The 52,543-nt window shown below is 70.3% G+C and carries 39 protein-coding genes, 1 tRNA gene and 5 pseudogenes (1 of these 45 running past the window's edge); 14 read left to right on the forward strand and 31 right to left on the reverse strand.

Going from position 1 to position 52,543, the window contains the following annotated elements; genetic code table 11:
- Together ACFVYR_RS25355 and ACFVYR_RS25360 are read left to right on the forward strand one after the other, a co-directional pair.
- Positions 1-1,032, forward strand: partial view of a histidine kinase gene (locus ACFVYR_RS25355; protein WP_384258331.1) — the 3' portion only. It extends 441 nt beyond the left edge of the window; the window shows 1,032 of its 1,473 coding nt (coding positions 442-1,473); its start codon lies beyond the left edge, outside the window; the stop codon is at positions 1,030-1,032.
- Positions 996-1,640, forward strand: a complete 645-nt coding sequence (locus ACFVYR_RS25360) for a LuxR C-terminal-related transcriptional regulator (RefSeq protein WP_384258333.1) — start codon at positions 996-998, stop codon at positions 1,638-1,640. Before ACFVYR_RS25355 ends, ACFVYR_RS25360 begins: the two co-directional genes overlap by 37 nt.
- Before the next feature lie 20 nt (positions 1,641-1,660).
- Here ACFVYR_RS25360 and ACFVYR_RS25365 read toward each other — a convergent pair whose 3' ends face one another.
- Positions 1,661-2,422, reverse strand: a complete 762-nt coding sequence (locus ACFVYR_RS25365) for an SDR family NAD(P)-dependent oxidoreductase (RefSeq protein WP_384258411.1) — start codon at positions 2,420-2,422, stop codon at positions 1,661-1,663.
- Between the two features lie 93 nt (positions 2,423-2,515).
- Positions 2,516-2,992: pseudogene (locus tag ACFVYR_RS25370) on the reverse strand (cupin domain-containing protein); the annotation flags it as partial.
- Between the two features lie 416 nt (positions 2,993-3,408).
- Between ACFVYR_RS25370 and ACFVYR_RS25375 the strand changes: the two are divergent.
- A pseudogene (locus ACFVYR_RS25375) lies at positions 3,409-3,756 on the forward strand (hypothetical protein); the annotation flags it as partial.
- Between the two features lie 148 nt (positions 3,757-3,904).
- Here ACFVYR_RS25375 and ACFVYR_RS25380 read toward each other — a convergent pair.
- From ACFVYR_RS25380 to ACFVYR_RS25405, 6 genes are all read right to left on the reverse strand, one after another.
- Positions 3,905-4,546 carry a hypothetical protein gene (locus ACFVYR_RS25380; protein WP_384258335.1) on the reverse strand — a complete coding sequence of 214 codons (642 nt, stop codon included), beginning with the start codon at positions 4,544-4,546 and terminating at the stop codon, positions 3,905-3,907.
- Positions 4,543-5,169: a hypothetical protein gene (locus tag ACFVYR_RS25385; RefSeq protein WP_384258337.1), complete on the reverse strand. Its 627-nt coding sequence runs from the start codon at positions 5,167-5,169 to the stop codon at positions 4,543-4,545. Before ACFVYR_RS25385 ends, ACFVYR_RS25380 begins: the two co-directional genes overlap by 4 nt.
- A gap of 8 nt (positions 5,170-5,177) precedes the next feature.
- Positions 5,178-6,452: a putative T7SS-secreted protein gene (locus ACFVYR_RS25390; protein WP_384258339.1), complete on the reverse strand. Its 1,275-nt coding sequence runs from the start codon at positions 6,450-6,452 to the stop codon at positions 5,178-5,180.
- Positions 6,449-6,754: a hypothetical protein gene (locus ACFVYR_RS25395; RefSeq protein ID WP_384258342.1), complete on the reverse strand. Its 306-nt coding sequence runs from the start codon at positions 6,752-6,754 to the stop codon at positions 6,449-6,451. Before ACFVYR_RS25395 ends, ACFVYR_RS25390 begins: the two co-directional genes overlap by 4 nt.
- A 40-nt stretch (positions 6,755-6,794) precedes the next feature.
- Positions 6,795-7,601: a hypothetical protein gene (locus ACFVYR_RS25400; RefSeq protein WP_384258344.1), complete on the reverse strand. Its 807-nt coding sequence runs from the start codon at positions 7,599-7,601 to the stop codon at positions 6,795-6,797.
- Positions 7,602-7,810: 209 nt separating this feature from the next.
- The gene (locus ACFVYR_RS25405; RefSeq protein WP_384258347.1) at positions 7,811-8,464 is read right to left on the reverse strand and encodes a hypothetical protein; all 654 of its coding nucleotides are present in this window, start codon (positions 8,462-8,464) and stop codon (positions 7,811-7,813) included.
- A gap of 289 nt (positions 8,465-8,753) precedes the next feature.
- Here ACFVYR_RS25405 and ACFVYR_RS25410 point away from each other — a divergent pair.
- Positions 8,754-9,362: pseudogene (locus ACFVYR_RS25410) on the forward strand (tyrosine-type recombinase/integrase); the annotation flags it as partial.
- A gap of 128 nt (positions 9,363-9,490) precedes the next feature.
- Here the strand turns inward: ACFVYR_RS25410 and ACFVYR_RS25415 are convergent.
- The 11 genes from ACFVYR_RS25415 to bldG all read right to left on the reverse strand — a co-directional run bounded on the left by ACFVYR_RS25415 (position 9,491) and on the right by bldG (position 26,570).
- Positions 9,491-9,564, reverse strand: a tRNA-Thr gene (locus ACFVYR_RS25415).
- Positions 9,565-9,648: 84 nt separating this feature from the next.
- On the reverse strand, positions 9,649-11,235 hold the full coding sequence (locus tag ACFVYR_RS25420; protein ID WP_384258349.1) for an alpha/beta hydrolase: 1,587 nt from the start codon (positions 11,233-11,235) through the stop codon (positions 9,649-9,651).
- 293 nt (positions 11,236-11,528) lie between these two features.
- Positions 11,529-12,734, reverse strand: coding sequence for a DNA polymerase III subunit delta' (locus tag ACFVYR_RS25425; protein WP_384258351.1), 1,206 nt, complete (start codon positions 12,732-12,734; stop codon positions 11,529-11,531).
- 146 nt (positions 12,735-12,880) lie between these two features.
- Positions 12,881-16,189, reverse strand: coding sequence for a dTMP kinase (tmk, locus tag ACFVYR_RS25430; RefSeq protein ID WP_384258354.1), 3,309 nt, complete (start codon positions 16,187-16,189; stop codon positions 12,881-12,883).
- A 194-nt stretch (positions 16,190-16,383) separates the two neighbouring features.
- The gene (gene topA / locus ACFVYR_RS25435) at positions 16,384-19,227 is read right to left on the reverse strand and encodes a type I DNA topoisomerase (protein ID WP_384258356.1); all 2,844 of its coding nucleotides are present in this window, start codon (positions 19,225-19,227) and stop codon (positions 16,384-16,386) included.
- A 451-nt stretch (positions 19,228-19,678) separates the two neighbouring features.
- Positions 19,679-19,876 (reverse strand): hypothetical protein, encoded by a 198-nt coding sequence (locus ACFVYR_RS25440; protein WP_384258358.1) that lies wholly within the window; start codon positions 19,874-19,876, stop codon positions 19,679-19,681.
- 169 nt (positions 19,877-20,045) lie between these two features.
- Positions 20,046-21,578 (reverse strand): methyltransferase, encoded by a 1,533-nt coding sequence (locus tag ACFVYR_RS25445; protein ID WP_384258361.1) that lies wholly within the window; start codon positions 21,576-21,578, stop codon positions 20,046-20,048.
- A 149-nt stretch (positions 21,579-21,727) separates the two neighbouring features.
- Positions 21,728-22,318, reverse strand: a complete 591-nt coding sequence (locus ACFVYR_RS25450) for a small secreted protein (RefSeq protein ID WP_384258363.1) — start codon at positions 22,316-22,318, stop codon at positions 21,728-21,730.
- A 252-nt stretch (positions 22,319-22,570) separates the two neighbouring features.
- Positions 22,571-24,973 (reverse strand): sodium-translocating pyrophosphatase, encoded by a 2,403-nt coding sequence (locus tag ACFVYR_RS25455; RefSeq protein WP_384258365.1) that lies wholly within the window; start codon positions 24,971-24,973, stop codon positions 22,571-22,573.
- 640 nt (positions 24,974-25,613) lie between these two features.
- Positions 25,614-26,048 (reverse strand): ATP-binding protein, encoded by a 435-nt coding sequence (locus tag ACFVYR_RS25460; RefSeq protein WP_384258368.1) that lies wholly within the window; start codon positions 26,046-26,048, stop codon positions 25,614-25,616.
- 180 nt (positions 26,049-26,228) lie between these two features.
- Positions 26,229-26,570, reverse strand: coding sequence for an anti-sigma factor antagonist BldG (gene bldG, locus ACFVYR_RS25465; protein ID WP_003975386.1), 342 nt, complete (start codon positions 26,568-26,570; stop codon positions 26,229-26,231).
- An 80-nt stretch (positions 26,571-26,650) separates the two neighbouring features.
- Between bldG and ACFVYR_RS25470 the strand changes: the two genes are divergently transcribed.
- Positions 26,651-29,101, forward strand: coding sequence for a DEAD/DEAH box helicase (locus ACFVYR_RS25470; RefSeq protein WP_384258370.1), 2,451 nt, complete (start codon positions 26,651-26,653; stop codon positions 29,099-29,101).
- Positions 29,102-29,272: 171 nt separating this feature from the next.
- On the opposite strand, the pseudogene ACFVYR_RS25475 reads toward ACFVYR_RS25470, so the two are convergent.
- The 7 genes and pseudogenes from ACFVYR_RS25475 to ssd form a co-directional block, all read right to left on the reverse strand.
- Positions 29,273-29,557: pseudogene (locus tag ACFVYR_RS25475) on the reverse strand (Rv3654c family TadE-like protein); the annotation flags it as partial.
- On the reverse strand, positions 29,554-29,961 hold the full coding sequence (locus ACFVYR_RS25480) for a TadE family type IV pilus minor pilin (protein ID WP_384258372.1): 408 nt from the start codon (positions 29,959-29,961) through the stop codon (positions 29,554-29,556). The gene ACFVYR_RS25480 and the pseudogene ACFVYR_RS25475, both read right to left, overlap by 4 nt.
- Positions 29,948-30,085 carry a DUF4244 domain-containing protein gene (locus ACFVYR_RS25485; protein WP_384258375.1) on the reverse strand — a complete coding sequence of 46 codons (138 nt, stop codon included), beginning with the start codon at positions 30,083-30,085 and terminating at the stop codon, positions 29,948-29,950. The genes ACFVYR_RS25480 and ACFVYR_RS25485 overlap by 14 nt, the downstream gene beginning before the upstream one ends.
- 260 nt (positions 30,086-30,345) lie before the next feature.
- Complete coding sequence (locus ACFVYR_RS25490; RefSeq protein WP_389612711.1) at positions 30,346-31,146, reverse strand: type II secretion system F family protein; 801 nt, start codon at positions 31,144-31,146, stop codon at positions 30,346-30,348.
- Positions 31,146-31,976, reverse strand: a complete 831-nt coding sequence (locus tag ACFVYR_RS25495; RefSeq protein ID WP_384258413.1) for a type II secretion system F family protein — start codon at positions 31,974-31,976, stop codon at positions 31,146-31,148. The genes ACFVYR_RS25490 and ACFVYR_RS25495 overlap by 1 nt, the downstream gene beginning before the upstream one ends.
- An 8-nt stretch (positions 31,977-31,984) precedes the next feature.
- Entirely contained in the window at positions 31,985-33,160 is a 1,176-nt protein-coding gene (locus tag ACFVYR_RS25500; protein ID WP_384258379.1) for a TadA family conjugal transfer-associated ATPase, read from the reverse strand.
- On the reverse strand, positions 33,157-34,278 hold the full coding sequence (gene ssd, locus ACFVYR_RS25505) for a septum site-determining protein Ssd (protein ID WP_384258381.1): 1,122 nt from the start codon (positions 34,276-34,278) through the stop codon (positions 33,157-33,159). Before ssd ends, ACFVYR_RS25500 begins: the two co-directional genes overlap by 4 nt.
- Before the next feature lie 533 nt (positions 34,279-34,811).
- Between ssd and ACFVYR_RS25510 the strand changes: the two genes are divergently transcribed.
- Positions 34,812-35,636, forward strand: a complete 825-nt coding sequence (locus ACFVYR_RS25510; protein WP_384258383.1) for an HAD family hydrolase — start codon at positions 34,812-34,814, stop codon at positions 35,634-35,636.
- 412 nt (positions 35,637-36,048) lie between these two features.
- On the opposite strand, the gene ACFVYR_RS25515 is transcribed toward ACFVYR_RS25510, so the two are convergent.
- On the reverse strand, positions 36,049-36,903 hold the full coding sequence (locus ACFVYR_RS25515; RefSeq protein ID WP_384258385.1) for an oxidoreductase: 855 nt from the start codon (positions 36,901-36,903) through the stop codon (positions 36,049-36,051).
- Between the two features lie 101 nt (positions 36,904-37,004).
- Between ACFVYR_RS25515 and ACFVYR_RS25520 the strand changes: the two genes are divergently transcribed.
- Positions 37,005-37,985 (forward strand): ATP-binding protein, encoded by a 981-nt coding sequence (locus ACFVYR_RS25520; RefSeq protein ID WP_384258387.1) that lies wholly within the window; start codon positions 37,005-37,007, stop codon positions 37,983-37,985.
- 18 nt (positions 37,986-38,003) lie between these two features.
- Here ACFVYR_RS25520 and ACFVYR_RS25525 read toward each other — a convergent pair whose 3' ends face one another.
- Complete coding sequence (locus ACFVYR_RS25525; RefSeq protein WP_384258389.1) at positions 38,004-39,281, reverse strand: hypothetical protein; 1,278 nt, start codon at positions 39,279-39,281, stop codon at positions 38,004-38,006.
- A 296-nt stretch (positions 39,282-39,577) separates the two neighbouring features.
- On the opposite strand from ACFVYR_RS25525, the gene ACFVYR_RS25530 reads away from it, so the two are divergent.
- From ACFVYR_RS25530 to ACFVYR_RS25555, 6 genes are all read left to right on the forward strand, one after another.
- Positions 39,578-41,905, forward strand: a complete 2,328-nt coding sequence (locus ACFVYR_RS25530; protein ID WP_384258391.1) for a bifunctional SulP family inorganic anion transporter/carbonic anhydrase — start codon at positions 39,578-39,580, stop codon at positions 41,903-41,905.
- Positions 41,906-42,316: 411 nt separating this feature from the next.
- The gene (gene acs, locus ACFVYR_RS25535; RefSeq protein WP_384258393.1) at positions 42,317-44,278 is read left to right on the forward strand and encodes an acetate--CoA ligase; all 1,962 of its coding nucleotides are present in this window, start codon (positions 42,317-42,319) and stop codon (positions 44,276-44,278) included.
- A gap of 231 nt (positions 44,279-44,509) precedes the next feature.
- Positions 44,510-45,910, forward strand: a complete 1,401-nt coding sequence (nhaA, locus tag ACFVYR_RS25540) for a Na+/H+ antiporter NhaA (protein WP_384258395.1) — start codon at positions 44,510-44,512, stop codon at positions 45,908-45,910.
- A 52-nt stretch (positions 45,911-45,962) separates the two neighbouring features.
- Positions 45,963-46,460, forward strand: coding sequence for a phage holin family protein (locus tag ACFVYR_RS25545; RefSeq protein WP_384258398.1), 498 nt, complete (start codon positions 45,963-45,965; stop codon positions 46,458-46,460).
- The gene (locus tag ACFVYR_RS25550; protein WP_384258400.1) at positions 46,457-47,398 is read left to right on the forward strand and encodes an alpha/beta fold hydrolase; all 942 of its coding nucleotides are present in this window, start codon (positions 46,457-46,459) and stop codon (positions 47,396-47,398) included. The genes ACFVYR_RS25545 and ACFVYR_RS25550 overlap by 4 nt, the downstream gene beginning before the upstream one ends.
- 151 nt (positions 47,399-47,549) lie before the next feature.
- Positions 47,550-47,738, forward strand: a complete 189-nt coding sequence (locus ACFVYR_RS25555; RefSeq protein ID WP_384258402.1) for a hypothetical protein — start codon at positions 47,550-47,552, stop codon at positions 47,736-47,738.
- 93 nt (positions 47,739-47,831) lie between these two features.
- On the opposite strand, the gene ACFVYR_RS25560 is transcribed toward ACFVYR_RS25555, so the two are convergent.
- The 3 genes and pseudogenes from ACFVYR_RS25560 to nth form a co-directional block, all read right to left on the reverse strand.
- Complete coding sequence (locus ACFVYR_RS25560) at positions 47,832-49,037, reverse strand: MarP family serine protease (RefSeq protein WP_384258404.1); 1,206 nt, start codon at positions 49,035-49,037, stop codon at positions 47,832-47,834.
- 48 nt (positions 49,038-49,085) lie between these two features.
- A pseudogene (locus ACFVYR_RS25565) lies at positions 49,086-49,742 on the reverse strand (NUDIX hydrolase); the annotation flags it as partial.
- Between the two features lie 560 nt (positions 49,743-50,302).
- A complete protein-coding gene (nth, locus tag ACFVYR_RS25570; protein WP_389612721.1) occupies positions 50,303-51,379 on the reverse strand; it encodes an endonuclease III in 1,077 nt (358 codons plus the stop codon).
- A gap of 359 nt (positions 51,380-51,738) precedes the next feature.
- Here nth and ACFVYR_RS25575 point away from each other — a divergent pair, with 359 nt between their 5' ends.
- On the forward strand, positions 51,739-52,413 hold the full coding sequence (locus tag ACFVYR_RS25575; RefSeq protein ID WP_016642758.1) for a Crp/Fnr family transcriptional regulator: 675 nt from the start codon (positions 51,739-51,741) through the stop codon (positions 52,411-52,413).
- Positions 52,414-52,543: the final 130 nt, after the last annotated feature.

A 52,543-nucleotide genomic window follows, 5' to 3' on the forward strand; every position in this document is an offset into this window, starting at 1 on the left:
CATGGGTGGGACAGCATCTGGTACCTCTTCGTACCGGTCCAGAACTGGCCCACGGCCGCCCTCGCCGGCGTGCTCGGCGCCCTGCAGCTCCCGCTCGCGTTCTACTGGGCAGCGCCCCGCGCCGTCCGGTTGCACGAGTGCTACCTCCGCGCGATGCTCGCCCCCAGCGAAGGTGAACTGCGCGCGGAACTGGCCGAGATGGCGCACCGCATCGACCACCTCACGACCACCCGTACCGCCGCCGTCGACACACAGATGGCCGAGATCCGCCGCATCGAACGCGACCTGCACGACGGCGCGCAGGTCCGCCTGGTGGCGATGGGCATGACACTCGACGCGGCCGAACACCTCCTGGAGTCCAACCCCGACGCGGTACGCGCCCTGCTCGTGGAGGCCCGCGAGAACTCCACCAAGGCGCTGCAGGAGCTGCGCGACCTGGTCCGCGGCATCCACCCGCCGGTACTCGCGGACCGCGGGCTCGCGGACGCCATCCGCTCGTTGGCGCTGATCAGCCCGCTCAGGACCGAGGTGGTGGCCGACCTGCCCGCACGCCCCGAGCCGCCGGTGGAGTCGGCCGTGTACTTCGCGGTCTCGGAGATCATGGCGAACGCCGCCAAGCACGCCGGGGCGGAACGCGTCCGGATCGACATCCGCCACGAAGGCGATTCCCCCACCGACGTCACACGCACGACCACGGACGGATCCGAAGCAGCTACCGGAGCGGCAGCCGCAACCGCCCCCGCCCCCGGACCCGGACCCGGACCCGGGCCCGGGCCCAAATCCGAGTCCGCATCCGAAACCACATCCGAAGCCACATCCACATCCAAGGGCTCCGGCTCCCTCCGCATCACCATCACCGACGACGGCCACGGCGGAGCCGACCCGTCCCGCGGCTCGGGCCTGCGCGGCATCGAACAACGCCTGGCCACCTTCGACGGCGTACTCGCCGTGAGCAGCCCGCCCGGCGGCCCGACCATGGTGACGGTGGAGGTGCCGTGCGCGTTGTCCTCGCCGAAGACCACTTCCTGCTGAGGGACGGTCTCAGCAGACTCCTCACCGCCTTCGGGCACGAAGTGGCCGCGGCCGTCGACAACGGCCCCGAACTCCTTGACGCACTCACGGAACTGCGGCCGGACGTCGCGATCGTCGACGTCCGGCTCCCCCCGGGCTTCAGCGACGAGGGCCTGCGCGCCGCCGTGACGGCGCGCGGCCGCGTGCCCGGGCTGCCGGTCCTGTTGCTCTCCCAGTACGTGGAGCCGCTGTACGCGCACGAGTTGCTGGCGACCGGTTCCGAGGGGGTCGGCTACGTCCTGAAGGACCGGGTATCGAACGGTGCCGCGTTCATCTCGACGATCGAGCGCGTCGCCGCGGGCGGCACCGCCATGGACCCCGAGGTGGTCTCGCAACTGCTGGTCCGCAAGGACCGCGACACCGGCATGGCGACGCTCACCACGCGCGAACGCGAGGTCCTGGGGTGCCTGGCGCAGGGACGCTCCAACGCGGGCATCGCGGAGGCCCTGTTCATCTCGGAGAAGGCCGTCGCCAAGCACATCGGCAACATCTTCCCCAAGCTCGGCCTGCCCCCGTCGGACACCGACAACCGCCGCGTGCTGGCGGTCCTGGCCTACCTGGACCACTGACCGGCCTACGACCCCCGCCACTACCAAGTGGGCCGCGCCCCCACCCCGCCATCCACCACCAGATCCGTACCCGTGATCCAGGAAGCCGCATCCGAAGCGAGGAACACGCACGCGTTGCCGACGTCCTCGGGCCGCCCGAGCCTGCCGAGCGGTGCCGCCCGGCCCCACCGCGCCACCCCGTCGGGCCACTCTTCGGCAAGCCCCGGCCGCTCGATCAGACCCGGCGATACGCTGTTGACGCGGATGCCGCGCGGCCCGTACTCCAGGGCCGCCGAACGGGCGAACATGATCAGGGCGGCCTTGGACGCGCTGTAGTGCGCGTGGCCGGGCGCGGGACTGGACCCTTCGATGGACGCGATATGGGTGACCGTACCGCCGCCGTCCTGTCCGGCCATGAGCTCGGCGGCGGCCTGCGTGCAGCAGAACGCACTCGTCACGTTGGCCTCCGAGACCTGCCGCCAGTCCGCCCCGCTCATACCGGCGAGTTCCTGCACAGGCTGGATCCCGGCGGTGTTGACCAGCGAGTCCAGGCGCCCGCGCCACGCGTACGCCCTCTCGACGAGGCGATGGCACTCGTCCTCGACCGCCAGATCCGCCGGTACGGCGATGGCGTCACCGCCCGCCGCGACGATCTCCCCGACCAGCGCTTCGGCCCGCTGCCCGGCGCGCCGGTAGTGCACCACGACCGCGGCCCCCGCCTGCGCGAACCGCCGGGCGACCCCGGCACCGATGACACCGCTGGCACCGGTGACCAGAGCAACCCGCCCGGAAAGCCCCGACACCACACCATCACGCGCCCCCTCACCACCACTCACCCCCTGCCCCACCCCCACCCCACTCCCCGTCCCACTCCCCATCCGCAACGGCGCCCCGACCCGGCACAGCTCCCGAATGAGCCCCTCCCGCCCCGGATACCGCACGCTCAGCTCCTCGGCGTCCCCACCCTCGTAGTCCTCGTCGAGGAAGCCGGGCGCCATGGTGGTCCCGAAGAGCGCCCACCCGCACCGCCCACCGCCCCGAACCCGCGCCCCCATCCACGTCCCCGCCGGAACCACCAACTGCACCTGCCCCTCGGCACCGCCCAGTACGGCGGTCCGGTCCGTGCCGTCGGGTGCGAGGAGGAGCAGTTCCAGCGGGTCACCCTCGTAGAAGTGCCAGACCTCGTCGATGGGGAGCCGGTGCAGAGCGGAGAAGTCACCGGGTACGTCGGTCAGCAGCGCGACGATCGCCGACCCCGCGGGACGCCCATCGGCACCCGGCGGCCCGGCCCAGGTCCGCCGGAACAGTCCACCCTCGACCGGCAACGGCACCAGCCCGTGCCGCGCGGCCACCTCTTCAGCTGTGTCGACCATGGCCGATTGCTCCCCACCCAGAGCCCACCACAACCGCACCCGCACGGCCCGCTCACGCACGAGGGCGGCGAGGACGATATGGCGGCACACCAGGCGGGTTCTCCCGAGCACATGCCTCTTCCAGCTCAGCACGGGCGAAGACAGTGCCGTTTGGCCAACTTGTCGCAACCAGTTCTTGCAGCCCGCTTGGCGCTCTGCACCAGTCCCAATCCGCGTCGCTCCTGACTTCCATGTCCGACGCCGCGTCCTGCAGCATCCGCTGGATCAGCACCATGAGTCGGCCCGGCCCTCCGCCGCGGTATCCCCATGTGACCACTTGCCCGCCTCCCGGTTGAGGCGCGATGTGGAGAGTCCCGTCATCTGTGCGGACCCACACGGTGCTGTCGAGGATGAGTTCTGCGAGGACTCCGTTCGTAAGCTGGCGCCGAGACGCCACAACCTTGCTCGGCCCACTCCTCGGCCTCCCGCCTCTGCCGTACATCGATCTCCCGCGCCCGCAGATCACCACCAACCACCCCAGTGGCTACCTCTGGAAACGCGACTACGTCGGCATCTGGCTCGGCGACGCACCCGCAATCTGGATCGACGATGATTTCACCAGCCTCGACCACGCCGGGGCCGCGGAGCGCACCGCACGGGGCCTTCCCACACTCCTCGTGCAGCCTGATCCGCACATCGGGGTGCAGCCCGAACACCTGGGCTCTGTACGGGAGTGGGCATCGGGGGCACAGCCGCGGGCACAGCATGCCGCCGATGCGGCGTGACCAGGTCAGCAATCAGTAACAGCGACGGCCGTACAACCCGCCCGTATCAGAGACTGCCCAGCACACAGCCGGACGCGACCAACTCACCGGCGCCCTCGCCGTGTCCGCCTGACGGTGAGCCGGGCGACACCACGCGCAGCCGACGTTGCTACACGCTGGCAGTCTCCGCGGTGCTGGTGAAACGGAGGCTGCGCAGAATCGTGGCCATCATGGGTGCGTAGACGTTCTCCCAGTGGTCCGTGTTCGGGGTGGAGAAAGCGACCATGCACATTCCCTGAGTGCCGTCGCTCAAGTGACGCTGGATCGGGATCATTGCTTGGAACTGGGCCGTGGGAACCTTGATCTCCACGTGATCAGGTGCGAACTCAGCGGGCACGATGTAGCTCTGGCCACCGGTGACGACTGCGGCCATGCCGCAGGGGGCGTCGATGACGGAGCCGGACCAGCCAGATCCGCGGGCGTCGAGGACGCTCCGCAGGGCACCCCGGACCGCGATCGCTGCATCGTCTCCGTACGGAAAGCCCATGACCGCAACCGCCAAGGAGCCGAGTGCTGGCTTCCCATCCACCAGATGAAGGCAGTTGGCCGCGTAGACCACACCTTCTTTCGCCAGGAGCCCAGAGATCTGGTGCAGGGTCTGGGCCATGGCCGGCAACGTTTCTTGATCTGGCACAGCTTCGAGGGACGCGCGTGCGTTGCGCTCGTTGACCTCGGCCCACGCGGTCTCGAAATCGATGCCGATCGGCACTTCCACGAACTCCGTGGGCACGGAGAAGTCGATGCGTATCACTGACCGTTGTCCTTCCACCCGTCGCTACCGGCAGGTCCCGGGGGAGGCGGCGGGGGCGGCGGGACACCGGCATCAGCCGCCCGCTCCTGGTTGAAGCGGTCCACGATCGCCCGGTCGCGCGCATACCTGCGCCTCATCAGCGACGGCGTCGCGACAGCCATCGCGAAGAACAGAACACCCACCACAACTGCCGCAATGGCGTTGGCCGGAGAATCCCGAAGTGCCACGGCGGCGAGGAGAGCGCCGACGCCGACCAGTCCGATGACCACTGCCAGCCCCTTGGCGCTGGAGGATTCGTAGGCGGCCACGCTTCGACGTGCCACAGCGGCTGCGCCCGGAGAGACTCGTCCGGCTGGTGTCGCGGGTAGGTCCGGGAGAACCGGCCCTCCCCCTCGAACCCTGTTGAGAGTCGCTGCGGCCCGCTGCTGTGCATCCGGGGAGTCGTCGCGGGAGAACACCATGCGGTACGTCGTGCGGCTGGCGGCGCCGGCCTGCACCTGTCGGTATCCAAGTTCGTACGCGAACGCGGTGATCCTGTCCCCGTCGCCAACCTCGAATGCTGACAGCAGCATGTCCGCCGTGGGCCTGCCGTCAAAGTAGGTCAGGATGTCAGGATCCTTCACGGAAACATTCACTTCCCTTGTCGGGCGGCGGCTTCGTCCTTCTCGCGGCCAGCTTTCCACGCATTCTCGAACGCCACGAACATGGGTCCACCCGGCAGGTACAGCTCCACCTCCTGCCGAGTGTCCCTCGGGTTGAAATAGCCAAGGGCCGTGGGATCACCCATCAAACCCGCCACTGAGTCGATCAGGCCGAAGTTGGAAGCATGGTCTGCGAGGCGACTGGCCGCGACGGCTTTGGTCACGCCCTTGAAGGCCCCCCCAAAGGGAAGAACTCCGAGGGTGTCCTGAGCGAGAGTCCGATTGGAGACGATCTGATCGTCTCCCGTCGCGGCCCGAACGGCGCCGTGCATAGTCAGTGCTCCCAGAGCTAGCCCGCCCGAGATCACGCCAGCGGCCGCTGCCGGGGCAGCGAGGGGCGGAAAGAACACGCTCAGCCCCAGCATGATCAGGCCCACGCTGCCGACGACTGCACTGAGAACAGAGAGCACATCAGCCAGGGCAGCGATGGTGTAGGCGTTCTCCTTGATCCATTTGACGGCGCCGTCGACGACCGAGCCGATGGCCTCGGCAATGACGTCGTCGAGCTTTCCGAGCGCCTTGCCGATGCCCTTGAGGGCGCTGCCCAACTTGCTCAGCGCGCCGGGCTCGTCGGGGGCGATGTCCATGGCCTTGTCGAGGCGCCGCGCCACGGACTGGCCCTGGAGCCGGTAGTCGTCGGCCAGCTTGCGCGCATCGGCGCGGATCTTCTCCAGTTCGGCCTCGGCGGTGCTGGCTCCGTGTTCAGCGTCGGACCGCTTCTCCTCGGTCTTCTCCCGCTTGCGGGCTTCGGCGTCGTCCTTTGGGCTGTCGAAGATGGAGGGCTTGGGCGGCAGGTCGGCGAGCTTGCCCTTCATCGCCTCATGCTTGTCCCGTGCGACCTGGGCCAGGCTCTCCAGCGCGGTGGCCTTTCGCTGCCACTCCGGCATGGCCTCGGACCAGTCGCGAAGGGCTGTGGCCGCCTTGCGGAACGACTTCTTCGCCGTGTCTATCTTGGGGCGGAAGTCGTCGTCGAACTGCTCGCGGAACGCATCGGCGTGCTTGCCCTTCCAGTCGCCCTCGCCGGTGCCGTGCAGGACGTCGGCGATGTCTTCCAGCGCCTTGGCCGTGCGGCTGACGACAGCGGTGACGTGCTTCGCCTCCGGGGGATCACCGGGGCACGGGACGAAGCCGAGGGCCGGGAACTGGTCCTTGAGCGGGGAGTCATGCGTCGGATCTGAGATCCACGCAGGTATGCCACCGCTCACCGGCTGCCGTCCTTCTTGGCCCTCTCCAGCGCGTGGGCGAGCTTCTCGTCAACGTCCTCGAAGGCTTTCTCCATCTTGGTGAGTGTCTTGACCGCTGCCTCCGAGTACTTGCCGATCTGCTTGATGCCGTACGACCACTCGTCGCCGAAGTCGTTCATGCGGAAGGACAGCTCGGGGACGCCCATGGAAACTCCGTCCACGTCATCCATCTCGCGGCCGGGCCGCTTCATGATGTCGGTAACGTGCCGGAGGTCCTCGCGCACACGGGCGAGGAAGGCGAAGTCAATGCGGATGTCGCTCACGGGCTTCTCCGCTGCCTCCTTACTGAGGTAGTCGAGGGTCTTAGCGGTTGATTGACTGGATCTCCTGGACGTCCATGTCCTGGGTGGTTTCGAAGGTGCCGTTGGGCAGATCACCCCCAGTCCTACCGGCGCCTCGCCAGGAGACCTCCCACGTCACCGACGCCTTCAGCTGGTACGGCGCTCCGGCGGTGGCACGCAGATACCTGATGCCACACGGGGGCGTCTTGTCAGAGTTGCCCTTGGTGTACGGCGTCCCGATGGTGTCGTCGTCGTTGATGGCGCACTCGCCGGAAGCGGGGTACGTCTCCGCGTCGTCTGTGCCGGGATCCAGATGGAGCCCGACGGGCTTGGCGGTGGTCTGCGCCCACAGGCCGGTGCCGGGCAACTCGGCGCGGACCTTGACCTCCTTGAACTTGGCCTTGTCCAGCCACATCCAGGTGGGCAGGTTCACCGTGGACCGGTTCTTGGGCTTCAACTCGACCTCGGTGTTCGGCACTTTGGTCCGCTGGTAGGCGAGGTCAGCAAGTGTCTTTGTGTCGATGGCCTCGGGGACGCCGGGGGCCTTGCCGTTGTCCACCCAGAAGGGCTTGCGGTTGCAGGCGCCCGCGGCCGGGTCCTTTTCCATGTCCTTGTTCTTGACGCCCACCCACCACATGCCCTTGTCGTTCTTGGCGGCGTTGAAGTTCTTGTACGGCTTCCCGCCCTTGTAGCGCGCCTTGTCGCCCGCGATGCCTTTGGGGTCTCCGCCGACCGACGAGTACATGGACCACTTGGCTTCCGTGAAGGTCTTGAAGTCCTTGGCCTTCCAGTACGGCTCGTACCAGCAGGCGGGTGCCTTCCAGTCCATCGATGTCGGCGTGAGAGGTCCGGAGTGTCCGCCCCGGGACGATCCGCCTTCCGACTTGAAGACGACCTTGGAGAAGAGGTCTTGGCCAGAGGACTCACCGGATGTCTCCGGGGCCTGGGATCCGACGGCACCGTGGCCCCCGGCCAGAGCTTCATGCGTCCCCACGACGCACATGATGGCCGCGAGGGCCACTGCCGTCCCCTTGCGCCTCACGGCTGGCACCTCTGCGCCCCCCTGTCTTCACTGAGATCACGCGTCTGCCAGACGCCGTCCTTGTTCTTCGTCATCGCGGTGTTGTAGTAGACGTAGCTGTCCGGCGAGGTCTTGACCTTCGTGACCTTGTTCGTCTTGCGGTCCTTGGGGTTCGACTGGCTTTCGTCCGCGCAGTACGTCACTGCCGCCGAGGTCTTGCTGAAGACCGTCACCTGGCGGTCGAAGTAGCGTGTGGTGCCCGTCCAGCTGATGTTCTTGCCGATGGCACGCTTGGCGTACTCGGAGAGCCCCATGAGCGCGCGGTCCGTCGTGTAGAAGGCGATGGCCGAGTGCTTCGCATCGCCCGATGCGAGGGCCGCGTCCACTGCGTTGATGCGCCGCTCGTTGTCCGCGAGGATCGCGTCCTTGACCGCATCCCCGGTCTTCCGGCCCTCGAAGTCGTTCTTCATGTCGGCCGGCAGCTTGATCTCCGGCCGGTTGATCCCATCCGGCGTCGCGGACGGCGACGGTGGCGCCGACTTCTTCGCGCCAGTGTCCGCTCCGGCGATCTTGCCGTTGCCCTTGTCGTCGTCCGAGCCGCCGCAGGCGGTCAGTAGCAGGGCCGCGCATGCGGTGAGTGCGGACGTTGCAAGCCGAATCGATCGATTCACGGGGGATCTCCGGTACGTAGGAGCTGAGCCGAGCTAACCAACGCTATCCGTGACCACGCAGTGACAATGAGGCGGGGGTGAACAATGGCCGGAGCACAGTGGGGCAGATCAGTAATACGGGTGCGGCATACACGGATTGCAGGGAGAAGAGGGCTTTGTAGGGCTGAAAACCGCTCACGCTAGGCAAGAAGCGCAGTCACCCGGAGAGGTCGTGCATCCACCGAACGTTCCGCATCGTCGAGCGGGCAGCGTATGCACGAGCAGGCGTGCCGTCGCGTCGTGTGCGTATCAACTCGTGCAGGACGGTTGGGAGATCGAGGCATCCGATCCCAAGACCGACAGCGGATACCGCGTGGTCGCGCTCGACGACGACACCGTCAATGTCCTGAAGCGCCACCGTGAGCGCCACCGTGAGCGCCAGGACGAGGCCCGCGAGGAGTGGGGGTCGGCCTGGGTGGACACCGGCCATGTCTTCACCCAGGAAGACGGTTCCTGGTTGCACCCGGGCAAGGTGACCGACCTCTTCGAACGTCTCGTCGCCGCGTCCGGCCTCCCGCCGATCCGCCTGCACGACCTGCGCCACGGCGCGGCCACCCTCATGCTCGCCGCCGACATCGACATCAAGATCGTGTCGGACACCCTCGGCCACAGCGACACTCGGATCACGCGGGACATCTACCAGAGCGTCCTGCCCCAGGTCGGCAGGAGCGCCGCCGAGGCCACCGCCAAGCTGGTCCCGCTTCAGCGCAAGGCCGAGGCGGAGAAGGCGGCCCGCAAGGCGGCGAAGAAGACGAAGGCCAAGAAGGCCCATAAGGGTGACGCCGACAGATCGAAGGACAAGGCGAAAGCCCAGGCCAAGGCCAAGAAGAAGGCCAAGCGCCGCACGCCCGAGAAGTAGGACCCCGAGCGGCTCCGCTCACGCATCGCTCACGCAAGCACTTCCACGGCATCCTCGTCGTGCGGCTCGGCATGCCCCAGGCATGAAAAAACCCCAGGTCACGGCGAGTGAGTCCTGGGGTTAATCCGAGCCGCCTTCGGGATTCGAACCCGAGACCTACGCATTACGAGTGCGTTGCTCTGGCCATCTGAGCTAAGGCGGCACGCCGTCCGCACCATCGTGCGATCAGCAACGCGGCCAAGTCTACACAGTTTTCGGGGGTGCTCCGCACACCCCTTCGGCACGCCTATGAGCAGCGCTTTCCGTCCTTCGGGACGGTGCCCTTCAGCAGGTAGGCGTTGATCGTCGCGTCGACGCACTCGCTGCCGCGCCCGTACGCCGTGTGGCCGTCGCCCTCGTACGTGAGGAGGTGGCCGGAGGAGAGCTGGGAGGCCAGGGCCTTGGCCCAGCGGTAGGGGGTCGCCGGGTCGCGGGTCGTTCCCGCGACCACGATCGGGGCCGCACCCTTCGCCTCGATGCGGTGCGGGCGGCCCGTGGCCCGCACGGGCCAGTACGTGCAGTTCAGCGAGGACCAGGCGAGGCCCTCGCCGAAGACCGGGGAGGCCTTCTCGAAGGCGGGCAGCGCCTTCTTCGCGTCGTCCGGTGAGCTGAAGGCGGGCGGCAGGTCCAGGCAGTTCACGGCCGCGTTGGCGAACATGAGGTTCGCGTACGAGCCGTCGCCGTCCCGCTCGTAGTAGCCGTCGGAGAGCGCGAGCAGGCCCGAGCCGTCCATGCCCTTCATCGCCGAGGTGAGCGCGTCGCGCAGCTGGGGCCAGCCCGCCTCGTCGTACATGGCGGCGATCACACCCGTCGTGGCGAGCGCCTCGCCAAGCTTCCGGCCGCGGCTGCTCGTGGCCAGCGGCCTCCGGTCCAGTGCGCCGAAGAAGGCCTTCAGACGCTTGCCCGCGTCCTGCGGGCTCCCGCCGCCCAGCGGGCAGTCCGCCCCGCGCTTCACGCAGTCCTTCGCGAACGACCGGAACGCCGTCTCGAACCCGGCGGTCTGTTCCTGGTTCATTCGCCGCGCGGGCAGCCGGGGGTCCATCGCGCCGTCCAGGACCAGGCGGCCCACCCGTTTGGGATAGAGCTCGGCGTATGTCGCGCCGAGGAACGTCCCGTACGAGGCGCCGACGTACGACAGCTTCCTGTCGCCGAGCGCCGCGCGCAGGACGTCCATGTCGCGGGCCGCCTCGACCGTGGAAACGTGCGGCAGCACCTTGGCCGACCGCTCCTCGCAGCCGGCCGCGAACCTCTTGAACGCCGTGCTCAGTTCGTCCGTCTCGCGCGGGTCGTCGGGCGTGACGTCGGTCTGCGTGTACGCGTCCATGCGCTTGCCGTCGAGGCAGGTCACGGGCTCGCTGCGGGCCACGCCGCGCGGGTCGACGGCCACCATGTCGTAGTGGGCGCGGACCTCCTCGGGGTAGCCGAGTCCCGCGTACGACTGGAGGTAGCCGATCGCCGAGCCGCCGGGGCCGCCGGGGTTGACCAGGAGCGAGCCGAGGTGGCCGCTCTTCTTCGTGGCCCGCTTGCGGGCGACCGCCAGCTTGATGTCGCCCGCCGCGGGCTTCGCGTAGTCGAGCGGCGCCTTCATGGAGGCGCACTCGAAATCGGGGACACCGCACTCGTGCCAGCTCAGCTTCTGCCCGTAGTACGGGGCGAGCTCCGCAGGCACCGAGCGGGACAGCGACGCCAGGGACGTGTCCGCCGTCGAACTCCGCGAAGCGCATCCGGAGACGAGCAGGCCTGCGGTCACGAGCAGAACGCCGTACCTGCGGGGCGAGCCGTACGTGCGGAGCGAAAGGTTACGGCTGCGACGGCCGCGACGGCTGGTGTCCATCACGCGAGGGTAACTCTCGGCGAAGGAGTCATCACGTAACGCACTCGTACGAGCGACTTCGTCAATCCGTCGGATCGCCCGGCCCGGCGTCCTGCCCGGTGGCCTGTCCGGTGTCCTGCCCGGTGGCCTGTCCGGTGGCCTGTCTGGTGTCCTGCGCGGCGGCCTGCCTGGTGTCCTGCCCGGCCTGACCTGCCGGGTGTCCTGCCCAGCGGGCCGCCCGCTCCGTCGCCCGGTCAGCCGCCCGCTCCGTCGCCCGCTCCGTCGCCCGCTCCGTCGCCCGCTCCGTCGCCCGGTCAGCCTGCCCGCAGCGCCACCGTCATCGCCTCGACCGCAAGCAGCGGCGCCACATTGCGGTCCAGGGCGGTGCGGCAGGCGCCGATCGCCTCGATGCGGCGCAGCGTGGACTCGGGGGAGGTGCCCAGGGCCATGCGCTGCAACATGTCCTGCACCTCGGTATTGGCGATCGCCACCCGTGAACCCAGCTGCAGGGCGAGCACGTCCCTGTAGAGCCCGGTCAGTTCGATGAGCGCGAGGTCGAGGCTGTCGCGCTGCGTACGCGTCTTGCGGCGCTTCTGCCGGTCCTCTAGTTCCTTCATGACTCCGGCCGTGCCGCGCGGCATCCGACCGCCCTGCGCCGCGCCGAGCGCCGCCTTCAGCTCGTCGGTCTCCTTGGTGTCGACCTCGTCGGCGACCTGCTTCGCGTCCTCGGTCGCCGTGTCGATCAGCTCCTGCGCCGCCTTCAGGCAGCCGCCGATCTCCGTGACCCGCAGCGGCATCTTCAGGACGGCGGCCCTGCGCTCACGCGCGCGTGGATCGGTCGCGAGGCGCCGGGCGCGGCCGATGTGCCCCTGCGTGGCGCGTGCCACGACGGCGGCGACGTCCGGCTCGATGCCGTCCCTGCGGATGAGCACGTCGGCGACCGCGTCCACCGGCGGCGTACGCAGGGTCAGGAGCCGGCAGCGGGAGCGGATCGTCGGCAGCACGTCCTCCAGGGAAGGCGCGCAGAGCATCCAGACGGTGCGGGGGGCGGGCTCCTCGACGGCCTTGAGGAGGACGTTCCCCGCGCCCTCGGTGAGGCGGTCGGCGTCCTCCATGACGATGACCTGCCAGCGGCCGACCGCGGGCGAGAGCTGCGCCCGCCGGACGAGGTCGCGGGTCTCCTTCACACCGATGGACAGCATGTCCGTGCGCACCACTTCCACGTCGGCGTGGGTGCCGATGAGGCTGGTGTGGCAGCCGTCGCAGAAGCCGCAGCCGGGGACGCCACCGAGCGCGCGGTCCGGGCTCGTGCACTGCAGGGCGGCGGCGAAGGCGCGCGCGGCGGTGGCGCGTCCCGAGCCGGGCGGGCCCGTGAACAGCCAGGCGTGCGTCATCTTCGACGACTCCGGGAGCGGGGTGGCCGCGGCGACCGCGGTCACCAGCGCGTCGGCGTCCCGAGCGGCCGCGCTCAGCTGCTCGCTCACCCGCTCCTGCCCCACCAGGTCGTCCCACACGCTCATGGGGTCACCGCCTTACGCTGCGCTCTGCCCGGCCCGGATGCCGGACTCCCCATTGTGGAGCACGCCTCTGACAATCCGGTCCGCAGGCCGCCGACAGCAGGGAGGCCGCCGACAGCAGGGAGGCCGCCGACAGCAGGGCTCAGGACTCAGCGGCCCTTACGCCCGCGGCGCCCCCTCCCGCTCCCGCCCTCGTCCTCATCGTCCTCGTGCGACCCGAGCAGTTCGTCCGCCAGCGACGGGAGGTCGTCGAGCGGCGTCTCCTCGGCCCAGTCGGAGCGGGGCCGCTGGGGCACGCCCGACTCGTCGATCTGGGGCAGCTCCCGAGTCCGCTCGTTCGGCCCCTCCGAGGACTCCGCAGGCGCGGCGGGCCGCTCGTCACGGAAGTATCCCGGCGGCACCTTGTCCTCCGAGATCGCCGGCAGCACGGCCGTCTCTTCCGCGGACCCCTCGGGGGCGGGCGCCTCGGCGACGGACACCTGCGGCAGCACCTCGGTGTCGTCGGCGCCGGGCCGCTCGGCCCCGATCGCCGGCAGCACGGCGGTCTCGTCGGCCGCGCCGGAGGGCGGCGCCACCACGGGCGTGGTCACGGTGGTCTCGTTGTCCGGAGCGGTCTCGTTGTCCGGCGCGGACTGACCCGACGCGGCCTGTCCCGACGCGGCCTGTCCCGACGCGGACCGAACCGACGAGGCCTCCCCCTGCCCGGAAGCGGAAGCCGACCCCGAAGGCGCGGCCTTCGAAGACGCACTCTCCGAAGACGCCGTCCGCGAAGACGCGCTCTCCGAAGACCCAGCCCCCGAAGCCCCAGCACGCGAAGCCGCAGGCCCCGAAGCCGCAGGCCCCGAAACCGCCGCAGCAGCCGAAGCCGCTGCCGCCGCCGCGGACGCCGCCGCGAGCCGCCGCGCCTCCTCCGCACGCAGCAGCGCCTCCTCGGCCTTCCGCTGCTTCTCCAGGCGCCGTTCCTCCGCCTCGGCGCGCCGCCGCGCCTCTTCCTCGGCCTCCTTGCGCCGCCGCTCCTCCTCGGCCTTGCGCACCTTCTCCTCGGCGAGGAGCCTGGCCTGCTCCTCCTCGGCCTTGCGGCGGGCTTCCTCGGCGCGCTTCCTGGCCTCTTCGGCCTGCCGCTCGGCCTCGCGGCGCTGCGCCTCTTCCAGCTCGCGCCGCTTGCGCGCCTCCTCCTCGGCACGGAGCTTGGCGAGCTGCTCCTGGCGCTCGCGCTCCAGTCGCTCCTCCTCGGCCTTGCGCGCCGCCTCTTCCTCGGCCTTGCGCCTGGCCTCCTCCTCGGCGGCCCTGCGGGCCTCTTCCCGCGCCTTCACCTCGGCCTCGGAGAGCGGCAGCACCGTGTCGAGCCGGTGCCGGATCACGGTCGTGACCGCCTCCGGCTCCTGTGCGGCGTCGACGATCAGGTACCGGCCCGGAGCGGCGGCGGCGAGCGTGAGGAAACCGGAGCGCACGCGCGCGTGGAACTCGGCGGGCTCCGACTCAAGGCGGTCGGGCGCCTCTGTGAACCGCTCGCGGGCGGCCTCGGGGGACACGTCGAGCAGGCAGGTCAGGTTCGGTACGAGGCCGCCCGTGGCCCAGCGGTTGATGCGGGCGATCTCGGTGGGCGACAAGTCGCGTCCCGCGCCCTGGTAGGCGACGGACGAGTCGATGTAGCGGTCGGAGATGACCACGGCGCCGCGCTCCAGGGCGGGGCGTACGACCGTGTCGACGTGCTCCGCGCGGTCGGCGGCGTACAGCAGTGCTTCGGCGCGGTGCGAGAGACCGGCCGAGGAGACGTCAAGGAGGATCGACCGCAGCCGCTTGCCGACGGGCGTCGCCCCCGGCTCGCGGGTGACGACGACCTCGTGCCCCTTGGCGCGGATCCACTCGGCGAGTGCCTCGGCCTGCGTCGACTTGCCGGCGCCGTCGCCGCCCTCAAGGGCGATGAAGAAGCCGGTGGCGCAGGTCGCCTGCACCGGGTCGTCGCCACCGCGCAGCGCGTCGAGCAGGTCGTTGCGGAGCGGCACGCCCTGCCGGTCGTCGGCCTTGGCGAGGACCAGGGCGGCCACCGGCAGGAGCAGCGCGCCGACCAGCATCAGCGTGAAGGCGGCGCCTCCGTGGTCGAAGACGAACTTGCCGTTGACCATGCGGTGCGGCCCGATCAGGGCGGCGATCACCGGGGCCACCAGCGCGCCGAGCGCGAGGGAGAGACGTACGACCGCGTGGAGGTGCTCCGTGGTGCGGGCCCTGCGGTAGTCCTCCACCTCCTGGTCGAGCAGCGCGTGCCCGGTGTTGGCCGCGACGCCCGCGCAGACCCCGGTGAGGACCAGGAGCAGCAGCACGGTCGTCACGTCGGGCACGAGGCCCGCAGCGAGCAGCGCGACGCCGGTGAAGGCGATGGCGAGCGCGAGCAGCCTGCGGCGCGAGAGCGAGGGCAGCAGGGACGGCGCGGTGCGGATGCCGAGGGCGGTGCCGCCGGTCAGTGCGAGGACGATCAGGCCGTACGTGACGGGCCCGCCGCCGAGGTCCTTGGCGTGCAGCACGGCGACGGCGACGGCCGCCGCGACAGCCACGGAGACGGCGGTGCAGGCCACCACGAGGAGCGGGATCGCGCCGGTACGGCCCTTGTCGGTGCCGGAGCCGGTACGCGGCCTGCGGAGCCCTTCGAGGGGGCTGCGCGCGCGGGGCGTCTGCGTGCCGGGAAGTTCGAGGAAGTAGACGATCGAGAGCGACGCGGCGAAGAGGCCGGCCGCCACGAAGGAGGCGAGTCCGGCCTGGTGCAGCTCGAACCAGTCGAGGCCCGCGCCGAGGACGTTCCCGACGAGGGTGATGGCGACGAGGATCGTGGCCGCGATGGGCAGGGCGAGGAATCCCGTGCGCAGGGACAGGCGCCGCAGCGCGTCCATGTGGTCCGGCAGCGGCCTTATCGTCGCACCCTCCAGGGGCGGCGCGGGCAGCAGCGCGGGCGCCGCGCTCTCCTTGGCGACCGTCCAGAAGCGCTCGGCGACGCCCACGACGAAGGACGTCACCAGGATCACCGCGAGGGCGTTGTCCGGGGTCCAGTCGATCCACAGCGGCGCGACGACCAGGAGTGCGGCCCGCACGCCGTCGGCACCGACCATGGTCCAGCGGCGGTCCAGCGGCCCGCCGGGTGAGGTGAGCGAGGTGAGGGGCCCGAGAAGCACCGCCCCGAAGAGCAGCGTCGCGAGAACGCGTGCTCCGAAGACAGCGGTTACGGCGAGGGCCACGCCCCGGTAACCGCCTCCGAAGGCGCCTTCGGCGATGGCGGACTGGAGGGCGAGGATCACCAGGACGAGGAGGGCGAGCGCGTCGCCGACACTGTCGACGAGATGGGCGCTCCACAACCTCTTCAGCTGCGGTACGCGCAGCAAGGCGCGGACGGCACGCTCTCGGGAATCTGCGACCAGGGCGTCGTCGGGGGCCGGGATTCCGGCCGTTGGCTGCTCGGCACGCGTCATCCGTCCAGCCTATCTGGACGGACTGACTCCCCGCCGAGCCACCCGAACAAACGACCGTCTGGTCCAGCACGTCCAGCAGGTCCAGCTGGTCCCGTTGCAGGCGGAACGTGCCGTTTCAGGGGGTGCGCAGACCAGTGCCGGGCGCCTGCGACGAGGCGCCCGGCACTGGGCAGGTCGGTCGGGATCGGTGGAGGTCAGTCCTCCGAAGCCGCCTTGGCCGAAGCCGCCACCTTCTTCGTGGTCGTCTTCTTCGCGGTCGTCTTCTTGGCCGCGGTGGTCGTCTTCTTGGCGGCCGTCTTCTTGGCCGCGGTCTTCTTGGCGGGTGCCTTCTTCGCGGCGGTCTTCTTCGCGGGCGCCTTCTTCGCCGTCTTCTTGGCGGGGCCCTTCGCCCGCTTCTCCGCGAGGAGCTCGTAGCCCCGCTCAGGGGTGATGTCCTCGACGGAGTCCGCCGCCCGCAAGGTGGCGTTCGTCTCGCCGTCGGTGACGTACGCGCCGAAGCGGCCGTCCTTGACCACGACCGGCTTTCCGCTGACCGGGTCCTCGCCGAGCTCCTTGAGCGGCGGCTTCGCCGCGGCGCGGCCACGCTGCTTCGGCTGGGAGTAGATCTCCAGTGCCTCTTCCAGCGTGATCGTGAAGAGCTGCTCCTCGCTGTCGATGGAGCGCGAGTCGGTGCCCTTCTTCAGATACGGGCCGTACCGGCCGTTCTGCGCGGTGATCTCGACGCCCTCGGCGTCGGTGCCGACGACGCGCGGCAGGGACATCAGTTTGAGGGCGTCCGCGAGGGTGACCGTGTCGAGCGACATGGACTTGAAGAGCGACGCCGTGCGCGGCTTGACCGCGTTCTTGCCGGTCTTCGGGGTGCCCTCGGGGAGGATCTCCGTCACGTACGGGCCGTAGCGGCCGTCCTTGGCGACGATCTGACGGCCCGTCTCGGGGTCCGCGCCCAGTTCGAAGTCGCCGCTCGGCTTGGCGAGCAGTTCCTCCGCGTAGTCGACGGTCAGCTCGTCGGGCGCCAGGTCGTCGGGGACGTCCGCGCGCTGGTGGTTCTCGGAGTCGCGCTCGCCACGCTCGATGTAGGGGCCGTAGCGGCCGACGCGCAGGACCACGTCGTTGCCGACCGGGAAGGACGACACCTCGCGGGCGTCGATCGCGCCGAGGTCGGTGACGAGCTCCTTGAGGCCGCCGAGGTGGTCGCCGTCGCCGTTGCCCGCCTCTGCCGCGCCGCCGGATCCCTCGCCCTCACCGAAGTAGAAGCGCCGCAGCCACGGCACGGCCTGCGCCTCGCCGCGGGCGATGCGGTCGAGGTCGTCCTCCATCTTGGCGGTGAAGTCGTAGTCGACGAGCCGCCCGAAGTGCTTTTCCAGGAGGTTCACGACGGCGAACGAGAGGAACGAGGGGACGAGCGCCGTCCCCTTCTTGAAGACGTACCCGCGGTCGAGGATCGTGCCGAGGATCGACGCGTACGTCGACGGGCGGCCGATCTCGCGCTCTTCGAGCTCCTTGACCAGGCTGGCCTCGGTGTAGCGGGCCGGGGGCTTGGTGGCGTGGCCGTCGACGGAGAGCTCGTCGGCGGTGAGCGGGTCGCCCTCGCCGACCTGCGGGAGCCTGCGCTCGCGGTCGTCGAGCTCGGCGTTCGGGTCGTCGGCGCCCTCCACGTAGGCCTTGAGGAAGCCGTGGAAGGTGATCGTCTTGCCGGACGCGCTGAACTCGGCGTCGCGGCCGTCGGAGGCGCTGCCACCGATCTTCACCGTGACGGAGTTTCCGGTCGCGTCCTTCATCTGGGAGGCGACGGTCCGCTTCCAGATCAGCTCGTAGAGCCGGAACTGGTCGCCGGTCAGGCCGGTCTCGGCGGGCGTGCGGAAACGATCACCCGAGGGACGGATCGCCTCGTGCGCCTCCTGCGCGTTCTTGACCTTCCCGGCGTACGTACGCGGCTTGTCCGGCAGGTAGTCGCTGCCGTAGAGCTGCGTGACCTGGGCGCGGGCGGCCGCGACCGCCGTGTCGGAGAGGGTCGTGGAGTCCGTACGCATGTAGGTGATGAAGCCGTTCTCGTACAGCTTCTGGGCCACCTGCATGGTCGCCTTGGCGCCGAAGCCGAGCTTGCGGCTCGCCTCCTGCTGCATCGTCGTCGTACGGAACGGCGCGTACGGCGAGCGGCGGTACGGCTTGGACTCGACGGAACGTACGGAGAACCGCGTGTCCTGGAGGGCGGCGGCCAGCGCGCGGGCGTTCGCCTCGTCCAGGTGCAGGGTGTTCGCGCTGTTGGCCTTCAGCTGCCCGACGGAGTTGAAGTCGCGGCCCTGCGCGATGCGCTTGCCGTCGACCGCGGTGAGGCGGGCGACCAGCTGCGAGGGGTCGGAGGCGTCGCCGACGCGGCCGGTGCCGAAGGTGCCGGTCAGATCCCAGTACTCGGCGGAGCGGAAGGCGATGCGCTCGCGCTCCCGTTCGACGACGAGACGGGTGGCGACGGACTGCACGCGGCCTGCCGACAGGCGCGGCATGACCTTCTTCCACAGGACCGGCGAGACCTCGTAGCCGTAGAGGCGGTCGAGGATGCGGCGGGTCTCCTGGGCGTCGACCATGCGCTTGTTGAGCTCGCGCGGGTTGGCGACGGCGCTGCGGATCGCGTCCTTGGTGATCTCGTGGAAGACCATCCGGTGGACGGGGACCTTGGGCTTCAGGACCTCGAGGAGGTGCCACGCGATGGCTTCGCCCTCGCGGTCCTCATCGGTGGCGAGGAAGAGTTCGTCGGAATCCTTCAGCAGGTCCTTGAGCTTCTTGACCTGTGCCTTCTTGTCGGCGTTGACGACATAGATGGGCTGGAAGTCGTGCTCGACGTCCACGCCGAGGCGGCGCACCTCGCCGGTGTACTTCTCGGGCACCTCCGCGGCGCCGTTGGGGAGGTCGCGGATGTGCCCGACGCTGGCCTCGACTACGTAGCCGGGGCCGAGGTAGCTCTTGATCGTCTTCGCCTTGGCAGGCGACTCGACGATGACGAGTCGGCGGCCGCCCTGTGCGGTCTCGCTGGTCGGGGACAACTTCGCTCTTCTCTCCGGTCGACACTCGGTGGCGGTGCGCGGTGGCACCGCTTGGTCACAGAGCCGGTCGCAGTGCGCGGTGGCAGTGCTCGTGGCGGTGCGGTGGCAGTGCCCGCATGGCTTGCGTTGCGCTGTCGCTGCGGAGTGTGACGGTACATCCCGCCCCCGTGTCAAACGGGAAAAGCCCGCAACGGCCACTCGAACGGTAACCCGACTACCGTCATTCCTGCCGCCCGGAGTGGCGACCCGCTGTTTCGGCACCGGTCCCGGCAGTGGACGGGGCCGTACCCGCGTGGCCACCGGGAGCCGGGTGCCAGACGGGTCGGAAGGGGAGCGTCCGCCGACCCGCCGGAGAGCGTCCGCCCAGCCGGGACACGGAGTGTCCGCGCGGCCCGTGCCCGGTCTTCCGGTCAACCGGAACGGCGCGGTCCGCCGCGCCGCCGAAGCCGCGTCAGAGTCTTGTGAAGCACCACATGCCGAGGAGCAGCGCGCCCGATCCGGCGAGCGTGGCGAGGGTCACCGATGCGACAGGGCTCACACCCTGGGCGACGGGAGCGCGGTGTGCGACTCGCGCGCCGGTCCACAGCAGCAGTCCGGCGCCGAACACCGCGAACACCGTCCCCGCGAAGATCGCTGGCCCGCTCTCCATGCTCTTGCCTCCCCGTGCCGAGTTCCCTGCCGGGAGGTTGTCACGCACGGGAATCCGGAGTACGAAATCGGGGTGAACGAAGGACGGCGCTGCGAGACGGCGGCGCGATGTTGGCTGGTTTCCCGCGCCTGGCGCCCTACGCCCCGGCTCCGCGCCAGGGCCCTGGGCCCTACACCCCGACCGGCAGCAGGAAGCCCTGCTCCACGAGGAGCCTGATCTGCGCGGGCGTCCGGTCGCGCAGCAACACCGGATCCTCGCCGACCAGTTGCGCGATGGCGTCCAGGATCCTTCCGGCGCTCAGCGAGCCGTCGCAGACGCCGGCGAACCCGGCGCCCACCGTGTCCACCTTGGTGGCCCGCCGCATCCCGCGGTTCTGCCGCAGCACGACGTGCTCCGGGTCCTCGGCGCCGGGCAGCCCGACCTGCTCCTGCACGACCTCGCCGGCGAGCTTGAAGTGCCCGGTGAGCAGCGCGGCGTCGTCGTGCGTACGCAGGTAGTCCTGCCGTTCGAAGAACTCCCGGACCGTGTCGCCGAGCGGCTGCTCGACGGGGTGCGGCCACTCCTCCACGGTGATGGACGGCTCGGCGGCCCCGGTCTTGCGCAGCGCGATCCAGCCGAACCCGACGGCCCGTGTGCCCCGCGCCTCGAACTCGTCCAGCCACGCGTCATACCGCGCCGCGTACTGCCCGGGGTCCGTGCGGTGGTCCCCGGCGTCCCGCAGCCACAGCTCGGCGTACTGCGTGATGTCCTGCACCTCGCGCTGCACGATCCAGGCGTCGCAGCCGCGCGGCACCCAGGAGCGCAGCCGGTCCTGCCACTCCTCGCCGTCCACGTGCTGCCAGTTCGCCAGGAAGTGCGCGTACCCCCCTTCGTTCAAGTGCTCCCCCGCCTCCTGAACGAGCGACCGGCACAGATCGTCCCCGCCCATCCCGCCGTCCCGGTAGGTGAGCCGGGCACCCGGCGAGATCACGAACGGCGGGTTCGACACGATCAGGTCGTACGTCTCGTCGGCCACCGGCTCGAAGAGCGAGCCCTCCCGCAGGTCGGCCTCCGGGGCTCCGGAGAGCGCCAGGGTGAGCCGGGTGAACCGCAGCGCGCGGGGGTTGAGGTCGGTCGCGGTCACGCGGGTGGCGTGCTGCGCGGCGTGCAGCGCCTGGATGCCGGATCCGGTGCCGAGGTCCAGCGCGCTCGCGACGGGCGTACGCACCGTGATGCCCGCGAGTGTCGTGGACGCGCCGCCGACCCCGAGGACGACGCCCTCCTCATGCTTGCCGATGCCACCGGCGCCGCCGACCGCGCAGCCGAGGTCGGAGACGATGAACCAGTCCTCACCGCCCGGCCCGCCGTACGGCCGCACGTCCACGGTCGCCCGCAGCCCGCCGTCCCCTTCGGCGCTCTTCTCCTCCTCGGCCAGCCAACCGCTCTCCAGGAGTACGTCGACGGGCAGAACGTCCGCCACGCGCGCGTGGGGCACCGATTCCTGCAGCAGGAAGAGGCGTACGAGCGCCGCGAGCGCCCCGTCTCCGCGCGTGGCCCGCAGCGCGGGGACGGTCTCGCTGCGGGCGAGCGCGGTGTACGCGGGCGCCCCGAGCAGCTCGAGCAGCCCGTCGGCGGTGAAGTCGGCGCCGAGCAGGGCCGCCCGCAGGGAGGCGGCTGCGTCGGCGCGGTCGGACGAGGGCAGGGGAAGGCTCGCGTTACTCACTCCCCCATTGTGGCCCTCCGGATGCTCCGACGCCCTCGGCCCCGCCAGGGGTTCCGAGGGCGTCGGGAACGTACGGCCAACTGGGGTTGGTCCAGGGGGCCGACCGGTGCCGGACCAAGGAGCGGGCTGGTGCCGGACCAGGGGGCGGCCTAGCTCTTGGCGGAGGGGGTGGCGGAGGCGCTCTTGCAGCTGTCCTGCTTGCCCATCGCCTTGCCGACCTCGCCCTCCTGCAGCTTCTCCAGCGCTTCGTTGCCGCTCTTGCTCAGCTTGTCCAGCTCGCCCGCGACGTCCTTGAGGCCGTCTGCGAAGTCCGCCTGGTTCTTGGTGTCCAGGCCGTCGACCTGCTTCTTCAGGTCCCCGTACGACTTGGAGATGGAGTTGAGCTCCTTGACGGCGTCGTCCGCCTTCTTCTTCCCGTCGTCGGCCGGCGGCGCGCCGGCCTTCTTCACGGCGTCACCCATCGACTTGTAGGCGTCGGACATGTCCTGGAACGCCTTGGAGTCGGTCTTCTGGACGTCGGACGGCGAGCTGTTGTCGGAGGTCTCCTTCTGGATCGCGGCGTTGGCGTCCGCGATCTTCTTGGACTGGGGCTGCACGGAGTCGCAGACCTTCTTGGCCCAGTCGTCGAGCTCCTTGTTCCCGTCGTCGTCGCTGCTGCACCCTGACAGAGCGAGTACCAGTACCGCACCGCCGGACAGTGCGGCTGCAAGCTTCTTGTTCACCGGATTGGTCCCTTCCATGGCTCTCGGCCCCGGAACTTACACGCCAACTGGGCGACAACCGCATGTCGGGGGCCCGGTACAACCGCTATTGCAGCCATTTGCACCAAGCGGCGACGGCATGCGAGAGAAGGTTCACGAGGTGCCGCGCACACCGGCCGGCGCATACCCCGCGCACACCGGTCCGCGCACGGCGACGGGCGGACGACGCCTCAGAAAGCGCCGTCCGCCCGCGTGTTGGGCCGAGCCCGGTCAAGAGTGACGAAGTCTCCGCTACGAGACCACGGCCGGGTCGGCCGGTTTGGTCACCCGCTCGGCGTTGCCGTCGTCCCCGACGGCGATGCCACGCCGCTTGGAGACGTAGACCGCGCCGATGATGATCGCGATGGAGAGCCCCGCGATCAGCACCCGCATCCCGACGCTGGCGTCGTCCCCGTAGCTGAACTTGATGACCGCAGGCGCGATGAGCAGCGCCACCAGGTTCATCACCTTCAGCAGCGGGTTGATCGCCGGTCCCGCGGTGTCCTTGAACGGGTCACCGACGGTGTCACCGATGACGGTCGCGGCATGCGCCTCGCTTCCCTTGCCACCGTGGTGGCCGTCCTCGACGAGCTTCTTGGCGTTGTCCCACGCGCCACCGGAGTTGGCGAGGAAGACCGCCATGAGGGTGCCCGTGCCGATCGCGCCCGCGAGGAACGAGCCGAGCGCGCCGACGCCGAGCGAGAACCCGACCGCGATCGGGGTGAGCACGGCGAGCAGACCCGGCGTGGCCAGCTCGCGCAGCGCGTCCTTGGTGCAGATGTCGACGACGCGCCCGTACTCCGGTTCCTCGGTGTAGTCCATGATCCCGGGGTGCTCGCGGAACTGCCGCCGCACCTCGTAGACCACGGCTCCCGCCGACCGCGACACCGCGTTGATCGCGAGCCCCGAGAAGAGGAAGACGACCGCGGCGCCGAGGATGAGCCCCACCAGGTTGTTGGGCTGTGAGATGTCCATCACGAGGTTCATCGGCGCGCCGTCGCCCAGTTTCTCGCCGACGTCCTTGGCCGCTTCCGCGATGGCGTCGCGGTACGACCCGAAGAGCGCCGACGCCGCGAGGACCGCGGTCGCGATGGCGATGCCCTTGGTGATGGCCTTGGTGGTGTTGCCGACGGCGTCCAGGTCGGTGAGCACCTGCGCGCCCGCGCCCTCGACGTCGCCGGACATCTCGGCGATGCCCTGCGCGTTGTCGGAGACGGGTCCGAAGGTGTCCATGGCGACGATGACACCGACCGTGGTCAGCAGCCCCGTACCGGCGAGCGCGACCGCGAAGAGGGCGAGCATGATCGACGTACCGCCGAGCAGGAACGCCCCGTACACACCGAGCCCGATCAGCAGCGCGGTGTAGACGGCCGATTCCAGACCGAGCGAGATACCGGCCAGGACCACGGTGGCCGGGCCGGTGAGCGAGGTCTTCCCGATGTCCTGGACGGGACGCCGGTTGGTCTCGGTGAAGTAGCCGGTGAGCTGCTGGATCAGCGCGGCCATGACGATGCCGATGGCGACGGCGACGAGCGCGAGGACCCGCGGATCGCCGTCGTGCCCCTTGATCGCCGTGTCCGTGACGCCGTCCAGGTCCGTGTACGAGGACGGCAGGTACGCGTAGACCGCCGCGGCCACGAGCGCCAGCGAGATGAACGCGGAGATGAAGAATCCGCGGTTGATGGCGCTCATGCCGCTGCGGTCGGAGCGCCGGGGCGCCACCGCGAAGATGCCGATCATCGCCGTCACGACGCCGATGGCCGGGACGATCAGCGGGAAGGCGAGCCCGGAGTCACCGAACGCCACCTTCCCGAGGATCAGCGCGGCGACCAGCGTCACGGCGTACGACTCGAAGAGGTCGGCGGCCATACCGGCACAGTCGCCGACGTTGTCGCCCACGTTGTCGGCGATGGTCGCGGCATTACGCGGATCGTCCTCCGGAATGCCCTGCTCGACCTTGCCGACCAGGTCGGCGCCGACGTCGGCGGCCTTGGTGAAGATGCCGCCGCCGACACGCATGAACATCGCGATCAGCGCGGCGCCCAGACCGAAGCCTTCGAGCACCTTCGGCGCGTCGGCCGCGTAGACGAGCACCACACAGGAGGCGCCCAGAAGACCGAGCCCCACCGTGAACATGCCGACGACGCCGCCCGTGCGGAAAGCGATCTTCATGGCCTTGTGCGAAACGGCGGTGAGATCCTTTTCCGGCTCACCTTCCGCGGGAGTGGCCTCTCGGGCGGCGGCTGCCACGCGCACATTGCTGCGTACGGCGAGCCACATACCGATATAGCCGGTGGTCGCCGAGAACGCCGCACCGATCAAGAAGAAGATCGATCGTCCGGCGCGCTGATTCCAGTCATCCGCGGGCAGCAGCATGAGCAGGAAGAACACCACGACGGCGAATACGCCGAGAGTGCGCAACTGACGCCCCAGATAGGCATTCGCGCCCTCCTGGACCGCTGCCGCGATCTTCTTCATGCTGTCGGTGCCCTCGCCTGCCGCGAGCACCTGGCGTACCAGTACGCCCGCGACGACGAGCGCCGCGAGTGCGACGGCCGCGACGACCATCACGATGAGGCGATTGTCATCTGTCAGTACTGCGGCTGCGAAGGTTGAGGGGTGGTCAAACTGATGAGGGGTAGAAAGCCCCGCCATTCGTCCTCCTTGACGCTTGGGCTGAGCTCAAGATGTGGACGGATTGTAGGGAGCAGAACCTGATCAAAACAGAGCGCCACAAACGGAATTGACCTGAGATTGCTTCTCAGCAAATGATCGCGCACGAGGATTGGCCCCAAAAGCGGTAATGCCTCAAAACCGTTGACGAGCGATCTTCAGCCCAGGCAGATTAATGATCGGGGAGGGAAAGGGCCTGCTCATCGCGGTGGCGGCAGAGGGGTGAGTACGCCCCTGGGGGCTGGAAAGGCGCGGCCGGGGCTGGGCAGGAGAGCCGGGGCGGAGGGCGGCCTGGGGCAGGGCGGGCGAGGCTGGGCCGGGGAGGGCGAGCGCGGGGCCGGTGTGGGCCTGCGGGGCGTCTGTGGGGCGCCTTCGAGGCCTCTGGCGGGCGTCTGCCGCGTCTGCCGGGCGTCCCGAGGTCAGGTCACGGTCGGCCGGTTTGGGCAGGGCGGGGCTGGACGGGCCGGGGCGGGACACGGCGACACGGCACAGCGCGGCGGGCCGGTACATGAATGACCGAGGCGCGACGAGTCGGAACACAGGGCCGGAACAGGAGGGCTGGAACAGGAGGGTCTGGATCAGGCCGACTCGGGTCAGGAAAGGCCTGAACGGGGCGTACGACTCAGGGAAGAAGCGGTGCCGGAGTAGTCGGCCAGGTCATGCGGATGACACCGCCGGACTCGCCGGCCGTGACCTCCACGTCGTCCACGAGCCCGCTGATGACCGCGAGGCCCATCTCGTCCTCGCCCTCCGCGTCGTCGCCCTCACCGAGCCGCGCGCCGGGCGCCCGGTCCCCTGGCGCCGCACGAGGCGCCTCGTCACCGACCTCGATGGAGAACTGCTTCTCGTCCTCGATCAGCGCCACCCGCACCGGCGCCGTCACACCGCTGCTCTGGTGCAGCCCGACGGCGCGCGTGCAGGCCTCGCCGACCGCGAGCCTGACCTCGTCGAGAACGGCCTCGTCCACCCCAGCCCTGCGCGCCACCGCGGCCGCCACCAGGCGGGCGGTCCTGACATGCTCGGGCAGCGCACTGAAGCGGAGCTCAACGGTGGCCATGCATCCCCCTCGACATACGCACGTGCTGTCAGAGGGCCGGGCCGCAGGCCCGGTCCCCTGCTGTACTGCCGCCCCGGGCCCAGGGGCCCGGGAGGTCCGGCTTCCGGTCGGCCGACACTCGGTGGTCACCCGGTCGGTGGCCGCCACTCAGGCGGCGGCCACTCGGTCGGTGGCCGCCACTCAGTCGGTGGCCGCGACCGCTTCCTCGACCGAGGTGTGAATGGGGAACACCTTGGTCAGGCCGGTGATACGGAAGATCTTGAGAATGCGCTCCTGGTTGCAGACCAGGCGCAGCGAGCCCTCATGGGCACGCACCCGCTTCAAGCCGCCGACCAGCACGCCGAGCCCGGTGGAGTCGAGGAAGTCCACGCCCTCCATGTCGACGACCAGATGAAAACTGCCGTCGTTCACCAGCTCGACCAACTGTTCGCGCAACTTTGGCGCGGTATAAACATCGATTTCGCCACCGACCTCGACGACCGTACGATCGCCGACGGTACGGGTCGACAGGGACAGGTCCACGGATCCTCCAGCACCTTGCTATCGAGCGGTCATCCCTCGGGACACCTCGGCAGAGCCCCCAGGACGGATCGCCAGCCGCGATGGCATTCAATCACTTACTGGTAGGCGCGCACGACGCCTTGGGACCATTGTCCATCCCGCCAGTGACACACTCGATGCCGATGGCCAAAATTTCTCCGGCCGGAGGACCCTCCGCGGGCGCCCCGGCACGCACGTCCCCGCGGACCGTCCTGGACCGGCTCACCGCGGGGCCGAGCCGTGCATCGCGCGTCACTCATACGGAGCACTTGCCCCCACGTGAGGCCCGGTATGCAGTCTGGCCCGACCGCATCCGCCCCGAGGTCATATCCGCCGTCAGGGCCGCGGGCATCGAGCACCCCTGGGCCCACCAGGCACTGGCCGCCGAGCACGCTCTGGACGGCGAATCCGTGGTCGTCGCCACCGGCACCGCGTCCGGCAAGTCGCTGGCCTACCTCACCCCCGTCCTCTCCGCCCTCCTCGACGGCTCCGAAGCCGCCAACGGCCGCGGCGCCACCGCCCTGTACCTAGCGCCGACCAAGGCCCTCGCCGCCGACCAGCGCCGCGCCGTCCGCGAGCTGGCGGCCCCGCTCGGCAAGGCGGTACGGCCCGCCGTGTACGACGGCGACACCCCCTTCGAAGAACGCGAATGGGTGCGTCAGTACGCCAACTACGTCCTGACCAACCCGGACATGCTGCACCGCGGGATCCTCCCCTCCCACCCCCGCTGGTCCTCCTTCCTGCGTGCCCTGCGCTACGTCGTCATCGACGAGTGCCACACCTATCGCGGCGTCTTCGGCTCCCATGTCGCCCAGGTCCTGCGCCGCCTGCGCCGCCTCTGCGCCCGCTACGGCTCCGAGCCCGTCTTCCTCCTCGCCTCCGCCACCTCCGCCGACCCCGCCGCGTCCGCGGAACGCCTCACCGGAGTGTCCGTGCGGGAGGTCGCCGACGACGCCTCACCCCGCGGCGATCTCGTCTTCGCCCTCTGGGAACCCCCGCTTACCGAGCTGCACGGCGAGAAGGGCGCCCCCGTCCGCCGCACCGCCACCGCCGAGACCGCGGACCTGCTCACCGACCTGACCGTCCAGGGTGTCCGCTCGGTCGCCTTCGTACGCTCCCGGCGCGGCGCCGAACTGATCTCGGTCATCGCCCAGGAACGCCTCTCCGAGATCGACCGTTCCCTCGCCCGCCGCGTCGCCGCCTACCGCGGCGGCTACCTGCCCGAGGAACGCCGCGCCCTGGAACGCGCCCTGCACTCCGGCGAGCTCCTCGGCCTCGCCGCCACCACCGCCCTCGAACTCGGCGTGGACGTCTCGGGGTTGGACGCCGTCATCATCGCCGGGTACCCGGGGACCCGGGCCTCCCTCTGGCAGCAGGCCGGGCGTGCGGGACGGTCGGGGCAGGGCGCCCTGGCCGTACTCGTCGCCCGCGACGATCCGCTGGACACCTATCTCGTCCACCACCCCGAGGCGCTGTTCCGACAGCCCGTGGAGTCCACGGTCCTCGACCCCGACAATCCCTACGTCCTCGCGCCCCACCTCTGCGCCGCCGCCGCGGAACTTCCGCTGACAGAGGACGACTTGTCCCTCTTCGGCCCCACCACCGAGGAACTGCTCCCACAGCTGGAGGCCGCCAAGCTGCTCCGTCGCCGGACCAGGTCCTGGCACTGGACCCGCCGCGAACGCGCCGCCGACCTCACCGACATCCGCGGCGAGGGCGGGCGGCCCGTCCAGATCGTCGAGGAGGGCACGGGCCGGCTGCTCGGCACGGTCGACGCGTCCGCCGCCCACACCACCGTCCACGAAGGCGCCGTCCACCTCCATCAGGGGCTCACGTATCTCGTGCGCCGCCTCGACCTGGAGGACTCGGTGGCCCTGGTGGAGGAGGCCGTACCGCCCTACTCCACCACCGCGCGCGACACCACGGCGATCTCCATCCTGGAGACGGACACCGAGGTGCCCTGGGGCGCGGGACGCCTCTGCTACGGCTCCGTCGAAGTCACCAACCAAGTCGTCTCCTTCCTGCGTCGCAAACTGATCACGGGCGAAGTGCTCGGCGAGACCAAGCTCGATCTCCCTCCTCGTACGCTCCGTACGCGGGCCGTGTGGTGGACGGTCACCGAGGACCAACTGGACGCCGCCCGCATCAATCCCGAGATCCTCGGCGGTGCGCTGCACGCCGCCGAGCACGCCTCCATCGGGATGCTGCCGTTGTTCGCCACGTGCGACCGGTGGGACATCGGCGGCGTCTCCGTGCCGCTGCATCCGGACACGCTCCTTCCCACGGTCTTCGTGTACGACGGCCACCCCGGCGGGGCGGGCTTCGCCGAACGGGCCTTCCACACGGCGCGGGAGTGGCTGACGGCCACCCGGCAGGCGATCGCCTCCTGCGAGTGCGAGGCGGGCTGCCCCTCGTGCATCCAGTCCCCCAAGTGCGGCAACGGCAACGATCCGCTGCACAAGCGGGGAGCGGTTCGGCTTCTTTCGGTGTTGCTCAGGGATTCGGAGACGTAGGACGGGCGCCGTGGGTGGTCGTGTGCGGCTTCGGTTGGGGTTGGGCTCCTGTTGTGGGAGGTTCAGGGCTCGCGTCGGCGTGGCACGGGTGGGTGGGGGGAGTGGGCCTCCCGGGCCCGCCCGGGATCTGGCCGTGACCGAGAAGGGGCCGGCCGAGGAGGAAGCCGTGACCTCGGAAATCTCGCCGTGCAGGGCGCACCGCACGATCCGCGCCCCCTGAGCCTCAGCCACCCGTGCCGCTCCCTCACACGCGTCCGCGGAACCCGCCGCCCATCGGTCCGCCGCGGCCAGCGCCGCCAGGTCCGCCGCGCCGCCCGCCCGGTGCCGGGCCGTGACGGCCTGCGCCATCGCGAGCACCGCGCCACAGACCACGCCCAGCACGGCCATCACCACGACCACCCACACGGTGGCGGCCCCGCGGTCCCGGCCCGCTCCGCGCCACTTCCCCGCCCTCATACGTCCACTCCCACCGTCTCCTCCGCCAACGCGACCGCCTCGGACCGCAGCCGCAGCCCCAGACCCAGCACCGCCGGGCCCGGCGTGTCCGCCGCCACCTCGACCCGGACCAGGTCGCCGTCGCGCCGCACGGAGACGCTCGCCCCGCGCGGCGCCGCCTGCCGTGCCGCCGCCACGGCCGTGCCCTTTGGATCCTGGCGGGCCGCGGCCCGAGCCCCGGCCCGGGCCGCGTCCACGCACTGGATCTGCGCGGAGACCACCAGCAACGTCCAGATCAGCGCCATGGTGAACAGCACCAGCGTCGGCAGCACCACGGCCGCCTCCACCGTGACGAACCCACGGTCCGAGCGGGGGCGCCAGTACCGGTCGCTCCATCGGCCCCGTCCCGCCTCAGAACGGGACATCGAGCGCCTTCTCCACGACCGCCTGGAGCGCCGCCCTGACCTGCCCGCTCGTCACCACCTTGTAGAGCAGGCCGGCGAAGCCCACCGCCGCGATCAAGCCCATCGCGTACTCGGACGTGACCATTCCTGCGTCCCTGCCCGGCGAGCCGGTCCACCAGGTCCGCCACCGGCCCCGATGCGCCGTTCGCCCTCGCGCCACCATTTCCCGCATCGTCTTCCCCCACATTTCGACCTCCCTGTAAAGCCCGGCAGTTGTTCTCAGTGCTCGGTTGTCAGTTCTCGGTTGTCAGTTCTCGGCTCTCGGTTCTCGGCTCTCGGCTCTCGGCTCTCGGTTCCGGGGGTCAGTCAGGGGCCCCTCGGCGTTCGCTTCAGTGCCGTCCTCGTTCAGCCCGCTCTCAACAAGCCCTCCGCCATCCCGATCACCACCGGCAGCACCCCGACCGCGACGAACGCCGGCAAGAAGCACAGGCCCACCGGCGCCGTCATCAGGACCGCCGCCCTGCGTGCGCCTGCCGTCGCTGTCCGGCTCCGCTGCGCCCTGGCATCCGCTGCCAGGCGGGCCACCGGGGCGGCTGCCGGTGCTCCGGTTTCGCCGGACCGTTCCAGAAGTCGGGCCAGAGGGGCGGCGTCCGGTATCGCGGCCAACTGGCGCCAGGCGTCGGACGGTTCTCCGCCCAGCCGCATCTCCGCCGCTCCGCACGCCAGCCGTGTGCCGATCGGGCCCCGCAGCGACTCACCGACCGCGTGGGCCGCCGCTACCGGACTCGCCCCCGCAGCCACGCAGGCCGCGAGAAGGTCAGCGGCCAGCGGGAGTTGACGGGCTGCCTCCGCTTTCGCGTTTTCGTCGTCCGGATCGAGTGGGGACGCACGGGACCGTTGGTTGCGGCGCCATGTGCCGTAGCCCACCGCAGCTCCGGTCAAGAGGCCCGGGACCCCGCCGACCAGGGCGTAGGCAGCGCTCGCCGTGCCTGCCATCAGCAACCACTCTCGTGCCCTGGTCCGACGGACCAGGTCCGGTGCCGGGCTCGGTGTGCGGCGGCGTGTGGGCGGCCGTTCCACGTACAGCGCTCGTCCTGCGCGGCGTCGCGCCGTCCGCTCCCGTCGCGCGGCCAGCGCCGTCAGCACCAGCCAGAGCACGGCCGCGGTATCCCACACGACTACCCCCAGCCTGTGGACAACGTCCATCACTTCTCCGCCCCTCGTACGATCCGCAGCGCCCACCAAGTACCGATGGCCTCCAGCACTCCCCCCGCCGTGAGACACGCCAGCCCCGGGCCCGTGTGAAACAGCACCCGTAGTGGCTGAGCCCCCAGCGCGCTGCCCATCAGCAGGCCCAGGACGGGCAGCCCCGCGAGCATCACGGCGGTCGACCGGGCCCCCGCCAACTGGGCCCGCAAATCGGCTCGCTGGTCGCGCTCCGCGCGAAGTGCTCCCTCCAGGCGTTCCAGACCCGCGGCGAGCCCCGCTCCCCGGTCCACCGCCACCCGCCAGCAGGCCGCGAGTCCGAGCAGTCCTTCGGCGCCGGGCTCCCGGGCGGCTTCTCGCAGCGCCCCCGGCACGTCCCCGCCGAACCGCGCCGCCGCCAGCACCGCGCTCCGGGTCCCACCGACGCCCGCGTCGGCTTCGCCGAGTGCCCGCCGCAGCGCCTCTCCGGGCTGCCGTCCTGCCCGCACCTCGCCTGCGAGCGCTCCGCACAGCCCGATCACCGCGTCGCCGCGCCGCTCCCGGTCCATGCGTGCGTCCCGGGCCCGTCGCACACGCGCCGCCAACGGCACCCCGGCCGCACCGACAACCAGCGGCACCACGGACTCCGCCAGGAGTGCGACCGCCGCTCCGGCCGCCAGGCACCACCATTCGGGGCGCGTCAGGGCCATTGCCTGCATCCGGCGCCAGGGCGGAGTCCGGGTCGTCTGCGGCGCGGCGGGGCCGAACAGCGATCGCAGCCGCCGGGCCTCCTGGTTCCGTCGGCCAAGGAGCCAGGCCGCGCTCCCCGCGCACAGTGCCGCCGCCCACATCGAGGCGTTCACAGGGCGTCGCTCCAGGCTCCTTCAGCGAGCAGGGAGTTCAGTCGTTTCCATCCCCGCTCCCGCGTGAAGGCGGAGTCCCCCCACCGCAGCGCCGGCACGGTCACCACCAAGCCGGATTCGGTCCGCTCCAGGACATGCACCTCGGCGATGCGGCGGCGGCCCGCCCTGTCCCGTACGAGATGGATCACCACGGACAGGGCCGCCGCCAACTGGCTGTGCAGGGCTGCCCGGTCGAGTCCCGCGGCAGTCCCCAGGGCCTCCAGCCGGGCCGGTACGTCCGCCGCGGCGTTGGCGTGGACCGTGCCGCAACCTCCCTCGTGTCCGGTGTTCAGCGCGGCCAGCAGATGGACCACCTCGGCGCCCCGCACCTCACCGACGACCAGCCGGTCGGGTCGCATCCGCAGCGCCTGCCGCACGAGGTCGTCCAGACCGACGAGGCCTGCCCCTTCCTGGTTCGCGGGCCTGGACTCCAGGCGGACCACGTGGGGGTGCCCGGGCCTCAGCTCCGCCGAGTCCTCGGCGAGGACGATGCGCTCCTTGGGGCCGACAAGGCCGAGCAGCGCGCTCAGCAAGGTCGTCTTGCCACTGCCGGTGCCCCCGCTGATCAGGAAGGACAGCCGGGCGTCGAGCAAGGCCCGCAGGAAGCGGTCGCCGCCGGGCGGCACCGTCCCCGCGTCGACCAGTTCCGCGAGGGTGAAGGCTCTGGGCCGCACCACCCGCAGGGAGAGGCAGGTCGAGCCCACGGCCACCGGTGGCAGCACCGCGTGCAGCCGGGTGCCGTCCGGGAGGCGGGCGTCCACCCACGGCCTCGCGTCGTCGAGACGTCGTCCCGCCACGGCCGCGAGGCGCTGTGCCAGACGCCGCACCGCGGCCGCGTCCCGGAACGTCACGCCCGTCAGCTCAAGGCCTCCGCCCCGGTCCACCCACACCCGGTCGGGCGCGCAGACGAGGACGTCGGTGACCGAGGCGTCCGCGAGCAGCGGCTCCAAGGGGCCCGCGCCGACCAGCTCCGAGCGCAGTTGGTCGGCCGCCCCGAGGATCTCCGCGTCGCCGAGCACCCGGCCCTGGGCGCGCAGCGCTTCGGCGACCCTGGCCGGCGTCGGCTCCGTGCCGTTCTCCGCGAGCCACTGCCTGACGCCGTCCAGCATCCGGGTCCCGACCACCGCGCTCATACGCCCACTCCCGCGGTGTCGACCGGCAGCCGGTCCCAGAAGGACGTACAGAACCGCGCCAGTGGTCCCCGCGCCGGACCTCCCGGTGGCGTCCCCGCCGCCTGCGCCGAGGCCAGGCTCGCCTCCCAGGGCACTTCGCCCGCCAGCGGCAGGCCGAGCAGGCGCGCGACCTCCTCGGGGTCGAGACCACCGGCTTCCCCTGGCCCCGCGCCGTGGGAGACGAGCACCCGCAGGTCCCGCAGGACCATGCCCGCCGCTGAGGCCACCCGCCGCGCCCCGGCCACCGCGCGCAGTTCGGCGGGCACCACCAGGAGGCCGAGGTCGACCTGTGCGAGCGCCTCGGCGACCGCCTCGTCCACCCGGCGGGGCAGGTCGACGATCACCACGCCCCCGCGCCTGCGGGCCGCCGAGACGACCGCACGCACGGCCTCCGGGGCGACAGTGACCGCCTCTCCCCGGTCCCAGCTGAGGACCCGCAGCGCATGCAGCTCGGGCAGTGATTCCTCCAGCGCGCTGCCGCCGACCCTGCCCCGCGAGGCGGCGAACGCCGGCCATCGCAGTCCGTCGGCGCCCTCGCCGCCCAGGAGTACGTCGAGGCCGCCGCCCAACGGGTCCCCGTCGACGAGCATCGTGCGCCGCCCGGACCGTGCCGCCGTGACGGCCAGGGCGCAGGCCAGCGTGGAGGCCCCGGCGCCGCCGCGGCCGCCGATGACGCCGATGGTGAGCGCGGGCCGGCCCACGCCCTCGACCACGTCGGCGATGCGGTCCACGAGCCACTGCTCCCCGTCGGGCAGGAGCAGCACATGGTCGGCGCCGATCTCCACGGCCCGCCGCCAGACGCCGGGGTCGTCCTGGTCCCGCCCGACCAGCACGACTCCGCTCCGTCGCGCCGCTCCGCGCACCCGGTCGGCCGCGTCGTCCCCGACCAGGACGAGCGGGGCCGCGTCCCAGCCCTGCCTGTGCGACGGCCCGCCGTGGTGCACCTCGGGCAGCGCCCCGGCCGCCGCGCACAGCCGCAGCAGGTCGTCCAGCAGTTCCACGTCCTCCGTGACGATCAGCGGCCCGCCCTGCCGTCCGTCGGCCGTCGTGGTCCCGTCACGCGAAATGACTCCACCCATGATCTTCATCCCCCTTCACACCGCAAGACACTTGTGAATGCCGCGTCACGCATCGGCGAAGAGCCGGACAAAGCAATCCGGCCATGAACTTCGCGAGCGGAACGAGCGGAATCAGCGTGCGGCGCTGCCGAAAATGGTGTGGATCTTGGTCAATAACTGTGGAGAACGCGGTGCCTGTGAATATCCCCGTCACCCATACCAGTGACATCAGTCCGCCTTCGTGGCGACTTCCACAGAGCAGCGCTACAACTACAGAGAGTGACGGAAGCCGCGCAGCTGGAGGGCAGGTCGAGAGAGCGATGAGGACCGCTCAAGAGCTGGAAGAGGATCAGCGGAGGGTTCAAAAACCCATCCGGACATGCGACGACCCCCGCCGGGGGGGAGAGCGGGGGTCGTCCCCACGGTCCGACTCGGGGGGGGAGGAGCCAGACCGGGTTAGCACGGTCGCGAACGATCCGTGACTTCCATGGTGTACCCGAGAGCCTTCTCAGGCAAACCCACGCGCCTCAGCTTACGCCGAATGGTGGGCGCCTATGCTCGGCATCGTGGAAAACCACTCCTTGCCTCGGACCGCCGCGTTCTTTGACCTGGACAAGACGGTCATTGCGAAGTCGAGCACACTCACCTTCAGCAAGTCGTTCTACCAAGGTGGCCTGATCAACCGCCGAGCGGTGTTGCGCACCGCGTACGCGCAGTTCGTCTTCCTCGCGGGCGGCGCCGACCACGACCAGATGGAGCGGATGCGCGAGTACCTGTCCGCACTGTGCCGGGGGTGGAACGTCGAGCAGGTCAAGGAAATCGTCGCCGAGACCCTGCACGACCTGATCGACCCGATCATCTACGACGAGGCCGCGTCCCTCATCGAGGAACACCACACCGCGGGCCGCGACGTCGTCATCGTCTCCACTTCGGGCGCCGAAGTCGTCGAGCCGGTCGGTGAACTCCTCGGCGCGGACCGGGTGGTGGCGACCCGCATGGTGGTCGGGGACGACGGATGCTTCACGGGCGAGGTGGAGTACTACGCGTACGGGCCCACCAAGGCGGTGGCGATCAAGGAGCTCGCGCGGTCGGAGGGGTACGACCTGGACCGCTGCTACGCCTACAGCGACTCGGCGACCGATCTGCCGATGCTGCAGTCGGTCGGCCATCCCTTCGCGGTCAATCCCGACCGCGCCCTGCGCCGCGAGGCCCTCGCGCGCGGGTGGCCCATCCTCGACTTCCACCGCCCGGTCCGCCTGAAACAGCGCCTTCCCGCACCGCCCCGCCCGGCCGTCGTAGCGGCAGCCGCGGTCGGGGCGGCGGCGGCCACGGCAGGCCTCGTCTGGTTCGCAGGCCGGCGCCGCGCGGCCAGCGGCTGAACGACGCCGCCGTCCGGCCGAAACCGCACGCCGAAGCGGCGCCCGATTCACACCTGTTTGAACCTAAAAGTAAAGAAGTGCGGCCAGGACTTCCGCTTACCCCAGGACTGGAGTACAAAGGAGTCAACGGCCCGCGAGACCAAGGACATCCGAGAGGATCACCTTTAAACGCAGTAAGGCCCCACGGACCGAAGCATGAACGCCGAGCACCCACGCGACGTCGACCCGTCGATTACGGGCCAGCCGCACCAGGTGACGGGCAACGTCCCGACCTGATGGGCAACACTTCGAGGACGCTTGGTAACCCGGTGGACATGCCAGCGGCGGTACGGATTCCGTACCGCCGCAACCCTTTTCACGGCCCCCTCGGTTCCCCGCGCAGGGTCTCCTGCCACGCGCCGTCGCCGACGCCCTACGCCGCCCCGCGCTGCAGTGCCTCGCAGACCGCCGTCGACTCCCTGACGCCCAGCTCCACCGCCTTGCCGCAGTGGGAGATCCAGGCCGCCATACCTTCAGGGCGGCCTGACGCATAGCTGTCGAGGGCCGCCACGTACGCCGCCCGGCCCAGCTCCGCGTACCCCGCCTCCGCCGGGCAGACCGACTTCGGATCGAGGCCGCTGCCCACCAGGACGATGCGTTCGGCGGCCCGCGCGACCAGGCCGTTGTGCGAGCCGAAGGGACGCAGGCTGAGCAGCTCACCGTGGACCACGGCCGCCGTCACCAGGGCCGGCGCCGCGCTGCCCGCGATGATCAGCCGAGAGAGTCCCTCCAGGCGGCCCGCCACCTCGTCCGCGTCCGGCAGGGGCAGCTCGACCAGCGGTTCGTCGACGGGCTCGCCCGCCAGTCGCGGCCGGCCCGCCTTCTCGGTGGAGTCGGCCGCGGCGACCAGATGCAGACGCGCCAGGACCCGCAGCGGCGACTGGCGCCAGATGGACAGGAGTTGACCGGCCTCGGCGGTCAGCCGCAGAGCCGCGCCGACCGTGCCGGCCTCACCGCCGCCGCTGAAGTCACTGCGCCGACGCACCTCTTCGAGCGCCCAGTCGGCACCGGAGAGCGCCGCGGAGCCGCGAGCTCCGCGCAGTGCCGCCTCGGAGGTGATCGCGTTGCTGCGGCGGCGCATGATCCGGTGCCCGTAGACCCGGTCCACGGCCTTGCGCACGGAGCCCACGGAATCGGCCACACCGGGGAGGTTCCCGAGGGCCGCAAGGGGGTCTTCGCCGCTCGGGCCGGGCTGGGGGCTCGGGGAGGGATCAGCTGTCGTACTCATGAGTACGACCCTACGTACTCCAGGGCCCCACTCCACGAAGGAGTGGTCTTCTTCACGCGGATCCAGCACCCGGCGTACACATGCGGCTACTCTTCGTGGTTATGAAAATCGCTTTCGTGGGGAAGGGCGGCAGCGGGAAGACCACGCTGTCCTCGCTCTTCATCCGCCATCTCGCCGCCACCGGCGCGCCCGTCATCGCGGTGGACGCCGACATCAACCAGCACTTGGGCCCCGCCCTGGGTCTCGACGAGGCGGAGGCCGCCGAGCTGCCCGCCCTGGGTGCCCGCCTGCCCCTGATCAAGGAGTACCTGAGGGGCTCCAACGCGCGGATCGCCTCCGCCGACACGATGATCAAGACGACACCGCCCGGTGACGGCTCCCGGCTGCTGCGGGTGCGCGAGGACAACCCCGTGTACGACGCCTGCGCGCGGCCCGTGGAACTGGACGACGCCACTGTGCGTTTGATGGTCACCGGGCCGTTCACCGAAGCCGACCTCGGTGTCGCCTGCTACCACTCCAAGACGGGAGCGGTGGAGCTCTGCCTGAACCACCTCGTCGACGGCCGCGACGAGTACGCGGTCGTGGACATGACCGCGGGTTCGGACTCCTTCGCCTCCGGCATGTTCACCCGCTTCGACATGACGTTCCTGGTGGCCGAGCCGACGAAGAAGGGAGTCTCCGTCTACCGCCAGTACAAGGAGTACGCACGGGACTTCGGCGTCAGCCTGGCAGTCGTCGGCAACAAGGTGCAGGGCCAGGACGACATCGACTTCCTGCGCGAGCAGGTCGGCGAGGATCTGCTCGTGACGGTCGGGCACTCGGACTGGGTGCGCGCCATGGAGAAGGGGCACCCTCCGCGCTTCGAACTCCTGGAGGAGGACAACCGCCGCTCCCTGCGGGCACTCCAGGACGCCGTCGACGCCTCGTACGAGCGACGGGACTGGGAGCGGTACACCCGCCAGATGGTCCACTTCCACCTGAAGAACGCACAGAGCTGGGGCAACGAACGCACGGGGGTCGACCTGGCTGCCCAGGTCGACCCCGACTTCGTGCTGCGCGAGCGCATGACCGCCACGGCCTGAACGAGCCGCCGCGAAGCACTACTGGTGGTGCTTGACCGCCGGAGCGCCGGGGACACCCTTCGGGGCCGGTGCGGGCTGGGCGGAGAGGAACCTCGCCCAGCCCTCCTTCGGCACCTTGCCGACCGGGAGCCCGGACAGTTTCGCCAGCGTCTTCGGGTCCTGGGCGTCGAGCCAGTCCGCGAGTTGGCGGAAGGAGACGCAGCGCACCTCGCGCTTGTTGCACACCCGCTCGACGGTCTCCTCGACGGCTCGCATGTACGTGCCGCCGTTCCAGGACTCGAAGTGGTTGCCGATGATCAGCGGCGCCCTGTTGCCCTTGTAGGCGCGGTCGAAGCCCTCAAGCAGACCGTCACGCATCTGGTCGCCCCAGTACTCGTGCTGGGAGGGGTCGCCCTGCGATGTCGAACCGGACTGGTTGACCATGAAGTTGTAGTCCATGGTCAGCGTCTCGAACTTGCGCCCGGGGACCGGGACGAGCTGCATCGACAGGTCCCACAGCCCCTCCTTCTTCTTGGGCCAGACCTGGTCGTTCACGCCACTGGTGTCGTAGCGGAAGCCCAGCTCCCGGGCGGCCCGCATGAAGTTCTTCTGACCTTCGAGGCAGGGGGTGCGCGCGCCGATCAGCTCCTTGTCGTAGTCGAACGGCAGCGGCTGCGCCTTCTTGAGGCCGGCGTTCGTCTTCCAGCCCTTGACGAAGGACTTGGCCTGCCTGATCTCGCTCTTCCAGTCCTCGACGGACCACTCCCCGACGCCGCGGCCCGCGCCGCAGAAGTGGCCGTTGAAGTGTGTGCCGACTTCATTGCCCTCGAGCCAGGCGCCGCGGAGCTGCTCCACGGTGTCCCTGATCCCCTTGCGGTCGTTGAAGCCGATGTCCGAGCTGCCCGTCAGGTGCTGGGGTGGTTTGTAGAGCTTCCGCTTGCCCTCCGGGAGCATGTAGACGCCACTGAGGAAGTACGTCATCTTCGCGTTGTTCCGCTCGGCGACCTTGCGGAAGTGGGAGAAGAGCTTCTGGCTGTCCTCGCCGGCCCCGTCCCAGGAGAAGACCACGAACTGCGGTGGTTTCTGGCCCGGTTTCAGGCGGACGGGCCGGGGCAGGTGCGGTTGCTTCCCGGTGAAGGACGTGGAGCCGTCGCCGATCAGGCGGACGGCGTTCTTGGGGGCCGGGGCTCCGGCCGGCTTCTTCGCGCCGTGGGCGCCTTTCTTGGCTCCGGTGCCGCTGTCGGCGCAGCCGGCCAGTGCCGCCACGCACGCCACGAGGGCGGTGAGGCTCGCGGTGGTTCTTCGGGTGGCGGCCATCTTCCGCCCACCTTCTTCCGTGCAAGTCGGGACAGAACAGTCCGAACTTCGCACGGGGTCTTAATTGTTCTAATACGACAAGCCGATTAAAATTCTTATTCACTCTTTTGGGTGGCCAAGTAGGCTAAATGCCCCGAAAAGCTATTCAGAGCCTTTACTCTGCATTACGATCCATTTACCGAGAGTTGAGAGATCCCGCCGCTGCACGCCGTGACCCACGGCCGCGACCCGCCCTTCGGAGACCTCCGGAGGACCCCTTGTCCCGCGACCGCGCCGCCCCGGAGGAGACGGGAAACATGTCTGCTTGCGTCCCCACTCGCGCCACCGACTCGACCCACACACCCCGCGCCAACAAGCCCCACGCCCCGCCGCCCGGCAAGCGGTTCCGCATCGCGGGCGCCGACCTCTCCGCGTCGGTCGCCGTCTTCCTGATCGCCCTGCCGTTGTCCCTCGGCATCGCCCTCGCGACCGGGGCACCGCTCCAGGCAGGCCTCGTGGCCGCTGCCGTCGGCGGCATCCTCGTCGGACTGCTCGGCGGATCGCCGCTCCAGGTCAGCGGCCCCGCCGCCGGTCTGACCGTCGTCACCGCCGACCTCATCCAGCAGTACGGCTGGCGGACCACCTGCGCCATCACGGTCCTCGCCGGATTCGCCCAACTCGGCCTCGGCTGCCTGCGCGTGGCCCGCACCGCGCTCGCCGTCAGCCCCGCCGTCGTCCACGGCATGCTGGCCGGCATCGGCGTCACGATCGCGGTGGCCCAGCTCCACATCGTGCTCGGCGGCACCCCGCAGAGCTCCGTCCTCGACAACGCCCGCGCGTTGCCCGCCCAGTTGGCCGACCTTCATCCGGCCGCCCTGACGATCAGCGTGCTCACCCTGGCGATCCTGCTCCTCTGGCCACGGATCCCCGGGCGCGCGGGACGTCTGGCCAAAGTCCTGCCCGCGGCCCTCATCTCCGTCGCCGCCGCGACGGCCGTCGCCTCGGCCGGCCGACTCGAGGTCGACAGGGTCGACCTGCCGTCCTGGCGCAGTCACGCGCTGGCCGGGCTGCCGGAAGGGCCCGTGCTCGGCATCATCGCCGCCGTGCTCACCACCACCCTGGTGTGCAGCGTGCAGTCGCTGCTCGGCGCCATCGCCGTCGACAAGGTCGTCGCGAGCCAGCACGACCTGCACCCCGGCGTGCGCCGCTCCGACCTCGACCGCGAACTGCTCGGCCAGGGCGCGGCCAACATCGTCTCCGGCACGCTCGGCGGGCTGCCCGTCGCCGGTGTCGCCGTGCGCAGCATGGCCAATGTGCGCGCAGGCGCCGTCAGCAGGAACTCCACGATGCTGCACGGCGTTTGGGTAGTAGTGGCCGCGCTGCTCCTGGTCCCCGTCCTGGAGCTGATCCCGCTCGCGGCCCTCGCCTCCCTCGTCATGGCCGTCGGCATCAAGATGGTCAGCCTCAACCACATCCGCACCATCACCCGCCACCGCGAGATCCCCGTCTACGCCGCCACCACCCTCGGCGTCATCCTCTTCGGCGTCCTCGAAGGCGTGGCGCTCGGCGTCGCCGTGGCCGTGGCCGTCTCGCTGCACCGGCTCGCCCGCACCCGGATCACCCACTGCGAGACGGACGGCGTCCACCACGTGCGCGTACGCGGCCAGTTGACCTTCCTCGCGGTGCCGCGGCTCAGCCGGGCGCTGCACCTCGTCCCGCATGACGCACAGGTGATCGTGGAGCTGGACGGCTCCTTCATGGACCATGCCGCGTACGAATCACTGCAGTGCTGGCAGGACGCGCATGCCGCGCACGGCGGCAGCGTCGAGATCACCGGCCGCTCCGGGGCCCGTATCGCCGAGCCCGCCGGCGCAACGCACTCCTGCTGCAGGCCCTGGACCCCGTGGCGCAACCACCACTGCGACCGGCCGCAGGAGACGGCGCGGCCCGGGCGGCCCAGTGGGCATCAACTGGAGAGTGGGATCAGCGCGTTCCAGCGGAACACGGCGCCGCATGTGCGCGGGGAGCTCGCCAGGCTCGCGCGTGAGGGCCAGCAGCCCGCGCAGCTCTTTCTGACCTGCGCGGACTCCCGGGTCGTCACCTCGATGATCACTTCGAGCGGTCCCGGTGACCTCTTCGTCGTACGCAATGTGGGCAATCTGGTGCCGCTGCCGGGCGCCGAGAGCGGGGACGACTCGGTGGGCGCCGCGATCGAGTACGCGGTCGACGTGCTCAAGGTGCGGTCCATCACCGTGTGCGGCCACTCCGGGTGCGGGGCCATGCAGGCGCTGCTCAATACCCCGCCCGGTGGTGCGCAGACACCGCTGAAGCGGTGGCTCCGGCACGGGCTGCCGAGCCTGGAGCGCATGAGCACGCAGGGCAAGGCGTGGGCGCGTCTCGGCGGGCGCGCGCCCGCCGACTCGGTCGAGCAGCTCTGCCTCACCAATGTGGTGCAGCAACTGGAGCACCTCAAGGCGCACGAAGCGGTGGCGCGCCGCCTCGCGGAAGGTGATCTCGAGCTGCACGGCATGTACTTCCACGTCGGAGAGGCACAGGCCTACCTGCTGACGGAAGGCGCGGGGTCCGAGCGGGTGGCCGACGAGGTGTTCGATCAGGTGGCGCCGACCGCGCGGGTCAAGGCGTAGCGGCGTCCTTCCCTTCCGGGGCTGGGTGCTCCTGGTCGCGGTACGTCCCGCGTCGTGCCTGGGGAGCGTGCGGCAGCGTCCCCTTGAAGCGACCCGGAGAAGGGGGGACCCGGGTCAGGGTTCCCCCCGACAGCCAGTATTCCGGCACCCAACAGCCGACATTTCGGCACTCCCACCCCGGTGTCGCCCCGGTATCGCCCCGGTAGAAGCCCACGAACCGGCTGGTGCGACGCTGGCCTACAACGCCTGTCTTCGTGACACACCGGGCACCCCTGTCTTTACCGGGAGCCGAGTGCCAGGATCGGGAGGGGGTTGACCAACTCCCCACGCGACCTAAAGAATCCGACCGGTCACGATATTGGTCTAAACCACGCCGGGCCCGGTGTGATGCCGCATGTTGGGAGCTTGCACATGAGCGAACGTCCGTCCATCGCCAACATGTTGAAGGAGGAGCGTCGCTTCGCGCCGCCGGCGGAGCTCGCGGCCGCCGCCAACGTCACCGCGGAGGCGTACGAGCGGGCCAAGGCCGACCGGCTCGGTTTCTGGGCCGAGCAGGCGCGCCGACTGACCTGGGCCACGGAGCCGACCGAGACGCTGGACTGGTCGAATCCGCCGTTCGCCAAGTGGTTCGCCGACGGCAAGCTCAACGTCGCGTACAACTGCGTCGACCGCCACGTGGAGGCGGGCAACGGCGATCGCGTCGCGATCCACTTCGAGGGCGAGCCCGGTGACAGCCGGGCCATCACCTACGCCGAGCTCAAGGACGAGGTCAGCCGGGCCGCCAACGCCCTGACCGAGCTCGGCGTCACCAAGGGCGACCGTGTCGCCGTCTACCTGCCGATGATCCCCGAGGCGGTCATCGCGATGCTGGCCTGCGCCCGTATCGGCGCCGCGCACTCGGTGGTCTTCGGCGGCTTCTCCGCGGACGCCATCGCCAAGCGCATCGAGGACGCCGACGCCAAGGTCGTCATCACGTCGGACGGCGGTTACCGCCGCGGCAAGCCCTCCGCGCTCAAGCCGGCCGTGGACGAGGCCGTGGGCCGCGTCGACGGTGTGAGCAGCGTCCTCGTGGTGCGCCGCACCGGCCAGGACGTGGCGTGGACCGAGGGCCGCGACGTGTGGTGGCACGAGATCACGCAGAAGCAGTCCGCGGAGCACACCCCCGAGGCCTTCGACGCGGAGCACCCGCTCTTCATCCTCTACACCTCGGGCACCACGGGTAAGCCGAAGGGCATCCTGCACACCTCCGGCGGCTACCTCACCCAGGCGGCCTACACCCACCACGCCGTCTTCGACCTGAAGCCCGAGACCGACGTCTACTGGTGCACGGCCGACATCGGCTGGGTCACCGGCCACTCGTACATCACGTACGGGCCGCTGGCGAACGGCGCGACGCAGGTGATGTACGAGGGCACCCCCGACACCCCGCACCAGGGCCGTTTCTGGGAGATCGTCCAGAAGTACAAGGTGACGATCCTCTACACCGCGCCGACGGCGATCCGGACGTTCATGAAGTGGGGCGACGACATCCCCGCGAAGTTCGACCTCAGCAGCCTGCGGGTGCTCGGATCGGTCGGCGAGCCGATCAACCCCGAGGCCTGGATGTGGTACCGGAAGAACATCGGCGGCGACGCCTGCCCGATCGTGGACACCTGGTGGCAGACCGAGACCGGCGCGATGATGATCTCCCCGCTGCCGGGCGTGACCGAGACCAAGCCGGGCAGCGCCCAGCGCGCCCTGCCGGGCATCTGTGCCACCGTCGTCGACGACGAGGCGAACGAGGTGCCGGACGGCGGTGGCGGCTATCTCGTCCTGACCGAGCCGTGGCCGTCGATGCTGCGCACCATCTGGGGCGACGACCAGCGGTTCATCGACACGTACTGGTCGCGTTTCGAGGGCAGGTACTTCGCGGGTGACGGCGCCAAGAAGGACGACGACGGCGACATCTGGCTGCTCGGCCGCGTCGACGACGTGATGCTCGTCTCCGGGCACAACATCTCCACCACCGAGGTCGAGTCCGCCCTCGTCTCGCACCCGGCGGTCGCCGAGGCGGCCGTCGTGGGCGCGGCGGACGAGACGACGGGCCAGGCCATCGTGGCATTCGTGATCCTGCGGGGCACGGCCGACGCCGACGACGAGGGGCTCGTGGCGGACCTGCGCAACCACGTGGGCGCCACCCTCGGGCCGATCGCCAAGCCGAAGCGGGTCCTGCCGGTGGCCGAGCTGCCGAAGACCCGGTCCGGCAAGATCATGCGGCGGCTGCTGCGGGACGTCGCGGAGAACCGCGAGCTCGGAGACGTCACCACGCTCACCGATTCGTCCGTGATGGACCTCATTCAGACGAGGCTCCCGGCCGCTCCGAGCGAGGACTGAGCCCCGGGAAACCAACGGTTCGCGTAAGCACAAGGGGGCCGTCCGGCAGCGCGCCGGGCGGCCCCCTTGTGCTTAAGGTGAAGATCACCGGATACGTCCGGGCGTACGTTAGGTAGGCTAAGAATCGCGTCAGTAACGCAACAAGACGACGCGACGAGAAGAATCTAGGTGCGCCGGGAAGTCTGGTCGGCATGTGCTCCGTCCTGCCCACCCGACCGGAGGTCGATTCTCGTGACCGCGCCCGCCCCCACCGACAACCGCAAGGTCCTCGGAAGGCTCTCTCTCCCCGAGCGGAACTTCGTCGCGGAGGCGCTGCGCACCGAGACCGTCGGTGGAGTGCTGCTGCTCGCCGCCGCGGTCGCCGCGCTGATCTGGTCCAACACGGCCGGCGGCTCGTACGAATCCGTCCGCGGCTTCCACTTGGGGCCCGGCTCGCTCGGGCTCAACCTCTCCGTCCAGCACTGGGCGGCCGACGGGCTGCTCGCCGTCTTCTTCTTCGTGGCGGGCATCGAACTCAAGCGCGAACTGGTCGCCGGCGATCTGCGCGACCCCAAGGCCGCCGCGCTCCCCGTCGTCGCGGCGCTCTGCGGCATGGCCGTACCTGCGTTCGTGTACTTCCTGACCAACCTCGCGGGCGGCGGCTCGCCGGACGGCTGGGCCGTCCCGACCGCGACCGACATCGCCTTCGCCCTCGCCGTCCTCGCGGTCATCGGCACCTCGCTGCCGTCCGCGCTGCGCGCCTTCCTGCTCACCCTCGCCGTCGTCGACGACCTCTTCGCGATCCTGATCATCGCGGTCTTCTTCACCAGCGACCTCAACTTCGCGGCGCTCGGCGGCGCCGTCGTCGGCCTCGCCGTCTTCTGGCTGCTGCTCAGGAAGCGGGTGCGCGGCTGGTACATCTACGTGCCGCTGGCCCTGGTCATCTGGGGCCTGATGTACAACAGCGGCATCCACGCCACCATCGCGGGCGTCGCGATGGGCCTGATGCTGCGCTGCCACAAGGAGGACGAGAGCGAGCAGCACTCCCCCGGTGAGCACATCGAACATCTCGTACGTCCCGTCTCCGCGGGCCTAGCCGTGCCGCTGTTCGCCCTGTTCAGCGCCGGTGTGGTTGTCTCGGGCGGCGCGCTCGGCGATGTGTTCACCAAACCGGAGACGCTCGGTGTGGTCCTTGGTCTGGTGATCGGCAAGGCGGTCGGCATCTTCGGCGGCACGTGGCTCGCGGCGCGGTTCACCAAGGCCGAGCTGAACGACGACCTGGCCTGGCCCGACGTGTTCGCGGTCGCCTCGCTGGCCGGCATCGGCTTCACCGTCTCGCTGCTCATCGGCGAACTCGCCTTCACCGAGGACCCGCTGCTCACCGACGAGATCAAGGCGGCCGTCCTGATGGGCTCGCTGATCGCGGCGGTCATCTCCGGAATCCTGCTGAAGGTGCGCAATGCCAAGTACCGCAAGCTGTGCGAGGACGAGGAGCGCGACGACGACCTCGACGGCATCCCCGACATCTACGAACTGGACAAGCCCGACTATCACCTGCGGATGGCCGCCATCTATGAGAAGAAGGCCGCGGAGCATCGCAGGCTTGCCGAAGTCTCGGGCGGGGAACGCAAGGACGGCAACGGTCCGGCATGATCTGAGCAGACATACCTCAGAAGAGATCAGAAGAGATAAAGGGGAGAACGCGATGAGCTCACCCGACGGCCCCGTCGGCGCCGAGCGCAGCCTCGGCCAGCTGGTCGCCACGGCGACCGGCGAGATGTCCGCGCTGGTGCACGACGAGATCGCCCTGGCCAAGGCCCAGCTCCGCCAGGACGTCAAGCGCGGCGCGATCGGCGGTGGTGCGTTCGCCGCGGCCGGCACGGTCCTCATCTTCTCGTTGCCGATGCTGAGCTTCGCGCTCGCCTACGGCATCCGCACCTGGAGCGACTGGAACCTCGCGATCTGCTTCGTGCTGTCCTTCGCCGCCAATGTGCTGGTGGCCGGGCTGCTCGCGCTGATCGGCGTCGTCTTCGCGAAGAAGGCGAAGAAGGGCAAGGGCCCGCAGAAGGTCGCCGCGTCGGCCAAGGAGACGGCTGCCGTACTGGGGAACGTCAAGCCGCATCCCCGCGCGGTGAGCCCCGCGAGTGTCGTCGAGGTGCGAGTCGGTGAGACGGGGGCGACTGTGGCACGCTCGTCCTCATGACGGACCCCGCCACTCCATCGGCCCAATCCCCCGCCTCAGTCGTACGCGTCGAGGGGCCCTGGACCCACCGGGACGTCGCCGCCAACGGTGCGCGGTTCCACATCGCCGAGATGGGTGAGGGGCCGCTGGTCCTTCTGCTGCACGGCTTCCCGCAGTTCTGGTGGTCGTGGCGGCACCAGATGGTCGCGCTCGCCGACGCGGGCTTCCGGGCCGTCGCGATGGATCTGCGCGGCGTGGGCGGCAGCGACCGCACCCCCCGCGGCTACGACCCGGCCAACCTCGCGCTCGACATCACCGGTGTCGTACGTTCCCTCGGCGAGCCGGACGCCGCGCTCGTCGGGCACGACCTCGGCGGGTACCTGGCGTGGACGGCGGCCGTGATGCGGCCCAAGCTGGTGCGCCGCCTCGCCGTCTCCTCGATGCCGCATCCGCGGCGCTGGCGCTCGGCGATGCTGGCGGACCGCAAGCAGACCGCGGCGGCGTCGTACGTATGGGGTTTCCAGCGGCCGTGGGTGCCGGAGCGTCAGTTGGTCGCCGACGACGGCGCCTTGGTGGGCCGCCTTGTACGCGACTGGTCCGGGCCGGGACTACCGGACGACGACGCGGTGGAGACGTACCGCCGGGCCATGTGCATCCCCTCGACGGCGCACTGCTCGATCGAGCCGTACCGCTGGATGGTGCGGTCGATGGCGCGGCCCGACGGCATCCAGTTCAACCGCCGCATGAAGCGCCCCGTGCGGGTGCCGACGCTGCATCTGCACGGATCGCTCGACCCCGTGATGCGGACGAGGAGCGCGGCGGGCTCCGGCGAGTACGTCGAAGCGCCGTACCGCTGGCGGCTGTTCGACGGGCTCGGACACTTCCCGCACGAGGAGGACCCGGTGGCGTTCTCGACCGAGCTGGTGAACTGGCTGAAGGACCCCGAACCGGACCGGTGAGGTGGCGGACGCCGATCCGCGAGGGTTCGGGCGGGCCTTCCTGAGGACCCGCGGGAACACTTGTCCTACGAACGCCAATTGCCCCGCGCATAGGCCAATTGGGGCCCCTGGGCGCGGTTACCGACCATGAGGCACGGGCACACGTCGGGGTATGGGCTGGACGCACGACTACAGTGACGTAGCACGCAATCGCCGCTCGGCCACAGCGCTGAACAGCAGCGAGAGGGGCGGGCTACAGGAGCAGGGCCGGCACGGCCCCCCTCAAGCGATGGGCATCCCCCGCATTCTCCGCCGGAGGGCACGCTGGGTCTCCGCGCGCCTTCGGCATACGCGCGACTGACCCCGCCGCCTGCGCGACCGGCTCCGCCACCTTCTTCCGGGCAGCCCGGTCGCCGGGGAGCGTTCCTAGTCCTAGAGCGCGCAGCTCCTAGTCCTAGAGCGCGCAGCCCTGGCTGTCGACCTCCTGGTTGGCGGTGCGGCCCCGCTCGATGTCCTCGCGCACCTCGTCGGCCGTGAGCGCATAGCCGGTGTCCGGGTCGTCGAGGGACTTCGCGAACACCACGCCGTAGACCTCGCCGTCGGGCGTGAGCAGCGGGCCGCCGGAGTTGCCCTGGCGGACGGTCGCGTAGAGCGAGTACACGTCGCGGTGCACGGTGCCGCGGTGGTAGATGTCCGGGCCGTTGGCCGTGATGCGACCACGCACGCGTGCGGGCCTGACGTCGTACGGCCCGTCCTCGGGGAAGCCCGCCACGATGGCGCCGACGCCGCTGGTCGCGTCCTTCGACGTGAACTTCAGGGGCGGCGCCTTCAGCGCGGGGACGTCGAGGACGGCGATGTCGCGCTCCCAGTCGTAGAGGACGACCTTCGCGTCGTACGTCTGGTTCTGATCGCCTATCTGGATCGTCGGCTCGTCCACGCCGCCCACCACGTGCGCGTTGGTCATCACGCGGCGGTCCGCGAAGACGAAGCCGGTGCCTTCGAGGACCTTGCCGCAGCTGCGCGCCTCACCGCGGACCTTCACGATGGAACGCTTGGCCGTCGTGGCGACCTTGCTCTTGGCGAGCTTGGGGTCGGGCGGCTGGACTTCCTTGATGGGCTCGTTCGAGAACGGGCTGAAGACCTGCGGAAAGCCGTTCTGCGCGAGGACCGAGGAGAAGTCCGCGAACCAGGTGTCCGCCTGGCCGGGCAGCGCGCGCGACACGCCGAGCAGGATCTTGGAACTCCGCACCTCCTTGCCGAGGGTCGGCAGCGTCGTACCCGCGAGGGCGGAGCCGATCAGCCAGGCGACGAGGAGCATCGCCACCACGTTCACCAGCGCGCCGCCGGTGGCGTCCAGGGCGCGGGCGGGCTGCCAGGTGATGTACCGGCGCAGCTTGTTGCCGAGGTGAGTGGTGAAGGCCTGACCGATCGACGCGCAGACGATCACGATGACGACGGCGACCACCGCCGCGGTCGTACTCACCTCGGCCGCGTCGTCGTCCGTCATGGCGTCCCAGACGATCGGCAGCAGATAGACGGCGACGAGACCGCCGCCGAGGAATCCGGTCACCGAGAGGATGCCGACCACGAAGCCCTGGCGGTACCCGACTACCGCGAACCACACGGCGGCGAGCAGCAGCAGGACGTCCAGCATGTTCACCGATTCAATCCTCGCCTCGCATCGCGGTCGCCATTCCACGCAACCTTGTCATGCGCGCCAGTCGAGCGGGACCTGCCTACTGCGGTCCCAGGGGCGCTCCCAGCCCGCGAAGTGCAGGATTCTATCGATCACGCCGGCCGTGAAACCCCAGACCAGAGCGGACTCGACGAGGAAAGCGGGGCCGTGGTGGCCGCTGGGGTGGATCGCCATCGCCCGGTTCGCCGGGTCCGTGAGATCGGCCACGGGCACCGTGAAGACGCGGGCCGTCTCGTTCGGATCGACGACGCCCACGGGGGTCGGAGTGCGCCACCAGCCGAGCACGGGCGTCACGACGAAGTCGCTCACCGGGATGAAGAGGCGGGGCAGTTCGGCGAAGAGCTGGACGCCGCGGGGGTCGAGCCCGGTCTCCTCCTCGGCCTCGCGCAGGGCGGCGCGCAAGGGGCCCTCGCCCTGCGGGTCGCCGTCCTCGGGGTCGAGCGCGCCGCCGGGGAAGGAGGGCTGCCCTGCGTGCGAGCGCAGGGATCCGGCGCGCTCCATCAGGAGCAGCTCGGGTCCTCGTTCGCCCTCTCCGAAGAGGACGAGCACGGCGGACTGCCGTCCGGCACCGCTCTCCGGGGGCAGGAAGCGGCTCAGCTGCAACGGCTGAACGGTCTGCGCGGCGCGGACGACCGGGTCGAGCCAGGAGGGGAGGCCGGTGGTGGTGAGGAGGGGGGTGGGGTGGGTTGTGGGGTGGGGGTGATGGTCTGCGGGGTGGGGGTGAGCTGTGGGGTGGGGATGAGCTGTGGGGTGGGGGTGAGCTGTGGGGTGGGCGGGGTTTGGGGGCTGGGCAGGGTCTGGGGGCTGGGCGCCGCTTGCGGGCTGGCTGTCGCCGGTGGGCTGGCTGGGGGCCGCGGACGGGGCGACGTCTGTGGTGTGGCCGCCGCCGGTGGGCTGGCTGGGGTCTACGGTCTGGCTGCCGCCATCGTTCTGACCGCGGCATGCGGGCTGGGCGACGCCTGCGGTGTGGCTGCCGCCGGTGGGCTGGGTGTCGCCGGTGCGCTGGCTGCCGCCGGTGGGCTGGGTGTCGCCTGCGGTGTGGCTGCCGCCGGTGGGCTGGGTGTCGCCGGTGCTGTCGCCCGCGGTCCGGGCGACGCCGCTGTTCCGGCTGTCGCCCCCCTGCTCACCCTCGTACGTGCTCGTCGTGTCGCTCGCGTGCGTCATCGGCACCCCCGTCCGTCTCTGGACAACGCTCTTGCCCCTCCGGTTCGTTCCGTCCGCCGTCGGTGTCACCCCGCGAGCGGCGGCGCCGGCTTGCCCGGGTAGTCGGACGGCGGCTTGAGGCGCTGGCCAGGGAAGCCGCCCATCTCGTACTTCAGCAGCTTCTTCGCCTTCTCCGGATCGGTCTCACCCTCCCCGTACGACGGGCAGAGCGGGGCGATCGGGCAGGCGCCGCAGGCGGGCTTGCGGGAGTGGCAGATGCGGCGGCCGTGGAAGATCACTCGGTGCGAGAGCATCGTCCACTCGCTCTTCGGGAAGAGCTCGGCGACGGCCGCCTCGACCTTCACCGGGTCCGTCTCCTCGGTCCACTTCCAGCGGCGGACCAGGCGTCCGAAGTGGGTGTCCACAGTGATGCCAGGTACTCCGAAGGCGTTGCCCAAAACGACGAACGCCGTCTTGCGGCCGACGCCGGGCAGCTTGACCAGGTCGTCGAGGCGGCCCGGCACCTCGCCTCCGAAGTCGTCCCGCAACACCTTGGCCAGGCCCATGATCGACTTGGTCTTCGCCCGGAAGAAGCCGGTCGGCCTGATCAGCTCCTCGACCTCCTCGGGGACGGCCGCGGCCAGGTCCTCCGCAGTCGGGTACGCGGCGAAGAGACGCGGGGTCGTCTGATTCACGCGCAGGTCGGTGGTCTGGGCGGAGAGAACCGTGGCGATCAGGAGCTCGAACGGGTTCTCGAAGTCCAGCTCCGGGTGGGCGTACGAGTACACCTCGGCGAGCTCACGGTTGATCCGCCGGGCGCGGCGGACGAGAGCGGCGTGGGACTCCGTCCGGGTGCCGGTGTCGGCGGTCGGGGCTTCCTGCTTCTGCGCCGGTGAGGCGGTCTTTTTGGCGGTGGCCTTCTTGGCGGCGGCCTTCTTCGCAGGGGCCTTCTTGGCGGGCTTCTTCTCCGCAGGCGTCTTCTCCGCAGCGGTCTCCGTGCCAGGGGTCGCCTTTGCTGCTGTGTTCTTTGCTGCTGTGTTCTTTGCTGACGCCGTCGCCGCAGGCGCCTTCTTCACGGGCGTCTTCTTCGCTGCCGCCTTCTTCGCCGGGGCCTTCTCGGCCGTCGGCGTCGTCACCGCAGGTGTCGTCTTCTTTGCGTTCACAGGGCCGACCTCTTCGCCGGGAACAACAGGGATACTGTCCGTTTCGTCGCTTTATCGAGGGCGTCGGACGCTTGTTCGCCCACAGCGGAATCGCGAGGTGCGCTCACCTGCTCAGCCCCCTCGGCCTGCGCTCTCACCGGCTTTTTGGACACCCGGCCAGCCTAGAGCCCGGCACTGACATCCGTCCCTGACCCCATGGATCGGCCCCCAATTGGCCCCCTCCCGCACAGCTTGCGACGCCAGTGCGGCAGACTTGTGACTGATCACACTGTTTGGACAGTCCGGCAAAATGGGGAACACGGTCCCCTGATATGCGGGGGAAGCAAGATCCCCTGAGCAGGTCGACAAGGAGAGAACTCGTGGACGACGTTCTGCGGCGCGCCCCGCTCTTCGCGGCGCTCGATGACGAGCAGGCCGCGGAGCTCCGCGCCTCCATGAGTGAGGTGACGCTCGCGCGCGGGGATGCGCTTTTCCATGAGGGCGACCCCGGAGACCGCCTGTACGTGGTCACCGAGGGCAAGGTGAAGCTCCACCGCACCTCGCCCGACGGCCGCGAGAACATGCTCGCGGTGCTCGGCCCCGGCGAGCTCATCGGAGAGCTGTCGCTCTTCGACCCGGGCCCCCGGACCGCCACGGCGTCCGCCCTCACCGAGGTCAAGCTGCTCGGCCTCGGCCACGGCGACCTCCAGCCCTGGCTGAACGCCCGCCCCGAGGTGGCCGCCGCGCTGCTGCGCGCCGTCGCCCGGCGCCTTCGCAAGACCAATGACCAGATGTCCGACCTCGTCTTCTCCGACGTGCCGGGCCGTGTGGCCCGTGCGCTCCTCGACCTGTCGCGCCGGTTCGGCGTGCAGTCCGAAGAGGGCATCCACGTCGTGCACGACCTCACGCAGGAAGAGCTCGCCCAGCTGGTCGGCGCCTCCCGCGAGACGGTCAACAAGGCGCTCGCCGACTTCGCCGGACGCGGCTGGCTGCGGCTCGAGGCCCGCGCCGTGATCCTGCTCGACGTCGAGCGGCTGGCCAAGCGGTCGCGCTGACGCCGTGTCCGTACGCCGATGGGCCCCGCCTCCCTGGGCGAATTCAAGGGGTCGTCGCAACACGGTGATCAACTGGCTGTTGCCAGGAGCTTAGCGAGGCGCTCGGCTGGGGTTTCCCAGCCGAGCGTTT

Source organism: Streptomyces sp. NPDC058284 (assembly GCF_042881135.1).
Taxonomy (GTDB): Bacteria; Actinomycetota; Actinomycetes; order Streptomycetales; family Streptomycetaceae; genus Streptomyces.

Coding starts and splice junctions, on each gene's coding strand:
- ACFVYR_RS25400 (WP_384258344.1), bottom strand. CDS start 7,601: ATGGACTGGAAGGCACCCGCCTGCTGGTACGAGCCGTACTGGAAGGCC.
- ACFVYR_RS25420 (WP_384258349.1), bottom strand. CDS start 11,235: ATGGACACCAGCCGTCGCGGCCGTCGCAGCCGTAACCTTTCGCTCCGC.
- ACFVYR_RS25425 (WP_384258351.1), bottom strand. CDS start 12,734: ATGAGCGTGTGGGACGACCTGGTGGGGCAGGAGCGGGTGAGCGAGCAG.
- tmk (WP_384258354.1), bottom strand. CDS start 16,189: ATGACGCGTGCCGAGCAGCCAACGGCCGGAATCCCGGCCCCCGACGAC.
- ACFVYR_RS25440 (WP_384258358.1), bottom strand. CDS start 19,876: ATGGAGAGCGGGCCAGCGATCTTCGCGGGGACGGTGTTCGCGGTGTTC.
- ACFVYR_RS25450 (WP_384258363.1), bottom strand. CDS start 22,318: ATGGAAGGGACCAATCCGGTGAACAAGAAGCTTGCAGCCGCACTGTCC.
- ACFVYR_RS25455 (WP_384258365.1), bottom strand. CDS start 24,973: ATGGCGGGGCTTTCTACCCCTCATCAGTTTGACCACCCCTCAACCTTC.
- ACFVYR_RS25460 (WP_384258368.1), bottom strand. CDS start 26,048: ATGGCCACCGTTGAGCTCCGCTTCAGTGCGCTGCCCGAGCATGTCAGG.
- ACFVYR_RS25470 (WP_384258370.1), top strand. CDS start 26,651: ATGGCATTCAATCACTTACTGGTAGGCGCGCACGACGCCTTGGGACCA.
- ACFVYR_RS25480 (WP_384258372.1), bottom strand. CDS start 29,961: ATGTCCCGTTCTGAGGCGGGACGGGGCCGATGGAGCGACCGGTACTGG.
- ACFVYR_RS25485 (WP_384258375.1), bottom strand. CDS start 30,085: ATGGTCACGTCCGAGTACGCGATGGGCTTGATCGCGGCGGTGGGCTTC.
- ACFVYR_RS25490 (WP_389612711.1), bottom strand. CDS start 31,146: ATGGACGTTGTCCACAGGCTGGGGGTAGTCGTGTGGGATACCGCGGCC.
- ACFVYR_RS25495 (WP_384258413.1), bottom strand. CDS start 31,976: ATGTGGGCGGCGGCACTGTGCGCGGGGAGCGCGGCCTGGCTCCTTGGC.
- ACFVYR_RS25500 (WP_384258379.1), bottom strand. CDS start 33,160: ATGAGCGCGGTGGTCGGGACCCGGATGCTGGACGGCGTCAGGCAGTGG.
- ssd (WP_384258381.1), bottom strand. CDS start 34,278: ATGGGTGGAGTCATTTCGCGTGACGGGACCACGACGGCCGACGGACGG.
- ACFVYR_RS25510 (WP_384258383.1), top strand. CDS start 34,812: ATGCTCGGCATCGTGGAAAACCACTCCTTGCCTCGGACCGCCGCGTTC.
- ACFVYR_RS25515 (WP_384258385.1), bottom strand. CDS start 36,903: ATGAGTACGACAGCTGATCCCTCCCCGAGCCCCCAGCCCGGCCCGAGC.
- ACFVYR_RS25520 (WP_384258387.1), top strand. CDS start 37,005: ATGAAAATCGCTTTCGTGGGGAAGGGCGGCAGCGGGAAGACCACGCTG.
- ACFVYR_RS25525 (WP_384258389.1), bottom strand. CDS start 39,281: ATGGCCGCCACCCGAAGAACCACCGCGAGCCTCACCGCCCTCGTGGCG.
- ACFVYR_RS25530 (WP_384258391.1), top strand. CDS start 39,578: ATGTCTGCTTGCGTCCCCACTCGCGCCACCGACTCGACCCACACACCC.
- acs (WP_384258393.1), top strand. CDS start 42,317: ATGAGCGAACGTCCGTCCATCGCCAACATGTTGAAGGAGGAGCGTCGC.
- ACFVYR_RS25545 (WP_384258398.1), top strand. CDS start 45,963: ATGAGCTCACCCGACGGCCCCGTCGGCGCCGAGCGCAGCCTCGGCCAG.
- ACFVYR_RS25550 (WP_384258400.1), top strand. CDS start 46,457: ATGACGGACCCCGCCACTCCATCGGCCCAATCCCCCGCCTCAGTCGTA.
- ACFVYR_RS25555 (WP_384258402.1), top strand. CDS start 47,550: ATGGGCTGGACGCACGACTACAGTGACGTAGCACGCAATCGCCGCTCG.